Here is a 46250-nt window from a genome sequence, read left to right as displayed (position 1 = left end):
CTTCACGCAGTTGTTTGCGCGCGGCATCTGCTTCAGCGTTGTTACCGGTTTCGATGGCACGCATCAGGGTGTACCAGTCCTGCTCGATGCGATGCATCATCAGGCGGCTTTCACCACGGGCAACCGGGTAAACAGGCATCAGCGGTGGATGCGGGAAGCGCTCATCCAGGTATTCCATGATGATGCGTGATTCATACAACGTCAGTTCACGGTCGACCAGCGTTGGTACAGTGCGATACGGGTTGAGGTCAATCAGATCCTGCGGCAGGTTATCCGTTTCAACCTGCTCGATCTCCACGCTGACGCCCTTTTCAGCCAGTACAATACGTACTTGATGGCTAAAAATGTCAGTCGGACCAGAAAACAGCGTCATTACCGAACGTTTGTTGGCAGCGACAGCCATGAAAACCTCCAAGTTTGTTCACAAAAAGATACTGCGAATAGCCAACCACGCGGCGACTCACCTGCTCATCAGATTCGCACACAGCCAACGTCAGTGGCGCTTTCCCGTCGTCCCGACAGAAATAACACGCACAACGCTCCGGCTTGCGGGCGCAAAGTGTCAGTGAGTTTACCAGATTTTAAGCAGCTTGTGGGGCAGGGATAATGATTTGCGGGCAAAATGCGGGTAAAGCTCGCGTTTTTAGCGTGAAAAATCGTGAATGGTGACAATAAAAAACCCGCCGAAGCGGGTTTTTTGAGCAAATTGTGTCTGCCGAAGCAGCAACAATTAACGCTTAGAGAACTGCGGACGACGACGTGCTTTACGCAGGCCGACTTTCTTACGTTCAACTTCACGTGCGTCACGGGTAACGAAGCCCGCTTTACGCAGTTCAGGACGCAGAGACTCGTCGTATTCCATCAGAGCGCGTGTGATACCGTGACGGATCGCACCAGCCTGACCAGAAATACCACCACCTTTAACGGTGATGTACAGGTCAAATTTACCAACCATATCAACCAGCTCCAGCGGCTGACGCACGACCATGCGTGCAGTCTCGCGACCGAAGTATTGCTCCAGTGAGCGCTGGTTAATGACGATGTTACCGCTACCCGGCTTGATGAAGACGCGAGCGGCAGAGCTTTTGCGGCGACCAGTGCCGTAGTTTTGAGTTTCAGCCATTGCCTATAATCCCGATTAAATGTCAAGAACTTGCGGTTGCTGCGCCGCGTGAGTGTGCTCGTTGCCTGCGTAAACTTTCAGTTTACGGTACATAGCACGACCCAGTGGGCCTTTCGGCAGCATGCCTTTAACCGCGATTTCAATCACACGCTCAGGACGGCGCTCGATCATCTCTGCAAAGGTCGCTTGCTTGATACCACCGATGTGGCCAGTGTGGTGATAGTAAATCTTGTCAGTACGCTTGTTGCCGGTTACAGCAACTTTCTCAGCGTTCAGAACGATGATGTAATCACCGGTATCAACGTGCGGAGTGTATTCCGCTTTGTGCTTACCACGCAGACGGCGCGCCAGTTCAGTCGCCAGGCGACCCAAGGTTTTGCCCGTTGCGTCAACAACATACCAGTCACGCTGTACGGTTTCTGGTTTAGCTGTAAAAGTTTTCATTGAAAAGCTTACCCAAATAAAAAGTTACACGTTGGTGAAATCCCAAACGCTAAGTAAACGATTGAGGCTCACACGACCATTTTGCCCAGCAAGCCACCCCTTCAAGTGAGTTACCGGATCACATCGAGTTCCTGGGAAAGAAAACCGATGCTGTAACGTGGGGTCGCAAGATTATAGAGAAGTCGAACTCAAAGATCGAACCTTTTTGCATCGAAATCCTGCGATTTTTGCCCACGCCATCAGGGCAGATGCGGCAGACGCAAATACTCTTCGCTTTGCATCTCCTGCAAACGTGACAAGCAGCGTTGATACTCAAACTTCAGGCGCGTGCCCTGATAAATTTCAAACAGTGAGGTTTCGGCCGCCACCACCAGTTTCACGTGGCGTTCGTAGAATTCATCGACCAGCGCCAGGAAGCGGCGTGCCTGATCTTCGGTCTTGTAAATCATCACCGGCACATCATACAGCAATACGCTGTGGAAGCGGCGTGATAGCTCGATGTAGTCATGCTGACTGCGCCCTTCGCCACACAGCGCGAGGAAATCAATCGCCAGCACGCCTTCATGAACGCCCAGCGTTGGCATCTGACGGTGGTTAATTTCCAGTACCGGCGCATCTTCACGCGGCTTGCCGGACAAGGCGCGGAACATGCGCTCCATTTCAGCATGCGTGGCATCGTTAAGCGGGAAATTCCACAGATGCGCGGATGTCAGTGTACGCAAGCGGTAGTCGATGCCCGCATCCACGTTCATCACATCACAATGGCGTTTGATCTGTTCGATAGCGGGCAGAAAACGCGGGCGCTGCAGGCCATTGCGATAGAGATCGTCAGGCGGAATATTGGACGTCGCCACCAGCGCAATGCCGCGATCGAACAGTGCTTCCATCAGCGTACCCAGCAGCATCGCATCGGTAATATCGGACACAAAGAATTCGTCGAAGCAGAGAATATCGGTTTCTGCTTTAAAGCGGTCGGCCACAATCAGCAGCGGATCGCTATGGCCCTGTAACTGGGTCAGTTCTTCATGGACCCGCAGCATAAAGCGGTGGAAATGCAGACGAAGTTTGCGGTCGCCAGGAATAGACTGAAAAAATAAATCCATCACCCAGGTTTTACCGCGACCCACGCCGCCCCACATATACAGCCCGCGCACCGGCGCTTCGTTGCTGCTTTTCTCTTTGGACATCAGCTTCGACAGGCGGCCAAACAGCCCTTTAGCGGCGGGTTCAGGCGCGGGCTTACGGGCAATCAATCCTTGCTGGATCGCATCCAGGCGGGTAATGGCTTCGCGTTGTACATCATCCGGGCGAAACTCGCCCTGTGATAGCGCCTGCTCATAGCGGGCAAGCGGAGATGAGGTTTGCATGGTTCTCTCAGAATCCCTGAAAAAGTCCGATTCACGGGTCGGTTGGCGAAAATTAGGCCGCACTACACTAAGCGATGCAGCCCGAGAGTTCCACTTCCATAAGATTATTGGGTATAGTGACTGCTATTGAAGTGGAAACAGAAGCAATGCCCTACGAAGCAACGGAAATTACACGGGAGTCATTATGACCTGGGAATACGGGCTGATTGGTTTAGTGATTGGCATTATTGTCGGCGCAGTTGTCATGCGTTTTGGCAACAAGAAGCTGCGTGAGCAGCGTAGCATGCAGTACGAATTGGAAAAATCGAAGGCTGAGCTGGCAGATTATCGCGAAGAGCTCACCAACCACTTTGCGCGCAGCGCAGAATTGCTGGACAACATGGCACATGATTACCGCCAGCTGTATCAGCATATGGCAAAGGGTTCGAATGACCTGCTGCCAAATCTGCCGGGCGAAAAAAATCCGTTTGCTTATCAGTTAACGGAAGCCGAAGCGGATAACGATCAGGCACCGGTGCAGATGCCGCGTGATTACTCTGATGGCGCATCCGGTTTGCTGCGCGGCAGCGACCGTACACCGCGTAAATAATCCTTTTGGGGCACAGCTTAGCTGTGCCCTTTTTGTTTTCCGAACACTTACGCCAAACTACTGTCACACTTTCTATCCCCTTTCTTCTTTCGCAGCGAGAGCGTTGTAGCAATGAAAAAACAAGCACGACTGTTAAGCGCATTAGCCTTGAGTATTGGGATGAGTCTGGCGGCAACGCCTGGCGCGATGGCGACGCTGCCCGCACAGGTGCAGGGACAAGCACTGCCGAGTCTGGCACCCATGCTGGAAAAAGTTCTGCCCGCGGTCGTTAGCGTGCATGTTGAAGGCACCGACAGCGGCCAGCAGGCACAGGATATTCCTGAACCGCTGAAGCGCTTCTTTGGCCAGGCACCGGGACAATCTCAGCCGCAACCGTTTGAGGGCCTTGGTTCAGGTGTCATCATTGATGCGGCTAAAGGTTACATTCTCACCAACAATCACGTGGTCAACGGTGCCGATAAAATCAGCGTCCAGCTCAGCGATGGCAATGAATATGATGCCAAGCTGATTGGCCATGATGAGCAAACCGACATCGCGCTGATTCAGGTTGAAGGCGCTAAAAATCTGACGCAGGTGAAAATCGCCGACTCCGACTCCCTGAAAGTGGGCGATTTTGCTGTGGCTATCGGTAACCCCTTCGGTCTTGGCCAAACGGCCACCTCCGGCATTATTTCGGCGTTGGGCCGCAGCGGGTTGAACCTTGAAGGCCTGGAAAACTTCATCCAGACCGATGCGGCGATTAACCGGGGGAACTCCGGCGGTGCGCTGGTGAACCTGAATGGCGAGCTAATTGGTATCAACACCGCGATTCTTGCCTCCAGCGGCGGCAACATTGGTATCGGCTTCGCGATTCCCAGCAATATGGCGATGAACCTCGCGCAGCAGCTGATTCAGTCTGGTGAAGTGAAACGCGGTCAGTTGGGCATTAAAGGCACCGAAATGACGCCTGACATCGCCAAAGCCTTTAACGTTGACGCTCAGCGTGGTGCCTTTGTTTCTGAAGTGCTGCCTAACTCGGCGGCGCAGAAAGCGGGCATTAAAGCGGGCGACATCATCACCTCCATCAATGACAAAGCGATCACCAGCTTTGCCGAGTTGCGCGTAAAAGTGGGCACCACCCCACCGGGTCAGCAGGTGAAAATTGGTCTGCTGCGTGAAGGCAAACCGGTGACGGTGACCGTGACGCTGGAACAGAGCGCGCAAACCACCGCCAGCGCCCAACTGATGTCTCCGGCGTTACAAGGTGCCACCTTGAGCGATGGTGCCTCTAAAGCCGGCGATAAAGGCGTGAAAGTGGATGCCATCGAAAAAGGCACGCCAGCTGAGCAGGCAGGTTTGCAGAAAGATGATGTGATTGTCGGTGTGAACCGAGATCGCGTGACCTCGCTGGCTGAAATGCGTAAAGCGCTGGAAAGTAAACCCGCGATCCTGGCACTGAACGTGGTGCGTGGCGACGAGAGCATTTACTTACTTATGCGATAATCCTCGCAACAGGCGGACAAGCAGGTGTTTGTCCGCCTTTCTCATGTTATTCTGCCCAGCGATCCCACCTTTCCTGAAATAACACCATGTTTCTTAAACTTTTGCGTTCTGTGGTGATGGGCCTGATCGTAGCGGGTTTGCTGCTGGTAGCGATCCCTGCGCTGCGTATGAGCAGCAACGTCACCTTTGATCATGACAACAGTGATGATGAATCCCCCGTGAGCTTCAATCAGGGGGTGCGCCGCGCTGTGCCTGCGGTGGTCAACGTCTACAACCGCAGTGCCCATGGCAACAATAATCGCGGTATCACCACGCTGGGTTCTGGCGTGATCATGAACGTGAAAGGCTACATTCTCACGAACAAGCATGTCATTAATAACGCCGACCAGATCATTGTGGCGTTGCAGGATGGTCGTTTCTTTGAAGCCACCTTAGTGGGTTCAGATGCGATGACCGATTTAGCGGTGCTGAAGATCAGCGCCACTAACCTGCCGGTGATTCCGATTAACGCTAACCGTATCGCACATATCGGCGATGTGGTGATGGCGATTGGTAACCCCTACAACCTCGGGCAGACCGTCACTCAGGGCATTATCAGTGCCACCGGGCGCGTGGGCTTGAGCTCATCGGGTCGTCAAAATTTCCTGCAGACCGATGCATCCATCAATCAGGGCAACTCAGGCGGTGCGCTGATTAACTCGCTCGGCGAACTAATGGGCATTAACACCCTGACATTTGATAAAAGCAATGATGGCGAAACGCCGGAAGGGATTGGCTTTGCGATTCCAACCGCGTTAGCAACCAAGATCATGGATAAATTGATTCGTGACGGTCGGGTCATTCGTGGCTATATCGGCATCACCGGCCGTGAGCTGCCGCCGCTACACGGTCAGGGCAGCAGTCTGGATCGTGCACAGGGTATTATCGTCAGTGAGGTTACGCCAGGCGGGCCAGCCGATCGGGCAGGTATTCAAGCCAATGATGTGCTTTTACAGGTGAACGGCAAACCGGCGCTGTCGGCGCAGGAAACCATGGATCAGGTCGCCGAGATTCGTCCAGGATCGGTGATTCAGGTGCAGGTTCTGCGTAACGAACAAAAGATGATGCTGCCAGTCACTATTCAGGAGTTCCCCGAAGCGCCAGCCGCACCCACGACGCAGCAGTAACCCTTAAATAAACAACGGCGCAATACATGCGCCGTTGTTGTCTGAAACACCCTGCCTGAGCAAGAATGATTAGCTGCGATCCACCGGGAAGGCAATCACGTCGCTTAATGCATTAGCTTTCAACGCCAGCATAATCAAACGATCCACACCCAACGCCACACCTGAACATGCAGGCATGCCATGTGCCAGCGCATCCAGAAGGTTGGTATCAATCGGATGCTGCGGTAAACCACGCGCTGCACGGCGACGATTATCCTGCTCAAAGCGCTGACGCTGTTCGCGGCTATCGGTCAATTCGCGGAAGCCGTTAGCCAGCTCCACGCCTTTGTAATACACCTCGAAACGCTCCGCGACGCGATGATCCTCAGTGCTGATTTCGGCCAATGCCGCCTGACTGGCCGGGAAGTGATACACGAAGCACGGTTTCTCGTTACCAATCTTCGGCTCAACACCCAGCATAAACAGCAGCTGCAACAAGGTATCGCGGTCTTCTTCACGATTCGCCAGTTCACCCTCACCCAACTTCGTCGCGGCTTCACGCAGCTGTGTTTTATCCGCTGACAAAGGATCAAGTTCCAGATGGCGAATAAATGCCTGCTGATACGATAAAGATTCGGCGCTATCGCACTCCAGCACCTGCTGCATCAGATCGTCGACTTCATTCATCAGGCGATACATATCGTAGTGAGGACGATACCACTCCAGCATGGTGAACTCAGGATTATGGTGGCGCCCTGCTTCTTCGTTACGGAAGCAACGTCCCATCTGATAGATTGGGCCACTGCCCGCCGCCAGCAGACGCTTCATATGATATTCCGGGCTGGTCATCAGCCACAGATCGCGCCCTTCCGCTGCACCTGGACCCACAAAGCGCGTCTGGAACGGCACCAGATGGATATCCGTGATGGTCGCCTGGCTCATCGCCGGGGTATCGACCTCCAGCACGCCGCGATCGGCAAAGAAACGACGAATCTCCGCCAAAATAGCGGCGCGTTTCAACAAATTGGCAATGGGTGCGCTCGGCTGCCAGCTTGCCGTTTCGCTCATGTTGGTGACTCCTTATACAGATAAGGGGGAGAAGTCTACCCGTATTGGCTACGGCAAACAACGGCGTGACGGGATCGAAGGCGTTAGCGGTGCTTTTTCAGACAAAGAAAGAGGGAATCAGGGAATCCGGTACGAAATCGGGTTTCGCACCGGTTTGGATCACTGTGCGCTGCGCTGAATCGCTTTGCCACCGGCCTGAACGTCCTCGCCAACACCACGGGTGGTGTTGCAGGCGGTCAACACAGAGGAAAGCACCAGAACAGAAAGAATCGCGACAATACTTTTCTTTAACATAGCCATATCCTTGTTGGTTGCAGTAAAAGTACAGCCATTCAAGCATAGACCTTATACAAAACCTTGCTGGCTAAGCCGCTGAAAAAAGGCGGCGCCCTCGCAATTTATTTATCAGCTGCGCGTGAAATGGCACCGCCCAAATGGGAGACGTCTTCACCAAAGCCGTGGAAAGTGTTGCAGGCACTTAAAGCAGAAGAGACCAGCAACGCAAAAACAGCCAATTTCGCCATCTTTTTCATTATTCTGAACTCATAGAGAAAAAAGGCGCATCGAGTGATGCGCCTGATTTGGCAATTATTTTACGCGAGAAACGTATTCGCCAGAGCGGGTGTCAACTTTAACCACTTCGCCAATCTGGACGAACAGTGGAACTTTGATCACTGCGCCAGTAGACAGGGTCGCTGGCTTGCCGCCGGTACCGGCAGTATCACCTTTCAGACCTGGATCTGTTTCGATGACTTCTGCTTCGATGAAGTTCGGTGGCTGAACAGCGATCGCTTTATCGTTCCACAGGGTAACGATACAATCCGCATTGTCCTGCAACCATTTGGTCACGTCGTCCAGCACTTTAGATTCGATCTGATACTGCTCGAAAGACTCTGGGTGCATGAAGTAGTAGAAGTCGCCGTCGTTGTAAGAGTACTGCAGCGTCATATCACGAACGTCTGCGCCTTCGGCAGAGTCGGTAGATTTGAAGGTCTTCTCAACGCGAGAACCGGTCAGCAGACGACGCATTTTAACGCGTGCAAATGCCTGGCCTTTACCCGGTTTAACGAACTCACTGGCTTCGATGGCATATGGCTCGCCTTCGAACATGATTTTAAGACCGGGACGGAAATCGTTGCTAAGATAAGTCGCCATAAAGGCCCTCTGTAAATATTGAACTGGTAATAGCCAAAAAAATGGCAAACATTGTAACCCTAAATCCCCCCATCAGAGAAGATTGGTTGCAGCAACTTGCTGATGTTGTCACCGATCCTACTGAATTACTGCGACTTTTATCTCTCGAACAGCATGCGGATTTGGCCGCAGGCAACGATGCGCGCAAGCTTTTTGCGCTGCGCGTGCCGCGTGCCTTCATTCAACGCATGACGCCGGGCAATGCGCACGACCCCCTTTTGCTGCAGGTATTAACCAGCCGTCAGGAATTTGTCGATGCGCCTGGTTACAGCACCGACCCGCTGGATGAACAAAGCAGTGTGGTGCCCGGCTTACTGCATAAGTACAGAAACCGTGCTTTGCTGCTGGTGAAAGGCGGCTGTGCGGTTAACTGCCGCTACTGCTTCCGTCGCCATTTCCCCTATCAGGATAATCAGGGCAATAAGCGCAACTGGCAGGCGGCGATTGATTACATCGCTGAGCATCCAGAGCTGGATGAGATTATCTTCTCGGGTGGCGATCCGCTGATGGCCAAAGACCATGAGCTGGCGTGGCTGGTCGGCGCGCTGGAGAAAATCCCCCACCTGAAGCGTCTGCGCATTCATAGCCGCCTCCCGGTGGTGATTCCCGCACGTATTACCGAAGGGTTATGCCAGATTCTGGCCGAAACGCGCCTGCAAGTGCTGATGGTGAGTCATATCAACCACGCGCAAGAGATTGACGATGAGCTGCACTACGGCATGCAGATGCTCAAACGTGCGGGCGTCACTTTACTTAATCAAAGCGTGCTGCTGCGCGGTATCAATGATGATGCACACGCGCTGGCTAATCTGAGCAACGCGTTGTTTGATGCCGGTATTCTGCCCTATTACCTGCACGTGCTGGATAAAGTACAGGGCGCGGCGCATTTCTTTGTTTCGGATGATGAAGCGCGTGCCTTGGTACGCCAGCTGCTGACCATGGTCTCAGGTTACATGGTGCCAAAACTGGCGCGCGAGATTGGCGGAGAGCCAAGTAAAACGCCGCTGGATTTACAGCTACGTCAGGAATAACCGCCGCGCGAGACATTGCGCCCACAAAAAAAGCCGCATCAGCGGCTTTTTTTACATCTCTTTCATGCCATTACGGGCACTTATACACCTGACCAGACATTTTGCTGTCAAGCGGTGCGAAAGCTGAAAGCAGGTTCTGCGTTGGGCTGGTTGCACCGTAAATCACGTTGCCACCCATCTCTGCCGCGCGGTTACGCAGGTCATTGGCTGCGCCACGCAAAGAACTGCCTTCACCGCCTGAACCGCTCAACCAGTTGCTCTGTGAGCCGGTGACATTGCCCAGCAGCTGACATTGGCTTCCAGGCTGTTGGTCAACGAAAGTGACACGCTGTCCGCCGGAACTCAGTTGATTGGAGCTGCTGCAGCCCGCCAGCAGTAAAGTCCCTACCGCCAGTCCGAGCAAGAGGTTAATCCGCATTGTAATCCCCATTTATTATCATCAGTGTCGGGCGGCAGCGTAGCAGAAAAGCGCACTTTTTTTCTGAACATTCATTGCCCTAAACCCGCAAAGCCGAAGTATTGCGCTCTTACTTATACCTTGTTCGCCGCCAAAAGAAAAACCCCCGACCGTTTCCGATCGAGGGTTTTTCACATGACTTAAGCAGTCAGGGGCAAATTACATCATGCCGCCCATTCCGCCCATGCCACCCATGCCGCCAGCGCCACCTAAATCAGGAGCATCGCCTTTAGGCAGGTCAGTTACCATCGCTTCGGTGGTGATCATCAGACCCGCTACAGAAGACGCGTACTGCAGTGCAGAACGGGTTACTTTGGTTGGGTCCAGGATACCGAAGTCGATCATGTTGCCGTATTCTTCAGTCTGAGCGTTGTAGCCGTAGTTGCCGTCGCCTGCTTTCACGTTGTTAGCAACAACAGATGGCTCTTCACCGGCGTTAGAAACGATCTGACGCAGTGGTGCTTCCATTGCGCGCAGCGCAACTTTGATACCTACGTTCTGATCTTCGTTCTGACCTTTCAGGCCAGAAGCAGCGATCTTGGCTGCAACGCGAACCAGTGCAACACCACCACCAGCAACCACGCCTTCTTCTACCGCAGCACGGGTAGCGTGCAGGGCATCTTCAACGCGTGCTTTCTTCTCTTTCATTTCAACTTCAGTGGCTGCACCCACTTTCAGAACGGCTACGCCGCCTGCCAGTTTCGCTACGCGCTCCTGCAGTTTTTCTTTGTCGTAATCAGAAGTTGCTTCTTCGATCTGCTGACGGATCTGAGTCACACGGCCAGAGATTGCACCCTGATCGCCCACACCATCGATGATGGTAGAAGTATCTTTGTTGATCACAACACGCTTAGCCTGACCCAGATCTTCCAGGGTCGCTTTTTCCAGCTCCATACCGATCTCTTCAGAGATGACGGTACCGCCGGTCAGGATTGCGATATCCTGCAGCATTGCTTTACGACGGTCGCCGAAGCCAGGTGCTTTAACCGCAGCCACTTTCACGATACCGCGCATGGTGTTAACCACCAGAGTTGCCAGTGCTTCGCCTTCAACATCTTCAGCGATGATGAGCAGTGGTTTACCGGCTTTCGCAACCGCTTCCAGTACTGGCAGCAGTTCACGGATGTTAGAGATCTTCTTGTCAGCCAACAGGATAAACGGTGCATCCAGTTCGATTGCGCCGGTTTCTGGCTTGTTGATGAAGTAAGGAGACAGGTAGCCACGGTCGAACTGCATACCTTCAACCACGTCCAGCTCGTCTTGCAGGCCGGTGCCTTCTTCAACGGTGATAACACCTTCTTTGCCCACTTTATCCATCGCTTTCGCGATCAGGGTACCGACTGACTCATCAGAGTTAGCAGAGATGGTACCTACCTGAGCAATGGCTTTAGTATCCTGGCAAGGAACAGACAGCGCTTTCAGCTCTTCAACGGCAGCAGCAACGGCTTTATCGATACCGCGCTTCAGGTCCATTGGGTTCATGCCAGCCGCAACGGCTTTCAGGCCTTCGTTCACGATAGACTGAGCCAGAACGGTTGCAGTGGTGGTGCCGTCGCCCGCAGCGTCATTCGCTTTAGAGGCCACTTCTTTCACCATTTGTGCACCCATGTTCTCGAACTTGTCTTCCAGCTCGATTTCACGTGCTACAGAAACACCATCTTTGGTGATGGTCGGTGCACCAAAAGATTTATCCAGAACCACGTTACGGCCTTTCGGGCCCAAGGTAACTTTTACTGCATCTGCCAGTACGTTCACGCCACGCAGCATTTTTACGCGCGCGTCATTACCGAATTTTACGTCTTTAGCTGCCATTTCAAATATCCCTTAAATTCGTTTCGTTCAGTGAATTACGCGTAATTACGCTTCGACAATCGCCAGGATGTCGCTTTCAGAGATGATCAGAACTTCTTCGTTATCGATCTTTTCAGTTTTGGCACCGTAGCCTTCGCTGAAGATAACCAGATCGCCAACTTTCACGTCCAGCGGCTTAACATCACCGTTTTCCAGGATGCGGCCATTACCCACAGCCAGAACTTCACCACGGGTTGATTTGCCAGCTGCAGAGCCGGTCAGAACGATACCGCCAGCAGATTTAGCTTCAACTTCTTTACGCTTGACGATAACGCGATCGTGCAACGGACGAATTTTCATTTGGTAGCTCTCCTTTGAAGAAGTCCAATCATTCAGTTTTTTGGGTTGAACCGGACTGCATGGCTTCCGGCCTCGTGGAGAGAGAGATAGGGTCACTAAAAAGGGCTTTCAAGGGGCAAAAAATAAAAAATTTTCGTTTTTGTAACCATTGACGAAAAAGACAGCAAAAAGGGCGACTCTCGCCGCCCTTCTCTTCTTATCGATCTTTATCGTGTCCGATTTGATCCTGATCTTTACGCTCGTATTCGCCATCCATGGTATAGCCACTGTCAGGCCCGGCGCCGGGTCCGCGCCACACACGCAGATGCGGCATTAATTTCAGCGTCAGATGTTTCTGCACCGGAGGCAACAGCAGCAACAAACCGAGGAAGTCAGTAAAGAAGCCCGGCAACAGCAGTAAGAAGCCCGAAATGATCAGTGAAACGCTTTTGGTCATCTCCGCCGCTGGGCTTTCATTGCGCGCCAGCTTCTCCTGCATCAGACGGAAGTTCTTCATACCCTGGTTTTTCACCAGCGACACACCGATGCACGAGGTGAAGATCACCAATAGCATGGTGAGCAGCACGCCGAGGGCATGTGCAACCTGAATGAAAATTGAGATCTCAATCCAGGCCAGAACAAAAAAAATCACGAACGGTATCCAGCGCACCGATATCTCCTGTGAGTAGGGCTGCCTCGCTTCTTGCCAGGCAGCAGAAAGGGATGGTCTGTCTGACCGTATTGATAGAGATGGGCATCTCAACCCGCGATTTCAACCGATCCTGCCAAATTTTTCCCACTGACTTAAAATTGCGAACTACATCACATATCGTTATTACCGCTGGGCCAGTAAATGCCCGTAAAGTGATCTGTGCACAAACAATTCTGTAACAACAGAATATGATCGTGCCCGCCAGCCCGAAGATGGATAAAATGTCGGTGCTGGTAATCCACGACAATATAATTGCTTCACCTGCACAGTGATTGCCGCCCGACCATCCCGGTCGCCCGGCAGTGACACCGCAGAAATAATAAGAAGGTAATCATGGCGAACAACATTCGTATCGAAGAAGACCTGTTAGGCATGCGCGAAGTTCCGGCAGACGCTTACTACGGTGTTCATACTCTGCGTGCGATTGAGAACTTCTACATTAGTAACAACAAAATCAGTGACATACCGGAATTTGTCCGCGGTATGGTGATGGTCAAAAAAGCAGCCGCGCTCGCCAACAAAGAGCTGCAAACAATCCCTCGCAACATCGCAAACACCATTATTCAGGCCTGTGATGAAGTGCTGAATAACGGTAAATGCATGGATCAGTTCCCGGTTGACGTCTATCAGGGCGGCGCGGGCACCTCGGTCAACATGAACACCAACGAAGTGCTGGCAAACATCGGTCTGGAACTGATGGGCCACCAAAAAGGTGAATACCAGTACCTCAACCCTAACGATCACGTGAATAAGTGTCAGTCGACCAACGATGCTTATCCCACCGGATTCCGTATTGCGGTTTACGCTTCAATTCTGAAACTGCTGGACGGCATCAGCCAGCTCAGTGAAGGCTTCCAGCGTAAAGCGGTCGAGTTCGAAAATATCCTCAAGATGGGTCGTACCCAGTTGCAGGATGCCGTACCGATGACGCTGGGCCAGGAGTTCCACGCGTTTAACGTGCTGCTGAATGAAGAAACCCGCAGCATTCTGCGCACCGCAGAACTGCTGCTGGAAGTAAACCTGGGCGCGACGGCCATCGGGACTCGCCTCAACACCCCGGATGGCTATCAGCAGCTAGCCGTTCAGCGTCTGGCGGAAGTCAGTAATCTGCCTGTCGTCCCGGCAGAAGACTTGATTGAAGCGACCTCTGACTGCGGTGCTTACGTGATGGTGCACTCTGCGCTGAAACGTCTGGCGGTGAAACTGTCGAAGATCTGTAACGACCTGCGCCTGCTCTCTTCCGGCCCACGTGCGGGTCTGAACGAAATCAACTTGCCAGAACTGCAGGCCGGTTCATCAATCATGCCAGCCAAAGTGAACCCGGTGGTGCCAGAAGTGGTGAACCAGGTGTGCTTCAAGGTTATCGGCAACGACATTACCGTGACCATGGCGTCAGAAGCGGGTCAGCTTCAGCTCAACGTAATGGAACCGGTGATTGGCCAGGCGCTGTTTGAGTCGATCAGCATTCTGACCAACGCCTGCTTCAACCTGCTGGAAAAATGCGTCAACGGCATCACGGCTAACAAAGCCGTATGTGAAGCTTACGTGTTCAACTCCATCGGTATCGTCACTTATCTCAACCCGTATATCGGCCACCACAATGGCGATATCGTCGGCAAGATTTGTGCGGAAACCGGCAAGAGCGTACGTGAAGTGGTATTGGAGCGCGGTCTGCTGACCGAAGCGGAACTGGATGACATCTTCTCGATTCAGAACCTGATGCATCCGACCTACAAAGCCAAACGCTACACCGACGAAAACGAACAGTAATCCGTTCCGGATCAAGTTGCCAAAAGCACGCCTGTATACAATACGGCGTGCTTTTTTCTTATTGGCGGCTACAACTTTAAGAGTCGAGATTTCCCCCACGGCTCAGGAGCGGAATGAATGGTGTTAGTGGAATTACTGATTGTCCTGCTGGCGATCTGGCTGGGTGCACGTCTAGGCGGCATCGGGATTGGATTTGCCGGCGGATTGGGCGTACTGGTGTTGACGCTGTTCTGCGGCATGAAGCCGGGCGCGATTCCCTTCGATGTGATCGAAATTATCATGGCAGTGATTGCCGCAATTGCCGCGATGCAGATTGCAGGCGGACTCGATTACATGGTCGGCCTGGCGGAACGCCTGCTGCGCCGCCATCCACGTTACGTCACCTTCCTCGCGCCACTCGTCACCTATGTGATGACGCTGCTGGCGGGCACCGGACACACTGCGTTCTCGACGCTACCCGTCATCGCTGAAGTCGCCAAAGAGCAAGGGGTGCGTCCATCGCGCCCATTGTCGATTGCCGTCGTCGCCTCGCAAATTGCCATTACCGCTTCACCGCTTTCTGCGGCGGTGGTGTTCTTCGCCTCAATTCTTGAACCGCGCGGCGTCAGCTATCTGGCGCTGCTGGGCGTATCGATCCCAGCCACGATGGCCGCGATATTCTGTGCCGCCGTGATCACCAGCTTTCTTGGTAAAGAGTTAAAAGAAGACGAGGTGTATCAGGCGCGCTTAGCCAAAGGTGAAGTCACACTGCGCGGAGAACGCGTCTATGACATTAAGCCTGGCGCCAAACGTGCCGTGCTGCTGTTCCTGATCGGCATAGCGGCAGTTGTGCTCTACGCCACGGCGATCAGCGACAGCGTTGGGCTAATCAGCAACCCAGTGCTGCCTCGTAACGAAGCGATTGTGGTGTTTATGCTCACCGTTGCCACACTGATTTGCCTAACCTGCAAAGTCGATACCGGCGAAATCCTCAGCGCCAGTACGTTCAAATCCGGCATGAGTGCCTGTATCTGCGTGATGGGCGTGGCATGGCTGGGCGATACCTTTGTCAAAGCCCACCTGGCGGACATCCAGACTGCGGCTGGCGATATGTTGCAGAGCTACCCGTGGATGCTGGCGTTGATATTGTTCTTCGCTGCTACCCTGCTCTATTCACAGGCAGCGACCACCAAGGCGTTGATGCCTGCCGCCCTCATGCTTGGCGTATCCCCTCTCGCCGCCGTTGCCTCCTTTGCCGCCGTCTCAGCCCTGTTCGTGTTGCCGACCTATCCCACCTTATTGGCAGCAGTAGAAATGGATGACACCGGTTCGACCCGAATCGGCAAGTTTGTGTTTAATCACTCCTTTATCATTCCCGGCGTGTTGGCGATTGCCTTCTCCGTGGCGTTTGGCTTCCTGTTTGGTAGCCTGATTCTGTAACGCCGTTACATCCTGAAAACCTCGTGGCGAGGCGGCCGTGCTATCATCGCGGCTCATTCGCCACCGGAGCTGATTACATCCTCATGGCTGCACGACTTTCTCGCCTGATGGGCCTTTGCCTTGCATTGCTGTTTTGCTTTTCAGCACAGGCCAATATCTTCTCACCTAACAATAACAGCCGCTTTGTGCCGGTGGATCAGGCATTTGGCTTCGATTTCAGCCAGCAGGGCAACCAACTCACACTGAGCTGGAAGGTGAAGGACGGCTATTACCTTTATCGTCAGCAGATTCATGTGACGCCGCAAAAAGCACAGATGGCACCGTTGGCTCTGCCGCCAGGACAGTCGCATGAGGATGAGTTCTTCGGCAAGAGCGAAATCTATCCGCAGGATTTACAGGTCCCGATCACTCTGCATCAGGCTGAGTCTGGTGCCACGCTCACGGTGACCTATCAGGGCTGTGCGGCCGCCGGATTCTGCTATCCGCCCGAAACCCGTTCGGTGCCGCTTAACCCGGTTGCCGCCAATCACGATGCCCCCGCCGTTAACGCGCAGCCTGCACAACAGCGCACGCCACTGCCGTTTTCACCGCTGTGGGCGCTGCTGATTGGCATCGGCGTTGCCTTCACGCCGTGCGTATTGCCGATGTATCCGCTGATCTCCAGCATCATTCTCGGTGGCCAGCGTCGCTACTCTGCTGGACGCCTGTTCGCACTGGCGATGGTCTATGTGCAAGGGATGGCGCTGACCTACACCGTGCTCGGTATGGTGGTGGCCGCCGCAGGTTTACGTTTCCAGGCGGCGCTGCAGCATCCTTACGTATTGATTGGCCTGTCAGCGCTGTTCATGGTGCTAGCGCTGTCGATGTTTGGCTTGTTCTCGCTGCAACTGCCTTCCGGCCTGCAAACGCGCCTGACGCTGTGGAGTAATCGCCAGCAAGGTGGTTCGCTGCCGGGCGTGTTTATGATGGGCGCACTGGCGGGATTGATCTGCTCGCCATGCACCACCGCACCGCTGAGTGCCATTCTGCTGTATATCGCGCAAAGCGGTAACCTGTGGGCCGGTGCGGGTACGCTGTGGCTGTATGCCTTCGGCATGGGCCTGCCGCTGATCGCCGTCACGATGTTTGGTAATAAGCTGCTGCCGAAAAGTGGCCCGTGGATGCAGAGCGTCAAAGAGGGCTTCGGCTTTGTGATTCTGGTGCTGCCGGTGTTCTTACTGGAGCGTGTAGTGGGTGATGTCTGGGGCTTGCGTCTGTGGAGCCTGCTCGGCGTCGCGTTCTTTGCCTGGGCGTTCAGCCTCAGCCTGCGTGCTAATGGCAAATGGCGCATTCTACAAATCATCATGCTCGCTGCTGCGCTGGTGGCCGCTCGTCCGCTGCAGGATTGGGCTTTTGGCAGCAGCGCCAGCGTGCAGTCTGTGGCGCATCTGCCGTTCAAAACCATTGCCAGCAGTGAACAACTGGATAGCGCACTTCAGCAGGCACAAGGTCGCATTACCATGGTCGATCTCTACGCCGACTGGTGCGTTGCCTGCAAAGAGTTTGAGAAATATACCTTCAGCGATGAAGGCGTGCGTGCCGACTTAAGTCAGCTACAATTGCTGCAAGCCAACGTCACCGCGAATAACGCGCAGGATAACGCCCTGTTGCAGCATTTACAGGTATTAGGCTTGCCCACCATTCTGTTCTTTGATGCACAAGGCAAAGAAATCCCTGACTCACGCGTCACCGGTTTCCTTAACGCTGCCGACTTCCGCACGCATTTGCACAATCTGTCGCGTTAAACGACACTGGTTGCAGGACACTGCCCGTTCGTGCGCGAGCGGGCCCGCACTCCAGAGGAGAGTCACTTGCAACGTGAACAGATTCTTGAACATGCGCTGAATGTGCTTGAGCAGAGCGGCCTTGCCGCCACCACTTCCCTGCAGCAGTTGGCCGGTGAGACCGGACTTGATGCAGAACATCTTGAACGTTTCTGGCCCGACCGTGACGCATTATTGTATGACGCGCTGCGCTATCACGGTCAGCAGATTGACAGCTGGCGCCGCCAGATACAGCTCAATGAACATCTCACAGCCCAACAAAAATTGCTGGCGCGTTACGACGTGTTAAGTGAGCACGTGAACAAAGGCCGCTTTCCCGGCTGCCTGTTTATCGCCGCCTGCAGCTTCTATCCGCAGCCTGACCAACCCGTACATCAGTTAGCCGAGCAGCAGAAACGCAGCTCATGGCAGTTCACTCATGAAATTCTGGTGGATTTGGCGCTGGATAATCCCACGATGGTGGCCGATCAAATGGAGCTGATTCTCGAGGGTTGTCTGAGCAAGCTGCTAGTGAAACGCAACGTGCAGGATGTGGCCACCGCGCGTCGTCTGGCAGAGGATGTGCTGAGTATCGCGCTGTGCCGGCAGAACGGGGCACTGGCCTAAACTTTCGCAGGAGGCCCTTAAGCCCGTGCATCATGCAGGTCATGCAGGTCATGCAGGTCATGCAGGTCATGCAGGTCATGCAGGTCATGCAGGTCATGCAGGTCACGCAATCCTGAATACCGCTTTACCACCAGCGGGCACGTTGAGATTTTGCACACCCTGCCTGAAAAGCAAGCAATCAGTCACGATTGCTACGCTTTTTTGACGAAAGCCGTTGACGGCTGAAAGCCATTAAGGTTTAATGCGCCCCGTTGCCCGGATAGCTCAGTCGGTAGAGCAGGGGATTGAAAATCCCCGTGTCCGTGGTTCGATTCCGCGTCCGGGCACCAACATTCTGAAAACCCAGCTTATGGCTGGGTTTTTGCTTTTCTGCGTTTGACGTTTTCAAAACTTAATCCCTTAGCCCCCCTCAACTTTATTATGTCCCACTTTAAGGACTTAACTCACCTTTAATCCTCATAAAGTGCTATATAAGGGACTCTACAATACATCCATTTATCATGACAATGATCCGATAGAGTCCTATAATTTGGACATTAAACGCATGACCGACGATAAAGTGTCTACATTGGGACTTTAAAGATATGACTACTCCTTCCGCATCTGCACTGGCTGAAGAAATTGGCCAGCGACTCAAGCAAGCCCGTCTAAATCGTGACTTAACGCAGACGGAGGTTGCTGAGCGCGCAGGTGTTGCACGTAAGTCTGTGCTCAATGCTGAAAAAGGAAAAGTGCCGTTCGATGTCTTTATCGCCATCATGGTAGCGTTGGATCTCACCGAAAAGCTGGAGCTGTTTCTGCCGCGTCAGGAGATATCCCCGATTCAACTTGCAAAGCTGCAGGGTAAACAAAGGCGGAGAGCTTCAGGGCAACGAAAAGATAAACCGCTCAGGGAGGAGAAATCAGAATGGTAATGGAAGTTATCAATGTTACCTATGCACAACAAGAAGTGGGTGCGTTCTGCAAAGCCGCTGTCTTAGATATTTAAACAGCATCAATGAACATAATCGCATCAAGATAAGCTGCAGGATGCCTCAAGGCATCCTCAAACGACCTGCAACCGAAAATCTTCACCATTCATCCAAATGAAATAGAGAAACTTATTAATGTTAAAGCAGAAAAGTTCGCCCATCGCCCGTAGGTAGTTCAACGTTCAAGCTCAGCTTTCCGCCTAATGCCTCAACATACTTTTTTAGGCTTGAGAGTTTTATATCATCGCCTCGGGCTTCAATAGCTGCTATGGCTGGCTGTGAAACGCCCATTTTCTCGGCTAACTGTACTTGTGAGAGCTCAAGCTCTTCGCGTAAGTGTCGTAATTGAACCTCAATAATTTTATCCGCGACTTTAGCCTTAATTCTCTTCTGTGATTCTGGAGATCGTTGTGCAATGAGTTCTTCCAGTTTAGGCATGTATTATTCCTCTCAAATGCTTGCTGTATTCTTGATCTGCTAATTTGATCATTGATCGGTAAAACCGCTTCTGATTGATCCCCGTTTTGCCCCTGCACACAAGACGATCCCCTTCCTTCTGGGATCGAATGCGAAGAACGCCCGAACAGGTCTACCATTACTTTGCACGCGCAATTCTTTCATGTTTGCATATTGAGAACCGATGATGGTGTCTACATCAGGCCGCCCTAAATGAGGGCCGAAGATTTTCAACACTTCCAGGCTTGCGAGTACATCTTCAATCATTTCATCATCCTGCGCTTTTAGCCACGCTGCAAAATGCTCCGTTGTATCAACGCTCCAGTTGTTCAAAAGTCCCTCACATGAACTGTAGTTTATACGCCTTGGATATAAACTAGAAGTTATATTTGAAGCTTACCCTTTTTCAATACCTGAACGCTTAAGTGAGTTTGAAATAATGTTGAACTGAGATACAACGCGAATAAAACTGCAAACAGCCTGCAAAGTGCAGTCAGTCACAGGTACCGCCCCTAAAGCTCAGAACCCATGAGCAGCATTCATAAGCTCATGCCAATTGCCCCTACAGTCACCAGAGTCTTTCCCCGCTATGCTTGCCGCATCAGTCATTCCTCAAGGCGGGAGACACAATGAAAGAGATTATGATGGTTATCGGGGCAGGTGCGATTGGACAAGCCATCGCGCGTCGCGTGAGTCAGGGCAAAACTGTGCTGCTGGCAGACCTCAATTCGAGAAACTGTGCGGCTGCCGCACAAACCTTACGTGATGCCGGCTTTACGGTAGAAACCAGCCAGGTCGATGTCAGTTCGCGCCAATCGATTCAACATTTGGTGCAGCAGGCCACAGCGCTGGCAGACCTCATAATGGGACCAGAAGGCGGCTACATCAGCGGCAGTGATTTTCTGATGGATGGCGGCGTGACGGCATCTTATTGGTACGGTGATTTGAAGCCCTGATTGATTTTTCCGCCGGAGTTAAAAACCGGCGGAAATTTAAAAACAACTCTCCAGCCATATTATTAATATATGCCACCATAACGAAACCCAATAAAATTAATTATCAGCAAGTTAAAAGGTAGCCTGATAATATTTCGTGATCCTCACTTCGTTAGCCGTAACACAAAATCCGTAACACGATAAATTCCCGTATTCTTGCTCAAACAGAACAATAACCTCCAATCACAGACAGTAATTTGCGGTCTGGATTCCCCTACTCTGTTAATTACACCCGGAGTTTATCATGGCTGAAGAGACAATGGCTTTGCCCTGGTATAAGCGGCTTAATCGCCAGCAATGGAAAGCCTTTTGGGCGGCCTGGATGGGCTATATGCTGGACGGATTTGATTTCGTCATTATCACATTAGTGCTTACCGAAATAATGGCGGAATTTAAAGTCAGCACTGCTGAAGCGGCTGCATTAATTTCGGCAGCCTTTATCCTGCGTTGGTTCGGCGGTTTAGCGCTCGGTGCCATGGGCGATAAATACGGGCGTAAAAGTGCCATGATCACCAGCATTATATTATTTGCTGGTGGCACCTTTGCCTGCGGTATTGCACCGAATTACACATGGATGTTTGTTGCTCGTATTTTAGTCGGTATTGGTATGGCGGGAGAATATGGCACCAGCTCGGCTTATGCCATCGAAACCTGGCCAAAAGATATGCGCAATAAAGCCAGTGCATTCCTTAATTCGGGATTTTCTGCAGGCGCGATCTTGTCAGTGTTAGCCTACAGCTGGATTGTGCCGCTGTGGGGCTGGCGCGCACTCTTTTATCTCGGCATCATCCCGGTGTTTTTTGCTTTGTGGCTACGCCGTGCCATTCCGGAAGCTGAAGAGTGGGCAGCGGCAAAAGCCAGAGCAACGACATCCACCATCACCATGGTAGATACCCTTTTTCGTGGCCCCAACCGTAAAAGCAACATACTCAACATCTTGCTGGGAGTCCTCGCGGCGGCGGCACTTTACATCTGTTTCGATCATCAAAGCTCAGGACTTGTTATCGCAGCATTAGCGCTGATCACCGCCGGCATATTTATCCGTTTTCTGGTGCAAAGCGCGGGAGAACGCTGGCCCACCAGCTTGATGCTCACGGTCACTATCGTCTGCGTATTTTTGTATGGCTGGCCGATTCACGCTCTTTTACCAACCTATCTGAAAACCGATCTGCATTACTCACCTGAAGTGGTGGCACTGGTATTTTCCTTCAGCCGCTTTGGGATGGGCCTCGGATGCTGCGTGGCGGGGATTGCAGCCGATCGCATCGGCACGCGTAAAACCTATGTACTGAGTCTGCTGGTCGCCCAGGTGCTGATCATCCCGGTATTTATGCTCAACGGCTCAAACGTCTGGCTGCTATGCCTGCTGATCTTCCTGCAGCAGCTGTTTAGCCAGGGAGTGGGTGGCCTGCTGGCGAAAATGATCAGCGGCTATTTTGATACCGAGCAGCGTGCCGCCAATCTTAGCTTTATCTACAACATCGGTTCACTGGGAGGCGCATTGGCGCCGGTGCTTGGTGCACTGATTGCCCAACACGCATCGCTTGGCGGTGCACTGGGCGGGCTTTCCTTTGGGCTGACCTTCGTGGTGATGCTGCTGTTTGGTTTTGATATGCCTTCGCGCGTGCAGCGTTGGTTAAAACCACAAGCCATACGTCATTACGACACCGTTGATGGCACTCCACTCTCCGGTGCATTCACCCGTGAAGATCGCGCCAATTCTTCTCTTACCCCTATAAATCCCAGCAAATCCTGACAGGAGAAATAAAATGACCGCAGGAAATCGTATTTATTTACGCCGTCCCTCCGATGCCGAACCGTTACTGGAAGCGTTCCGCCGTTTACCCGCGGCGGTAGTCGCCGACTGCATGAGTCGCTTGCCTGCGCTATCGGCAGAGATCAGCCTGAAAACGGCGCCTAAAGCCCCCATCATGTGCGGCCTGGCAGTGACCGTGAAGGCACGCTCTGGCGATAACCTGATGTTGCATAAAGCGCTGGATATGGCCGGGCCGAACGATGTCATCATCCTGTCGAATGAGGGTGACCGCAGCCAATCATTGATGGGTGAAGTGATGGCCACTTATGCCAGACAGCGCGGTATGGAAGGCATCGTGCTGGACGGCCCGGTGCGTGATATTGAGGGCTTATCACGTATGGATTTCCCGATTTATGCCGCCGGACATACGCCAGGTGGCCCTTTCAAAGATGGCCCAGGCGAAATCAACGTGCCGATTGCCTGCGGTAAAATTCACGTTTCACCTGGCGATATCGTATTAGGCGATGCCGACGGCGTGATCGTCATTCCCCGGCAGGACGCCGCGCGCATTCTCGAAGCAGCACAAGCTTACTTGATCGTTGATGAGCATAACTTTGAGCTGGCGAAAACCGGTTCTCTGGAACGCGGTTGGCTGGCGGAAGCACTGCAAAACAAGCAGGTAGAAATTATCGATGATGTTTATCGGTAAGCGCACGAGCGCTGTGTTATCCAGGTCGCCCGCTATGGCGACCTGGTATTGCAAACTGCGCAGCGGCTAACACACCGCATCACGGTGTACTGCTCACCATCGCCAATTTGCGCTGACGGTTTTCACGCCATACCGCAAAGATTCCTGCCAGTGCCACAATCGATGCACCGAAGAGGGTTGTCGTGCCTGGCAGGCTGTTGAGGAACAGATAGCCAATCAGCATCGACCACACCAGCGTAGTGTAATCAAACGGTGCCAGCAGCGAGGCATCAGCATAGCGCAGGCTGAGTGTCACCAGAATCTGTGCCAGACCGCCAAATAAACCACAGCCCACCAACAGCAGCCACTGCAAGCCAGTGGGCTTTATCCAGCCGAAAAATGCCGTTGCCAGGCCAATCAACGTCGTCATCAGCGAAAAATAGAACACGATCGCGCCCGGTTTTTCGATGCCATTGAGAAAACGGATTTGCACATTCGAGGTGGCCGTACAGAGTGCGGCAATCAATGCAAAAGCAACACCAAGGCTGGCCGTGGTACTGCTGGCGCCACCTGCCAGCACGCCGCCGCTAGCCGCAAGACTGGAGGAGAGCATAATCAGGATACCCGACAATCCCACCACCACGGCCACCCAGCGCGACACGCGCACCCGTTCCTTCAACAGCATCGCGGCCATAATCACGGTAAACAACGGTGCGGCATAACTCAGTGCCGTGGCATCAGCCAGCGAGATGTACACCAGCGCCAGATAGTTAAAATACATGCCGCCGGTGCCGGAGAAACCGCGAATGAAGTGGCCAAACAGATTGCGCGTCTTAAGATTCTCCAGCACGTTCCCCTGCACTCTCAGCCAGATTAACAGGGGAAATAGCGCGATAAAGCTTCGGAAAAAAATCACTTCGCCGGTGGGGATAGCACCGTTCAGACCTTTAACACAGGCCAGCATCAGCGTGGCGCTGAGTGCGGCGAATATCTTTAATAACACGCCTAATCGGGGATTCATGCTCTCACTCTTCTCTCTCTACCACGTGCAATCGGCGGGGTTGCCGAGAGGACAACGCGGCTTACACTAGGGAGAAAAATGTGCGCTGGATAACACTTTTTCGCTCTGCCTGAATAGAAATAACTTATCGCCATCGGTCATATCATTTCCCTATTGCATAACACGCTTTCCCTCTTTTTCGCCGCAAAACAAAGCCGATATAGTCCAGAAAAGCGAGATTTTGCGCTCCTAAGCAGTATCCACCATTGAGGGAATGCACATGACCATGAAAAGAGTGACCACCATTGGCTTGGCAATGCTGCCGTTGCTGGCTGTTTCGGCGGCGCAGGCAGATATGATGGCGAACATTAAATCGAGCGGTGAATTGAAATGCGCCGTTTACTCCGACGTACCGCCCTTCTCTTCGCCGGATCCACAAACGCGCCAGCTGGCTGGCATGGATATCGACCTGTGTCACGCTCTGGCCAAGCAGATGAACGTCAAACTGACTCTGGTGCCGACCTCTGTTGAAGCGCGTATCGCGGTGATCGCCACCGGCCGTGCCGATGTGTTGATTGCTAACCTGGCCTACACCAAAACGCGTGGTAATCAGATCCAGTTCAGCGATCCTTACTACGTGGCGAAAGAGATGCTGCTGGTGAAAGCGCCGCTGGCAGATAAACCACTGGACTATTTCAAAGGCAAACGTATCAGCGCCACCAAAGGCACCACGTCAGAGCAATCGATCCACATCAAAGGCGGTAAAGCCGTCACCTTCCAGGATTCTGCCTCCGCCTTCCTGGCGCTGGAGCAGAACAAATCGGTGGGCTTTGTCACTAACACCATGACCGGGATGAAAACCATCGCCCAGGCGAAAAAAGACGGCATCAATCTGGCGATGGTGAAAGAGCCGATGGCGCTGGAACCGATTGGTGTCGGCATGAAAAAGGATGAACCTGCCCTGCTGGCCAGCGTTAACAGCGGCCTGAAAGCGATGGACGACGATGGCACCATCGACAAAATCTGGAACACCTGGATTGGGCCAAATACCGAATACAAAATGGTGCGCGAAGAGCGCGTACAGCCGCTCTCCAGCCTGAAATTTGAACCACTGGAATAATCATGCCCGTGATGTCGCACTCTGATATCCAGCCCGCCAGCGCATCTGCGCTGGCTTGTTCCTCTGCGATCGCCCTTTCCACCATTGGCGCCCGTGCGTGGCTGGTGGAAGCACCGGGCGGATTCGATCTCTCCGCTCAACGCCGCATCTGGTCACTGGCACGTTTGCTGCAGGCGGATGCGGCGGTTGAAGCCTTGATCCCCGGCGTCACTAATCTGCTGGTGCTGTTCCGACACATCCCCGAGGACGAAGCCGACGTTCGTGCTTCGCTGCATGCCGCCTGGGATCAAGCGCAGGCGATCAGTCCGCAGGGCAAACTGATTGAAATCCCGGTCTATTACGGCGGCGAGCACGCCACCGATCTGGATGCCGTTTGTCGTCACACCGGGTTCAGCGCACGCGAAGTGGTGCGCCGTCACCATCAAAGCGAATATACCGTGTTTGCCCTCGGCAGCGCGCCAGGCTTTGGTTACCTGCATGGGCTCGATCCGCAGCTCGCCACGCCACGCAAGAAAGTCCCCTCGCTCAGTATGCTCAAAGGCACGGTTACCATTGGTGGGGCCCAGGCCGGTGTTTCAGCGCTGACCGGCCCCAACGGCTGGAACGCCATCGGTTTTGCCGAGCTGGAAGTGTTTGATCCTCTGGCTGAGTCCCCCGCGCTGATGGCACCGGGCGATCGTATCCGTTTTCTGCCGCAGAGGATTGAACTGTGATCGAAATTGAACAGAGCGGCGCCCTGAACACGGTTCAGGATCTGGGGCGTTTCAACTTCCGCCATATGGGCGTCTCGGTGAGTGGTGTGATGGATCCGCTGGCACTGCGCGCCGGAAATCTGCTGCTCGGCAATGAAGAAAATGCCGCCGCCATTGAAGTCCAGCTGTTCCCATTCCGTGTGCGTTTTTTGCAGGACAGCAGCATTGCGGTAACAGGTGCGGATTGTCGCGCCACTTTAGACGGTGCGCCGTTGCCGCCCTGGTGGGGCTGCGGCGTGCGTGCCGGACAGGTGCTGGAAATGCGTTACCCGCGCAGTGGCGCACGCGGTTATCTCTGTATAGCAGGCGGCATTGATGTGCCAATGGTGCTGGGTTCGCGCAGCACGGCACTTCGTGGTGGCTTTGGTGGCCTGGAAGGCCGCCCGCTGCAGCGTGGCGATCGGTTGGCGCTGGGTGAAACACAGGCATCCCCGTTGCCCAGCAGCGGTATTGGCATTGAGCCGCCCGACAGCGCCCTGCGTGCACATTTCCCGCGTAACAGCGCAGGTGAGATTCAGCTGCGCGCCATTCCATCCGGCGAATATCCCTTGTTTGCTGCCGATGCCGGTCGCTTCTGGCAGCAATCATGGCAGGTCTCCAATCAAAGCAATCGCACCGGATATCGACTGGCGGGCGATCCGATTTTCCCGTCAAAAACCATTGAGATGCGTTCTTACGGGCTGATTCCCGGCATTGTGCAGGTGCCGCCCGGCGGCGAGCCGATCATTCAGCTCAGCGATGCCAACACTGCGGGCGGTTATCCCAAGATCGCCGGGGTGATTGAGCAGGATCTGTGGCGTTTAGGACAGGTATTACCCGGCCAATCGATCCAGCTGATCCAGAGCGATACGCGTGAGGCCATCGCCATCGAGCAACAGGTCGCAGGCTGGCTGAGCCGCTTACGTGTGAGCTGCCCACCGCTGCGTAAAGCGTTAACCGCATAATTTTCCGAAGGAACCCAAACCATGAAGATTGATGTGAACTCCGATATGGGCGAAGGCTTCGGCGTTTATCAACTGTGCGATGACGCCGCGCTGATGAAAGTGGTCTCCTCAGCGAATATCGCCTGCGGATTCCACGCCGGCGATCCGGCGATCATGACCCGAATGGTGCGACTGGCGAAAGAGAATGGTGTCGGCATTGGTGCGCATCCTGGCTTGCCCGATCGCCAGGGCTTTGGTCGTCGCGAGCTGCCGTTCAGTGCCGAAGAGATCTGCCAGCAGGTCGCTTATCAACTCGGCGCGCTGACAGCGATTGCTCAGGCAGAAGGCACGAAGGTGTCGCACTTCAGCTTCCACGCTGCGATGGGCAATATCGTCAATCGCGACGAGGCATTAGCGCACCAGGTCATGACGCTCGTCGCCCGTATTAATGCAGATCTGATTGTGTTCGCACAACCCGATACCATCATTGAGCGAGCGGCACAGGCAGCGGGCCTGAAAACCCTGACGCTGTTCCTCGCCGACCGCGCTTACGATGCTCAAGGGCGCTTAGTGCCGCGCGGCATTGCCGGCTCGGTGATCAAAGAGGAAGCGGCGCTGCGTGCCCGCGTGCGGCAGTTCCTGCAGCATGGCACCGTCACCACCTTCGAAGGGGAAGTGATAGCCGTGCGTGCCCGGTCGATCCTGGTGCACAGCGATACGCCAGGCTCACTGGCCCTCGCCACCATCGTACGCAGTGAAATCGAAGCCAGCGGCCATCAGGTGGCGCCGGCGGCAGAGGTGCTTGCTCAATAAGTTTTTTTGAATCGCCCAAATAAAAATGGCTGCCTTATCGGCAGCCATTTTTTTCGCCTTTCGTTTAACGGCAGCCAGCGCAGAATGCCGCAATACGATCGCAGCCCGTCTCTAAGCGCTCCATGCTGGTGGCGTAGGACAAGCGGAAATACGGGCTCATGCCATAAGCCGCACCCTGCACCGTCACCACATGCTGCTCTTCAATCAGCGCCAGCACAAAATCGGCATCGTTGCTGATGAAGCGTCCACCGGCACTGGTCTTGCCGATCAGCCCTTCAATGTTCACAAACAGATAAAATGCGCCTTCTGGCTTATGGCAGCGCAGGCCATCAATCGAGGTCAGACGCTCCAGCACGTAATCACGGCGTTCACGGTAAATGCGTGCGCGCTCCTGCAACAGATCTTGTGGACCTTCCAGCACCGCCACCGCTGCTGCCTGCGTCAGGGTACAGACGCCGCCGCTGTTCTGGGTGTTCACATTGCTCATCGCTTTAATCAGCGGTGCAGGACCGCCGCAAAAGCCCAGACGCCAGCCTGTCATCGAATAGGCTTTCGATACGCCGTTCACCGTCAGTACACGGTCATACAGGCGTGGTTCAACCTGCGCCAGGGTATAGAAACGCACATCGTCATAGATCAGATGTTCATAGATATCATCCGTCATGATCCACACCTGCGGATGGCGCAGCAGCACGTCACCCAGCGCCTGCAACTCGGCTTTGCTGGCCACCGAACCGGTTGGGTTGCTCGGATAGTTCAGCAGCAGCCATTTGGTCTTGTTAGTGATCGCCGCATCCAGATCCGCTGGCAGCGGTTTAAAGCCATTCTCCTGCGCACACGGCAGCGGCACCGGCACACCACCGGCAAATTTCACGATATCGGCATAGCTGATCCATGACGGCGTCGGGATCACCACTTCATCGCCCGGATTGATGGTCGCCAGGATGGCGTTAAAGATGATCTGCTTAGCGCCACCGGCCGTCAGAATCTGGCTGACGTCATACTCCAGTTGGTTATCCCGTTTGAATTTCAGCTGGATAGCTTTGCGCAGCGCAGGCGTACCGTCGGTCGGTGGATAGCGCGTGTCGCCCGCGCGTGCAGCGGCGTAGGCGGCTTCAATCGCATGTTCCGGCGTGGGGAAATCCGGTTCGCCGGTAGAAAGTGCTACCACATCAACGCCCTGCGCCGCGAGATCGCGCGCTTTTTGGGTCATGGCAACGGAGGCGGAAACGGTCACATTCTTTAAACGATCGGCTATCTCGGGCATGTTCAATCCTGGGTTCGGGGGATGTCAGTTTTCCCTGAGCATAGGATTAGGGCCGAAGCCACGGATAATAGTGCTTTGTTGTGGTGATATAACACAAAGCGATGACTGGACCGACTGCACACTTCTGCCATAAAGGCGGCAGATTGACTCAGAATTGCGCGACAGGTCACGCCCGCACGCCTGACGGAATGTTAATAAAGTGTTACTTTCTTTCCCAGGTTACATCCTGAACCCACGATTTTCCTTGCCCGTCACTGGCAATGCTGATGGGTCAACTGCACTCATTCGGTGCAGCGCTGCATTTTTCAACACCCGCCATGCCGGCGGCTCACTAGCTCAGCACCAGCCTCAGGAGGCCCGGTAGCCGTACCCTCCTGTCTGAGTTCAATAACGAAAGCTTATCCTGGCATCAACTTTGCTTGATGAGGATATGCGTTCTGTTTGAGGGAAGTGTCCATGAATCTTCGTCGCCTGAAGTACTTTGTTAAAATTGTTGACGTCGGAAGCCTGACGCAAGCTGCCGATATCCTGCATATAGCCCAACCCGCGTTGAGCCAGCAGCTGGCTACGCTGGAAGGTGAAGTCAATCAACAGCTGTTGATTCGCACCAAACGCGGTGTCACGCCTACTGAAGCCGGGAAAACACTCTATTCCCATGCACAGTCCATTTTGCGCCAGTGCGAACAGGCGCAAAGTGCGATTGATCTGGTCGGCGCTGCGCTGAGTGGCAGCGTTTCCGTCGGGCTGGCACCGGGCACAGCGGCGCAAAACCTGGCGCTACCGCTGATGATGGAAGTGCAGCAGCAGCACCCTGGCATCGTGCTCTATTTTAACGAGAACTTCGGCACCACCCTGAGCGAGCTGATCATGAACGGGCGTATGGATATGGCGGTGATTTACGATCATCGCACCATCCATGGCCTGCGCTTCATGCCGCTGATGAAAGAAGATCTGTGCTTCGTTTGCCCGTTCAGCCTGGCAAAGCCGGTGAAAGAGATCCCGCTGTCACAGGTCGCGCAATATGACCTGTTCCTGCCACGCATCTACAACATCATGCGCAAGGTGCTGGATGACGCCTTCGTGCAGAACAATCTGCAGTACCGCGTGAAGTGCGAAATTGAGTCGCAAACCACCCTGAATGCGGCGTTGAGTGCCGGTCTGGGCACCACCATCATGCCGGAATCCGCAGCACGCGCGATGCTGAAAAACGGGGATACCTGGATGGCGAAGATCATCGAGCCAGATGTGCAGGCTTCGCTGTCGTTCTGCATGTCAGATCATCTGCCGCTGTCCCAGCCTGCTGAAGCGGTGAAATCGATTCTGCTGTCGCTGATGTCGCGCCGCAACGTGGAGAACCATCCACTGACTCTGGTGGGATAAGACCCGCTTATCACCGCAAAGCGAAACCCTCTTACAACCCGTCTGACGAACGCGCTAGATTGATTCGGTCTGTTGCCCGCTGCGGCGGGCGTGTTTCGCTTTGACGGGAACCCCATGGAAAAAACTGCGATACCGCTGCCGACGCTGCGTGCGTTGGCGCGCAAGATGCAACGATCCGGCCTTAACAGCCTGGCGTTAGAGGGCAAACAGTGGTCGGTGCGTCTGACGTTTGACCCGCCCTCCTTCTCATCCCCAACGGCGATCCCGACGCAAGCGTGCCCGCCCGTGACGCATCGCATTGGCGCGCCCCTGCCCGGCACACTGCTGCGTCGCCACCCACAGAGCCAGCAAGATTTTGTCCAGCCTGGACAGCAGGTAGAACCTCAGGATCTGCTGGCGATGGTGCAGGTCGGCCTCCTGTACGTGCCGGTGCTCAGTCCCTGCAAAGGGCGGGTGCAGCCATTCCCCTCTGCAACGCGATCTGCGGTTGAATATGATGAAGAAATTCTTATTCTTCAATCGGATAATTAATCATTAATCCGGTTATAAGGGGCTCTTATCGCCTCACAGTTTTTATGTCTTATGCCCTTGCGGCATAACTGCATAAAGTCAAAAAAGACCCATTACGCCGGACACACACCTGGCGAGACGAGGAAACACAAATGCCATTCTCAGATTACAAAACCGCGCTGGTGACCGGCGCATCGGCGGGCATGGGCGAAGCGATTGTTGAGCGCCTGTGCAAAGAAGGGATCACCGTGCACGCGGTGGCACGTCGTAAAGAGCAACTGGCCGCGCTGGCCGATCGCACTGGCTGCATCCCGCATGCCGTGGATGTCAGTGACGTCAATGCGCTGACCGCGCTGTGCAAAGACCTGGAAATCGATATCCTGGTCAACAATGCAGGTATCTCTCATCCTGGTTCGATTCTTGATGCCGACGAAAACGTGGTAGAAACCCAGGTCGATGTCAATCTGCGTGCAGTGCTGCACCTGTGCCGCTTGCTGGTGCCGGGCATGATGGCGCGTGACCGTGGCCACGTATTCAACATCACCTCGATTGCCGCCATCTACAACTTCAACGGCAACTCGGTGTATCACGCCACCAAAGCCGGGGTGCATGCCCTGTCACGCCAGCTGCGCGTGGACTGCTATGGCAAACGTGTGCGCATCACCGAAATCTGCCCAGGCCGCGTCGCCACTGATATTTTCGGCAACGTTTCAGGCGATCACGATGAGGCGCGTCGCCGCTTTATCGATGGGTTCGAACTGCCGCAGGCCAAAGATATTGCCGACTGCGTGGCCTTTGCGCTGTCTGCGCCAGTCGCCGTCAACATCGGCAACATCGAAATTACCCCGACGCTGCAGGTGCCGGGCGGTCTTTCCACTATGCGACCGGGCGACCGCACCGCGTAAAACCGTACAATGAGGTAACTGTATGGCACTTGATTTCAGCAGTGTGATAACCGGCCATTACGGCCAGAGGATCGTTGACGGAACGGTGGTCACCCTTGAACTGGCGTTGGGTGCCTGGCTGCTGGCGATGGTTCTCGCCCTGCTATTGGTGGTGGTCCGCCTGACGGAGAATCGTCTTGCCGTTGGGCTGGTTAAGGCGTATGTCTCCTATCACCGCAATGTGCCCACGCTGATTCAGTTGATGATGTGGTACTTCGCGATCCCCACCCTGCTGCCGGAATCGCTGCAGATGATGATCGTTGACTACAACGCCGAGTTTTTATTTTCTCTTATCGCGCTCGGGCTGTGCCAGGCCGCTTACTTCTCTGAAGATATCCGTAGCGGCCTGCGGGCCATTCCAGACGGACAGAATGAGGCCGCCCGCGCGCTTGGCATGAGCTATATCCGCGCCATGCACTCAGTGATTTTGCCGCAGGGTGTGCGCAATGCGCTGCCATCCGTGGTCAATCACACCGTGCTACTGTTCAAAAATACCAGTCTGGCGATGGTGATTGGCGTGGCAGACCTCACCTATGTGACGCGTGATATCGAGAACCAAACCTTCCGTACCTTCGAATCCTACTTAGTGGCAACCGTGGGTTACCTGTTCTTCTCCCTGCTGCTGATGGGCTTGGGCGCGCTACTGGCCCGCCGCTTCCAGCGCGTTTACGCGAGGTAATGGCGATGTTTGAGATCTTCACCATTTTGCATGACAACGGCATGCTGCTGTTAATGGGCCAATATCCTAACGGTCCGCTGGGCGGCGTACTCTGTACGCTTTTGATCTCCGTGCTGGCAGTATTGCTGGCCTTCCCCATCGGTGTGTTGCTCGGCCTGGCGCGTCTGTCGCCGTGGCGCTGGCTGAGCTGGCCCGCCACCTGTTGGGTGTATCTGCTGCGCGGCATTCCGCTGATGATGGTGGTGTTCTGGACCTACTTCTGCGTCCCGTTGCTGATTGGCCACAACATCAGCGGCTTCGCCACCATGCTGTGTACGCTGGTGATTTACGAAAGCGCCTACATCGCTGAGATCGTGCGTGGCGGCATTCAGGCACTGCCGCACGGCCAGTATGAAGCGTCACGCGCGCTGGGTATGAGCCACCTGAAAACCCTGCGTTTAGTGATTCTGCCGCAGGCGCTGTTTAACACTTTGCCGAGCCTGGTGAGCCAGCTGGTTTCGATCATCAAAGACTCCACGCTCGGCTACGTGATTAACGTGCCGGAGCTGACCTTTGCCGCTAATCAGGTCAGCAATCAACTGCTGACCAAACCGTTCCAGGTGTTCGCCATCGTGGCGCTGAGCTACTACATCATCTGCTTCAGCCTCACCTGGCTGGCTAACAAACTTGAAGCGCATATTGCGCAGAAACGTCGCCAACCGCCGCAGGCGAATCCCAGCGTAGCGCCCGCGGTGATGCTGACTAAAACCTCTTCGCAATAAGGAACCACTATGAGCCCAATGATCATGTTTAACCAGGTCAACAAATGGTACGGCGCGTATCAGGCGCTGACTGACCTGAGCGCCGAAATCAATACCGGTGAAGTGGTGGTGGTGTGCGGTCCTTCCGGGTCGGGGAAATCCACCTTGATCCGCACCGTTAATCGCCTGGAACCGATTGATAATGGCCAGATCGTGTTTGACGGCACCGACATTCACGGCAGCAGTACACGCCTCAACCATCTACGCACCCGCATTGGATTTGTGTTTCAGAGCTTCAACCTGTTCCCCCACGTCTCGGTGGCAGAGAACATCATGATGTCACCCATGAAAGTATTGGGCGTGAAGCGTGCCGAAGCGCGTAAACAAGCGGGTGAGTTGCTGGAGCGCGTTGGCTTATCACACAAAGCAGACGCCTATCCGGCGCAGTTGTCTGGCGGCCAGCAGCAGCGCGTGGCGATTGCACGTGCGCTGGCAATGAAGCCGCCGGTGATGCTGTTTGATGAACCGACCTCGGCACTCGATCCTGAAATGGTCGGTGAAGTGTTATCGGTGATGCGCAGCCTGGCGCAGGAAGGGATGACGATGATGTGCGTGACGCACGAGATGAATTTCGCGCGTGAAGTGGCGGACACCATCTGGTTTATGGATCAGGGGCAAATTCTGGAAAAATCGACGCCAGAGAAGTTCTTCACCCAACCGCAGCACCCACGTGCGCAGCGCTTCCTGAGCGATTTGCGTTCGCATTGATGCATCCCGGTCGGCAGAGCCGCCGACCGGTTTGTTGACTTCATCTCAATCAGCAATCCACCCACACCGCACCGGCATCCGCTGACTTCACGCACTGCTCTACCCAACGCACGCCCATCAATCCGGCATGCACATCGGGATACCAGAAGTCAGCCAGAAACGCCTCATCACCGCGATCGGTGGCATCCATCGCCAGCGCAAAACGACGATAGAGATTTGACCAGGCTTCAAACAGCCCTTCCGGATGGCCGCCGCCGATACGGTCGTCAGCCAGCGCACTTTTGTGCAGATAGCCCATACCACGGTCCAGAATCTGCAGCGGCTCGCCCTGCACTTCATAGCGCAATTGGTTCGGTTGCTCATCCCACCACTCCAGACTGGCCTTCTCACCAATCACCCGCACTTTCTGGCCGTGCATCGAGCCACAGTTCACCGCCGAGGCCCACATGGTGCCAACGGCGCCGTTGTCGTACTCCATCATCACAAAGGCGTTATCTTCCAGCGGCGCACGGGTTTTCACGAAGCTCTGGCGGCTACACAACAGACGTTTCACCTGCAGTTTCGGCACCATGGTTTCGGCGATAAACAGCGGGTGCGTCGCCAGATCGCCCAGCACATAGCTGGGGCCAACAAAGCGTGGATCGACGCGCCACCTGGTACTTTCGTTTTGCAGTTCGACCGCTTCGTTATGGAAACCGTGCGCGAACTGCATGTTGATAATGCGGATCTCACCCAGCAGCCCTTCTGCGATCATCTCGCGCGCCTGATGGATCAGCTGATGCCCGGCATAACCGTAGGTGACGCCGATGATCTTTTTCTTCTCGGCGCAGAGTTTTTCCAGCTCGTCCGCTTCTTCCGTGGTGAAGCAAAGAGGCTTCTCACACACCACATGCAGACCGGCATTGAGCGCCGCACGGCAAATGGTGAAGTGGGTATTGTTCGGCGTGGCGATGGAGACGGCTTCGATGCCGTCTCCACGCGCCGCTTCCGCCGCAAACATCGTTTCGTAATCCGGATAGCAGCGATCCGCGTCGACGCCCAGTGATACGCCAAACGCGCGACCGCGTTCGGCGTTAAGATCAAATGCACCCGCCTGCAACACAAAGTTGCCATCACGCAGTGCCGATGAACGATGGATGTAGCCAATTTGACTGGTACCTCCGCCGCCCACCATGCCCCAGCGCAGTGAACGTTCCAGAGCTTTAATGCCGTTAATCATGATGATCTCCTCAGAATCCGACCGATTGCAGGTAGTGAAGGCTGGCAGTGACGTCGCGCAGGCTGGTGTCGGCGTTGCGCGGATCGCGCTCCTGCTCGATGGTGATCCAGCCCTGATAGTTGCGCTCAGCGAGAAACGCGCGCACTGCCGGATAATCAATCGCGCCTTTGCCAATCGGGCACATCACCCCTTCGGCGCAGGCGGCAAAGAAGTCCACGCCACGCGCAATCACATCGCGCCAGACTGCGTCATTCACATCTTTAAAATGCAGGTAATCGATGCGATCCCAGTAACGGCTCAGATAAGGGATCGGATCCATACCGGAGTAGTAGAGATGCCCGGTGTCGAGACACAAACCGGCTACCTCGTGTGGAATGTCCTGCACCAGTTGCTCCAGCTCGTCGGCGAACTCAATGCAGCCGCCCGCATGCGGATGGATCACCGCGCGCACGCCATACTCATCCCAGGCAATCTGGCTCAGGGTGGTGATGTGCTGCATCATGCGCTGCCACTCTTCACTGGAGAGGCGCGGCGCTTTATCTGACTGCCCGGCAAATTTGGCACGCTCAGGATTACCGAAATCGATAATCACCAGGTAAGGCGCGGGCAGATTATCCGCGTGGGTTTTCTCGGCAGTAGGAACCTGCGACAGGTTGCGACAGATGTTGTGTGTCAGTTCAACCATCGCCGGGAAATTGGCTTCGCTGACCAGATCGTCAAAGATCGTGCCCGCCACCAGCGAAAGCTGATGGGCTTCCAGCTGGTGACGCAGTTCAGCGGCATCGGTAGGCAGATAAGTCCATGGACCCAGCTCAATACTTTTGTAGCCCGCCTGAGCCGCTTCCGACAGGACTTTCTGCCAGGGTGGCAGGAAGGGGTTTTTAGGATCGTCGACACCCCAGCTGCAGGGCGCATTAGCAATATGAATCGTCATGATCGTTCCTTGCGGTGTTGGATAGCGCAAGTATCAAATAAAAATTTCACCCACAGCAATCATGAAACATTCATTTTTTGATAGCGATCATGTTATTTTTCATCATTAAATGATAGATAATCTATCAAATCCATAACTGGCGCCACTTTCAGGCCAACCACTCAAGTAATGCCAACGCATTCCCGGTCAGCCAGCCTGAGAGCGAATCAGGCTGACGCTTCTCATCGCGTCGCCAGACTTCGGTGCTCAGAGGCTATAGATTCTCACGCGTGATGATCTCAAACGGCAGCGTGACCTGAGAGAAATGCTCACCTGATTCGACAGTTTGTTGAGTCGTGCGCACAAATTGCCGCACCATTTCCTCAATTTCATGGCGAATCATCACGGTGATTGTGCCGTCAATCAGTGCCAGCTCGCCCTCTTTCACCGGGCCGTGACAGATTAACGCCACCTTGCGCTGCGGCTGCTGGCGTAACGCATGAATCACGCCTTCAATACCGCCACAGGGCGCGTAGATTAAGGCGAGATCGGCATGCTCTTCCAGCAACTGACGCGTGGCGTGATAGCCGCCATCAATCGACTCATGGGTTTTCAGCGGCTCTAATACGCGTCGGGTGCTGTCCTGCTCGCGCAGATAGGAGCGGAAGCTGATTTCGCAGCTCTCCTGACAGGTAAAACGATGGTCGCCCACCAGCACGCCCACCGATCCCGGCTGATGCAGCAAATGCGAGGCCACCCAGCCGGCAGTGCGTCCGGCTTTCTGATTATCCAACCCGAAATAGCCCGCATGTCCGCAGGGCGAGAAGTTGGAGAACAGGGCGTAAACCCGCACGCCCTGGCGTGAAATCTGTTCGATGGCGTGGCGGATCAGTGGGTGATCCAGCGCGACTAAGCCAATCACGTCCACCTCTTGCGCCAGCTTATGCAGCGAGGCCACCACAGCCGCCACATCATCAATGTCATGCCAGTAAAACCGTGGTTCACTGCCTGCGGGATGCAACGGTTGCGTCTGTTGCCTGAGGGCATCGGTCAGCGAGTGATAGAACGAATACGATTTTGATAGCAGCACAAAACCCATGCGCAGCGTCACGTGCGCGGACTGCGACTCAGCGCTGAAAGGCACAACCGGCGCCATGCGATAACCCAGTCGGTTGGCAGCTTCCAACACCTTCTGCTCGGTGGCCGCTCGAACCGGAGCCCGCCGATTCAGTACCCGATCCACCGTGGCGACGCCAACGCCAGCCGCATTGGCGATAGCGTTCATGGTGATTTTGCTCATCAACAGATTCCAGTTTGATAGTAAGTTATCAAATAATGCCCGAAATGGACCGGGAGTGCGAAGATATTGCGGAGTAAATCGTCATCAAATCTCAATATTTGATAGAGAATCTCTCATTAATTTGATCGTTATCGCAAAAATGAAATGATCCATTTCATTAAATTACCTACCGGAATAAATGTTTGATATTTTCCTGTTCGAGGACAGAGGTGAGGGCTGATGGATTTGCATCAGTAAATCCATAGAGGCGGCGGTCGCGCCTTTCTATAGTGAAAGCGATCTGCCTTATCGGCTCCCGGCACATGAACGACTCAATAATAACGGAGATGATATGTTCCCTCAGACCCTACCTGCACCTCGCCGTCCCCTTAAAAACCAGATCCCCGCGCTGCGCTGGGGCATTGTTGGACCCGGCTGGATCGCCGACCACTTTGCCAATGCGTTGCGTCATCATACTCAGCAACAGCTGGTGGCGGTGTCGTCACGCAGTCTGGAGAAAGCACAAGCTTTTGCCAGCAAATGGGATATCCCGCACGCCGTTGAAGGCCTTGACGCACTGCTGAGCCGGAATGACATTGATGTGGTGTATATCGCCACACCGCACAATCATCACTTCCCTGATGGGCTGCGCACGCTGCAAGCGGGCAAGCATGTGCTGATTGAAAAGCCGCTGGCGCTCAATGCACAGCAGGCGTTGCAGTTGCAGCAGGAAGCGCACAAACAACAACGCTTGTGCGTGGAAGCGATGTGGTGTGATTTTGCGCCGAAATACGATGTGATCCGTCAATTACTGGCCGATGGCGTATTAGGAGATGTTCATACATTGATCGCCGATCATGGTGAATATTTCACCCAGGATCACCGCATTTTCAATCTCGATCTGGCGGGCGGGCCGATGCTGGATCTCGGCAGCTATTTGATCGGCTTCAGCGTGCTGGTCGGCGGCGCACCCGATAGTATTGTGGCGCAAGGCCAGCCTGCACCGGGCGGTGTGAATGGGCAAACATCGATGCTGCTGACCCACGGCAACGGCATGCACTCCGTGCTCAGCACCACGCTGTTCAGCAACACACCGGGCACCGCCGTGATCGCCGGTCGTGATGCCACGCTTTATCTCGACGGCCAGTTCTATGCGCCGGGCAATTTCCGTCTCACCTCCAGCGATGGCCGCCATACGCTGCGCTGGGAAGAACCGACTAATCGCTATATTCAGCTCTGTCATGAAATCGAACATACCGCCTGGTGTATCCATCAGGGGCTGCTTGATTCGCCTGTCCGTCCGCTGGCCACCTCACTGGCCACGCTGCACGCCATGGATGAAGTCAGGAAGCAGATCGGTGTGGTGTTTAATGAAGAGCGCACCGCTTAACGATCAGGAGAACAACATGAAAATCGCTTTTGATGTGGATGTCATCAGAGAAATGGGCATCACGCGCATGGTGCATCAGGTGGCCGAATGGGGTTACAAGTACATCGAACAATCGCCCCATCCACAGATCAATCCGTTTTATAAACACCCGAAAGCCAGCCGGGAAATCATGCGCGAATACAAAAATGCGCTGAATGCCACTGGCGTAGAAATCTCATCGTTTATCACGGTTTATCGCTGGTCAGGCCCGGACGAGTTGCGTCGTCAGGCGGCGGTGAAGAACTGGAAACGCATGATCGAGATCGCCGTCGAGATGGGCGTGCAGGTGATCAATACCGAACTCTCCGGCAACCCGAACGAGCCGGAGATCTGTGAAGAGATGTTCTATCGCTCGATGGATGAGTTACTGCCGATTATCGAACGTGAAGGCATCCGCGTCGAAATTCAGGCACATCCGTGGGATTTCTGCGAACAAAGCAACGAAACGGCAGATATCGTGAAATCGTTCCGCAGCGATAACGTCAAATACATCTATAGCGCACCGCACACCTTCTACTACGACAAAGGCGTGGGCGATGTGAAAAACATGCTGCACTACGCGGGCGACGATCTGTCGCATATGTTAATTGCCGATACCATGAACCACACCAAGCACTGCCGCTATATCGTCAACCCACCGGGTGTCGATGCCACCATCCACCAGCACGTGGCGGTGGGTGAAGGGGAAGTGAACTTCGATGCGCTGTTTGAAGCGCTGCGCGAGATGGATTTCGCCAACCGCACCTATAAAGTCGGGGGAGAGTCGATTATCTCGGCGGCGTTGTTTGGCTATCCTGAGAAGATGAAATATCAAGCGGTGGAAACACGTGAATTAATTGAGCGTGAGCTGCTGAAATAGACCCGGCCCACGACTCTTTCCCCCTCTCTCATCGTGAGAGGGGGAATACATCGTGCCAGTGCTCAACACATGAGCTGAATGGAAGATTCTTTCCACCAACAAGCACTCCCGCCTACGAGAGTGCGTTGGATTAGATTGCCACCCTCTCCACTTCTGTAAATTCACCTCGCGTCAGCGATAACTGTGCCGCCTCGGCAATCGCCTGCGCGCGCAGACCGTCGATCAATCCCGGCAGCCCTTCGATTTTCTCTCCGCCGATGTGGCGTACAAACGCATCCAGATGGGTGTAGTAGGTTTCTTTCACCCGACTAAACCAGTCTGCATACAAGCCGGGCTGAGTGATGCCTTTGCCCTGATAAAGTGTGGCACCCCGCGCTGACTGGCTCTCTGAAGCCAGCATCCCTTCACTGCCCATCACGCTGATGCGTTCGTCGTAGCCGTAAGCCGTGCGGCGCGTGTTATCCAATTGCGCCAGCGCGCCCTGCTGCATGCGCATGATCAGCACCGAAGTATCGACATCAAAATCACGGATCTCCGGCATCGCCAGTGCGGCACCGAGTGCGCCAACGGTGCTGACTTCATCTTCTGTCAGCCAGCGCAACAGATCAAAAAAGTGGATCGCCTGATCGCGCATTTGGCCGCCAGAAGCTTGCAGATAACTGATCGGCGGTAATTCTGACGCGCGGCACACCATCTGAATCAGCTCAGTGCGGCCAATCAGACCCTGTTTGAGCTGGGATTTAAGTTGCTGATGGCTGTGGTCAAAACGACGGTTAAAGCCGACGGTAACAGGAACCTGCACCGGAGAGATTTTTTCCACGACTTCCCGCGCGCGCTGCAACGACAGGTCGATCGGTTTCTCGCAGTACACCGCTTTGCCCGCCAGCACCGCCTGCTCCAGCAGTTCGGCATGGGTTGGCGTAGCGCTGGCGATCAGCACCGCGTCGATCCCATCACTGCTCAGCGCCTGCTGCACGCTGGCCGCTTTTGCGCCATAGCGCTGTGCCACCGCTTCGGCACGCGACGCATCGATATCACACACCAGCGCCAGCTCAACGCCGGGATGCGCTGCCAGGTTGGCAGCGTGCACCTGGCCGATAAATCCACTGCCAATTAAGGCAAAACGTTGCGGAGTCCGCATTTTAACGCTCCTTTTGTTCACACTTCGGAATAGCCGATGTTGTCAAAATAGCGCTTTCTGGCAGGCTAGCTGTACGCGGTTTTTGATGGAATTACCTCAGATGAAAGCACTGACGCTGGCGGAGCTGGCGAAGCAAGTAGGCGTGGGCGTGGCCACGGTTGATCGGGTACTCAACGATCGCGGTGGTGTGTCTCCGGCGATGACAAAAAAAATTCTGCAGGCGGCGCGGGATGCGGGTTTAAAGCGTATTTTGCCAGAGGAGCATCGCCACAGCTGGCAGATTGAAGTGCTGCTCAGCGGCAACGGCTCGTTCTTCTTCCAGCAGCTGGCACAGGACTTTGCCCGACTGGCTGATGAGCTGGGCTATCGTCGCCTGCGCCTGCATCGCACGCTGATCCCGGAAAACGCGCCCGAGAAGCTGGCGGCACATATTGCGGCCAGCAGTAAGAAAATGGATGCGCTGATCGTTTTCGCCCATGAAAATCCGCTGATTTATGATGCCTTAGCGGCGTGTCAGGCACGCGGCGTACCGGTGATCACCATGGTCACAGATCTGCCCAATGCGGCACGCCTGTGTCATGTCGGCATCGATCAATACAAAGCCGGACGCACCGCCGGATTGATGCTGGGCAGTATGATCAACGCACCGGGCGATGTGGTGCTGGTGAGTGGCCGCGCCGACTATTCGGCGCATCGTCAGCGCATTGAAGGTTTTCAAACCGTGCTGGCAGAACGGTTTCCACAGCTCAGGTTACGGGAAATTCTTGCCGGGCAGGATGAACGCGATCGCATTAGCCGCCTGCTGGAGAAAACCCTGGCCGGATCGCAAAATATCGTCGGACTCTACAACACCGGCCTTGGCAATACGCAGATTCACGAAGCGCTGGCGCGCCATCGACTCGGCGGCAAAGTGGTGTACGTGACGCATGAACTTTATGCCACCACGCGCCAGCTTTTTGAGAAGCGCGTGCTGACGCTAACACTCGATCAAAACACCCTGCGCCATGCTCAGCTGGCGTTGACATTGTTGCTAAAACATCTCGAAGAGGGTGAACAGCCTGACACCTACCAGTCCGGCAAAGTGGACTTTATGCTGTTTACGCAAGAGAACTTCGCATAATCACACTTTGCATCTCACCGCCAGCGCGGTTAAATCGCCTTCATCTGTCGCTGCTACACTCAGTAGCAGCAAAAAACGCAATCACAACAAGGCGAAATCATTATGTCGGAAAATCAGTATCAGCCCGCGAAAGTCTGGACCTGGGACCCGGAAGCCAAAGGTAACGGCGCAAAAACCAACCGTCCGTTCGCCGGGCCGACGCATGAGAAGACCCTGCCGGTGGGCAAACATCCGCTGCAGCTCTATTCACTGGGGACGCCAAACGGCCAGAAGGTCACCATCCTGCTGGAAGAGTTGCTGGCCGTCGGGGCTAAAGAAGCCGAATACGATGCCTGGCTGATTCGCATCGGTGATGGCGATCAGTTCTCCAGCGGTTTCGTTGACGTGAACCCGAACTCCAAAATTCCGGCGCTGAGTGACCACTCAGTGACGCCACCGCTGCGCGTGTTCGAATCAGGTAACATCCTGCTGTATCTGGCCGAGAAATTTGGTCACTTCATCCCGGCGGATATTGCAGGCCGCACCGAAACCTTGAACTGGTTGTTCTGGCTGCAGGGCTCTGCGCCTTACCTGGGTGGCGGCTACGGTCACTTCTATTTCTACGCACCAGAAAAAATCGAGTACGCCGTCAACCGCTTCACGCTGGAAGCCAAGCGTCAGCTGGATGTGCTGGATCGTCAGCTCGCCAATAACCGATTCCTCGCCGGTGAGGAATACACCATCGCCGATATCGCCACCTGGCCGTGGTACGGCAACCTGGTGCTGAACAACATCTATGGCGGCGGCGAGTTCCTTGATGTGCAGTCGTACAAAAACGTGGTGCGCTGGGCTAAAGAGATCGCTGAGCGTCCAGCGGTGATTCGGGGTCGCAAAGTGAATAAGGCATTTGGTGCCGAACCACAGGATCAACTGCTGGAACGCCACGATGCCTCTGATTTCGATACCAACACCGAAGACAAACGTCAGGCGCGAGGAGAGCAGTAATGGCCGCTTATGTGGTGATGATTAAAGACGAAACGCTGGATAAAGATGAGCTGGCGACCTACGCGCAGAAAGCCGGTGAGGCACGCGGCGATCATCAGATCACGCCGCTGGCATTTTATGGCGATCTTGAAGTGCTGGAAGGCCGTGAGGCGGAAGGCGTAGTGGTGCTGGAATTTGCGGATATTGATGCAGCAAAAGCCTGGTACCACAGCCCGGCGTATCAGGAAGCGAAAGCCCATCGGGTCAAAGGCGCGAACTATCGCGTGTTACTGGTCAAGGGTGTGGCTTAATCTGCCAACAGGGGCGCACTTCATTCGGTGCGCCCTGTCAGCCAGAGAGGTCGTGATTTATTCGTCTCACCGGTGATCACTCCAGCCTGAATAACGCAATCGCCTGCTGCAATTGGTTGGCCTGCTGTTGCTGCTGATGTGCCACCTGCAAGGTTTCGGCCACATGCTGAACGTTGTGATGCACGCTGTGATCGATGCTATTGATACTCTGCTGAATCTGCTCGATGCTTAAATTCTGCTGCTCACTCATCTCAGACAGTTCGGTGACCAGTTGTGACAATCCGCTGATGCTGCTGTGAATATCACGCATGGTCTGTGCAGCATGTTCAATCTGCACGGTGCCATGTTCGGTGCTCAGGCTGCTGGCATCCATCAGTTGGCGAATTTCGCGGGCAGCATTCTCGCTGCGCATCGCCAGATTGCGCACTTCGCTTGCCACCACGGCAAAACCACGCCCCTGACTGCCGGCGCGCGCCGCTTCTACTGAAGCATTCAGAGAAAGAATATTGGTCTGGAAAGCGATGCCGTCGATCAATGCTAAAATCACTTTCACCCGCTGTGACTCTTCGCTGATTTTCGCCATTGAGCTCATCGCCGACTGGATATTTTCCTCTCCGTGCGTGGCCACCGCACGTGCATCCCGCGCGAGTTCGCTTGCACTCTGTGCTTTGTCACGCGTTAAGCTGGCAGCAATGCTGATTTCCGTCATCGCACTGGCCGCGACTTCCAGTGCCTGCGCCTGTTCATCGGTGCGGGTCGACAGTTCAGCGTTGCGTTGCAATATACTTTCAGACTCCGTCAGCAAGGCGCTCACGCCGAGACTCACCTGATGAAGCGTGCCATGCATGGTGCCCAACGTGGTACTGAAGGTGCGGGCGAACGGGCTTTCACTCTGCTGGCTATCCGCATTCAGCGTCAGATACCCGGCCTGCTGATTGATCCGTGAGGCTAGCTCCGCGACTTCACTCGCGGAACGTGCATCGGCGGCCATCTGACGCGCAATCACCAGCAAGATGGCGGTCTGCGCCACCACAAACAGGGCATGAAACACCACCATGTCCCAGCCCGGATGATGGAACACCACCACGCCGAAAAGATCGTTTTCCTGCAGATAATTAAACAGAATGTGATGCGTGGCCGCTGCCGCCGCGCCCATGATCAGTGGACGGATGTCGCGCCACGCCAGCAGCACCGACATCAACACAAATACCGAGAAGTGATATTCGGTTTCACCACCGCCGAGTTGAATCAGTAAACCTGCCCAGCCGATCAACAGGGCTGAAAGCACCAACCTTGAAATCAGCGTGCCGCGCAGGACCATGCCAAAGAAGGTCGACAGCAGTGCCAACGCAAGGCCAGCAATCAGCGCTACGGTTAAACTGTCATTCATCCACCCTACGCCGAGCGCGATCGGCCACAATCCCCAGTTAAGGATGACCGCAAGGCTATCTGCGCGCTGTGCAATACGTCGCAGCGAAACCATCTCCACCGGCGCGGCATCCGGGCCTGACAAGGGCGTTGCGATCATGGCAATTTTCCACACCAGAGGTTGATTAAGATGCCCAAACGTCAGGGCAAAATGCTCAGACTGAGTGGTGAAATTATCGGCGCGTTAATGGGAAAGTTTAGGACCGTGAATAATTGAAAGAGAAGGATGTGAGCAGGTTCATGTGAGAGTGATGCGTGGTCCACGCAGAACAGGCGCCACCGAGGGCGCCTGTCGCTGACGTCGAATTACTTTGCAGCAAACTGCGCGTAGTTTTCCGGAGTGATGGTCTGATACGGCACCCAGTTGTACTCCTGCACTTTCTGTTTATCCAGCAGTGCCTTCGTTACCTGTACCGCGCCGGTTGCCTGACCTTTGGCGTCCTGGAAAATGGTCAGTGTCATCTTGCCGTTTTTGACAAACTGCTGTCCATCAGGCGTGCCATCGATTCCCGCGACCAGAATCTTTTCATTTTTCGCCTGACTGAGCGCCATGATGGCACCAATCGCCATTTCATCATTGTTAGCGGCAATCGCATCGATCGGACGCTGGTTCAGCAACCAACTTGATACCACATCCACGGCTTCATTGCGCTGCCACTTGGCGGTCTGCTTCTCAATCACTTTCATGTCTTTATATTTGGCGATCACCGCTTCGACCGCACGGGTGCGCTCGCGCGCCTCTTCATTGGACAGTGCGCCCATCAGAATCGCCACATTGCCTTTGTAATTCATCTTCTTCGCTAACGCTTCCATCTGCATTTCCCCGCCCAATGCAGAGTCAGAACCCACATAAGCCATGTCGCCCGGCAGTTTCACTTCTGGCTTACGATTGACGAAAATCAGCGGGATATTGGCGTTTTTCGCGGCGGTGATCATCGGCAACACGCCCTGCGTATCGACGGGATTAAGGATGATGGCGTCCACACCCTGGTTGATAAAATCATCAACCTGCTGCACTTGCAGTGCCACATCTCCTTTGGCATCCACGAACTGGCCGTTGAGCTGATTGGCCTTTAACTCTGCCTGCATCTGCGTACGCAGAATCGAGACAAAGTTAAGGTCGAAGTTGGCCAGCGCAACGCCGACGGTGAAGGTTTTCGCACTGACGCTCAAACTCAGCAGCAGCGAGCACAGACAAAGCACGATGTTTCGGATGTTCATGAGGTGATTCCTGTAGGTTGAGGTTTTATTGTTATGACGCCGGGCAACAGGCAAATACCCGGCGGTAAAACGCTTAAATCGTGAAGTGATCGCGGAACTGCTCTAGCGCGGCGGTGCTGTCACCGCTGGCCCAGCCCTCCATCGCCACCGTACCGCTGTAACCCACTTCCTGCAGTGCACGCGCGATGGCGCGATAGTTGATCTCGCCGGTGCCCGGCTGCTGGCGACCCGGGACGTCCGCCACC

General features: G+C 54.5%; 48 protein-coding genes, 1 tRNA gene and 2 pseudogenes. 28 read left to right on the top strand and 23 right to left on the bottom strand.

From position 1 onward, the window contains the following. The 4 genes from H7A81_RS06175 to zapE all read right to left on the bottom strand — a co-directional run. Window positions 1-403, bottom strand: a 403-nt coding sequence (locus H7A81_RS06175) for a glutathione S-transferase N-terminal domain-containing protein (RefSeq protein WP_182057001.1), incomplete at its 3' end; no start/stop codon positions are given. A gap of 327 nt (window positions 404-730) precedes the next feature. Then, complete coding sequence (gene rpsI / locus H7A81_RS06170) at window positions 731-1123, bottom strand: 30S ribosomal protein S9 (RefSeq protein WP_034826648.1); 393 nt, start codon at window positions 1121-1123, stop codon at window positions 731-733. Window positions 1124-1138: 15 nt separating this feature from the next. After that, window positions 1139-1567, bottom strand: a complete 429-nt coding sequence (gene rplM / locus H7A81_RS06165) for a 50S ribosomal protein L13 (protein WP_034826650.1) — start codon at window positions 1565-1567, stop codon at window positions 1139-1141. 239 nt (window positions 1568-1806) lie between these two features. Then, a complete protein-coding gene (gene zapE / locus H7A81_RS06160) occupies window positions 1807-2934 on the bottom strand; it encodes a cell division protein ZapE (RefSeq protein WP_058961871.1) in 1128 nt (375 codons plus the stop codon). Window positions 2935-3118: 184 nt separating this feature from the next. Here zapE and zapG point away from each other — a divergent pair, with 184 nt between their 5' ends. From zapG to degS, 3 genes are all read left to right on the top strand, one after another. After that, complete coding sequence (gene zapG / locus H7A81_RS06155) at window positions 3119-3523, top strand: Z-ring associated protein ZapG (protein ID WP_034826655.1); 405 nt, start codon at window positions 3119-3121, stop codon at window positions 3521-3523. Between the two features lie 111 nt (window positions 3524-3634). Then, a complete protein-coding gene (gene degQ / locus H7A81_RS06150) occupies window positions 3635-5005 on the top strand; it encodes a serine endoprotease DegQ (protein WP_058961870.1) in 1371 nt (456 codons plus the stop codon). An 86-nt stretch (window positions 5006-5091) separates the two neighbouring features. Further along, the gene (degS, locus tag H7A81_RS06145; protein ID WP_034826661.1) at window positions 5092-6171 is read left to right on the top strand and encodes an outer membrane-stress sensor serine endopeptidase DegS; all 1080 of its coding nucleotides are present in this window, start codon (window positions 5092-5094) and stop codon (window positions 6169-6171) included. 69 nt (window positions 6172-6240) lie between these two features. Here the strand turns inward: degS and epmA are convergent, their stop codons facing one another. From epmA to efp, 4 genes are all read right to left on the bottom strand, one after another. Next, complete coding sequence (epmA, locus tag H7A81_RS06140) at window positions 6241-7218, bottom strand: elongation factor P--(R)-beta-lysine ligase (protein ID WP_058961869.1); 978 nt, start codon at window positions 7216-7218, stop codon at window positions 6241-6243. Between the two features lie 159 nt (window positions 7219-7377). Next, complete coding sequence (locus H7A81_RS06135; RefSeq protein ID WP_038649531.1) at window positions 7378-7512, bottom strand: entericidin A/B family lipoprotein; 135 nt, start codon at window positions 7510-7512, stop codon at window positions 7378-7380. 104 nt (window positions 7513-7616) lie between these two features. Next, window positions 7617-7751 (bottom strand): entericidin A/B family lipoprotein, encoded by a 135-nt coding sequence (locus H7A81_RS06130; protein WP_034826667.1) that lies wholly within the window; start codon window positions 7749-7751, stop codon window positions 7617-7619. A gap of 55 nt (window positions 7752-7806) precedes the next feature. Next, the gene (gene efp / locus H7A81_RS06125) at window positions 7807-8373 is read right to left on the bottom strand and encodes an elongation factor P (protein ID WP_034826669.1); all 567 of its coding nucleotides are present in this window, start codon (window positions 8371-8373) and stop codon (window positions 7807-7809) included. Between the two features lie 41 nt (window positions 8374-8414). Between efp and epmB the strand changes: the two genes are divergently transcribed. Beyond that, window positions 8415-9443, top strand: coding sequence for an EF-P beta-lysylation protein EpmB (gene epmB, locus H7A81_RS06120; protein WP_166933791.1), 1029 nt, complete (start codon window positions 8415-8417; stop codon window positions 9441-9443). 70 nt (window positions 9444-9513) lie between these two features. Here the strand turns inward: epmB and H7A81_RS06115 are convergent, their stop codons facing one another. The 4 genes from H7A81_RS06115 to H7A81_RS06100 all read right to left on the bottom strand — a co-directional run bounded on the left by H7A81_RS06115 (window position 9514) and on the right by H7A81_RS06100 (window position 12700). Further along, the gene (locus H7A81_RS06115; protein WP_034826674.1) at window positions 9514-9861 is read right to left on the bottom strand and encodes a DUF4156 domain-containing protein; all 348 of its coding nucleotides are present in this window, start codon (window positions 9859-9861) and stop codon (window positions 9514-9516) included. A 198-nt stretch (window positions 9862-10059) separates the two neighbouring features. Continuing rightward, a complete protein-coding gene (gene groL, locus H7A81_RS06110; RefSeq protein WP_034826677.1) occupies window positions 10060-11712 on the bottom strand; it encodes a chaperonin GroEL in 1653 nt (550 codons plus the stop codon). A 45-nt stretch (window positions 11713-11757) separates the two neighbouring features. Beyond that, window positions 11758-12051, bottom strand: a complete 294-nt coding sequence (locus tag H7A81_RS06105) for a co-chaperone GroES (RefSeq protein WP_021507766.1) — start codon at window positions 12049-12051, stop codon at window positions 11758-11760. A gap of 196 nt (window positions 12052-12247) precedes the next feature. Beyond that, window positions 12248-12700 carry an FxsA family protein gene (locus H7A81_RS06100; RefSeq protein ID WP_097119018.1) on the bottom strand — a complete coding sequence of 151 codons (453 nt, stop codon included), beginning with the start codon at window positions 12698-12700 and terminating at the stop codon, window positions 12248-12250. Between the two features lie 375 nt (window positions 12701-13075). Between H7A81_RS06100 and aspA the strand changes: the two genes are divergently transcribed. From aspA to H7A81_RS06070, 6 genes are all read left to right on the top strand, one after another. Next, window positions 13076-14512: an aspartate ammonia-lyase gene (gene aspA, locus H7A81_RS06095; protein WP_007886584.1), complete on the top strand. Its 1437-nt coding sequence runs from the start codon at window positions 13076-13078 to the stop codon at window positions 14510-14512. A 117-nt stretch (window positions 14513-14629) separates the two neighbouring features. Further along, complete coding sequence (locus H7A81_RS06090; protein WP_058961867.1) at window positions 14630-15931, top strand: anaerobic C4-dicarboxylate transporter; 1302 nt, start codon at window positions 14630-14632, stop codon at window positions 15929-15931. 83 nt (window positions 15932-16014) lie between these two features. Then, window positions 16015-17715 (top strand): protein-disulfide reductase DsbD, encoded by a 1701-nt coding sequence (locus H7A81_RS06085; RefSeq protein ID WP_182057000.1) that lies wholly within the window; start codon window positions 16015-16017, stop codon window positions 17713-17715. A 66-nt stretch (window positions 17716-17781) separates the two neighbouring features. Further along, a complete protein-coding gene (locus H7A81_RS06080; protein ID WP_058961865.1) occupies window positions 17782-18360 on the top strand; it encodes a transcriptional regulator in 579 nt (192 codons plus the stop codon). Between the two features lie 253 nt (window positions 18361-18613). Beyond that, window positions 18614-18689 (top strand) — tRNA-Phe (locus H7A81_RS06075). Between the two features lie 255 nt (window positions 18690-18944). After that, complete coding sequence (locus H7A81_RS06070; RefSeq protein ID WP_045831892.1) at window positions 18945-19274, top strand: helix-turn-helix domain-containing protein; 330 nt, start codon at window positions 18945-18947, stop codon at window positions 19272-19274. Between the two features lie 195 nt (window positions 19275-19469). Here H7A81_RS06070 and H7A81_RS06065 read toward each other — a convergent pair whose 3' ends face one another. Both H7A81_RS06065 and H7A81_RS06060 read right to left on the bottom strand, forming a co-directional pair. After that, window positions 19470-19769 (bottom strand): helix-turn-helix domain-containing protein, encoded by a 300-nt coding sequence (locus H7A81_RS06065; RefSeq protein ID WP_034826692.1) that lies wholly within the window; start codon window positions 19767-19769, stop codon window positions 19470-19472. After that, window positions 19762-20054 (bottom strand): annotated as a pseudogene (locus H7A81_RS06060) (type II toxin-antitoxin system RelE/ParE family toxin). Before H7A81_RS06060 ends, H7A81_RS06065 begins: the two are co-directional and overlap by 8 nt. Window positions 20055-20416: 362 nt before the next feature. On the opposite strand from H7A81_RS06060, the gene H7A81_RS06055 reads away from it, so the two are divergent. From H7A81_RS06055 to H7A81_RS06045, 3 genes are all read left to right on the top strand, one after another. After that, window positions 20417-20743 (top strand): SDR family NAD(P)-dependent oxidoreductase, encoded by a 327-nt coding sequence (locus tag H7A81_RS06055; RefSeq protein WP_166933804.1) that lies wholly within the window; start codon window positions 20417-20419, stop codon window positions 20741-20743. A 283-nt stretch (window positions 20744-21026) separates the two neighbouring features. Further along, a complete protein-coding gene (locus H7A81_RS06050; RefSeq protein ID WP_182056999.1) occupies window positions 21027-22538 on the top strand; it encodes a sialate:H+ symport family MFS transporter in 1512 nt (503 codons plus the stop codon). Window positions 22539-22551: 13 nt separating this feature from the next. Further along, window positions 22552-23247 carry an RraA family protein gene (locus H7A81_RS06045; RefSeq protein ID WP_034826696.1) on the top strand — a complete coding sequence of 232 codons (696 nt, stop codon included), beginning with the start codon at window positions 22552-22554 and terminating at the stop codon, window positions 23245-23247. Window positions 23248-23326: 79 nt separating this feature from the next. On the opposite strand, the gene H7A81_RS06040 is transcribed toward H7A81_RS06045, so the two are convergent. Further along, the gene (locus H7A81_RS06040) at window positions 23327-24247 is read right to left on the bottom strand and encodes a DMT family transporter (protein ID WP_034826698.1); all 921 of its coding nucleotides are present in this window, start codon (window positions 24245-24247) and stop codon (window positions 23327-23329) included. A gap of 259 nt (window positions 24248-24506) precedes the next feature. Between H7A81_RS06040 and H7A81_RS06035 the strand changes: the two genes are divergently transcribed. From H7A81_RS06035 to H7A81_RS06020, 4 genes are read left to right on the top strand one after another with little or no spacing between them, the layout of a single operon-like run. Continuing rightward, on the top strand, window positions 24507-25346 hold the full coding sequence (locus H7A81_RS06035) for a transporter substrate-binding domain-containing protein (RefSeq protein ID WP_058961861.1): 840 nt from the start codon (window positions 24507-24509) through the stop codon (window positions 25344-25346). Between the two features lie 11 nt (window positions 25347-25357). Next, complete coding sequence (gene pxpB / locus H7A81_RS06030; protein WP_370529939.1) at window positions 25358-26059, top strand: 5-oxoprolinase subunit PxpB; 702 nt, start codon at window positions 25358-25360, stop codon at window positions 26057-26059. Beyond that, entirely contained in the window at window positions 26056-27042 is a 987-nt protein-coding gene (locus H7A81_RS06025; RefSeq protein ID WP_097119008.1) for a biotin-dependent carboxyltransferase family protein, read from the top strand. The genes pxpB and H7A81_RS06025 overlap by 4 nt, the downstream gene beginning before the upstream one ends. 21 nt (window positions 27043-27063) lie before the next feature. Next, on the top strand, window positions 27064-27834 hold the full coding sequence (locus H7A81_RS06020) for a 5-oxoprolinase subunit PxpA (RefSeq protein WP_182056997.1): 771 nt from the start codon (window positions 27064-27066) through the stop codon (window positions 27832-27834). Window positions 27835-27898: 64 nt separating this feature from the next. Here the strand turns inward: H7A81_RS06020 and H7A81_RS06015 are convergent, their stop codons facing one another. Then, window positions 27899-29101, bottom strand: a complete 1203-nt coding sequence (locus H7A81_RS06015; protein WP_182056996.1) for a pyridoxal phosphate-dependent aminotransferase — start codon at window positions 29099-29101, stop codon at window positions 27899-27901. A 456-nt stretch (window positions 29102-29557) separates the two neighbouring features. On the opposite strand from H7A81_RS06015, the gene nac reads away from it, so the two are divergent. From nac to H7A81_RS05985, 6 genes are all read left to right on the top strand, one after another. Next, entirely contained in the window at window positions 29558-30481 is a 924-nt protein-coding gene (gene nac / locus H7A81_RS06010; RefSeq protein ID WP_034826712.1) for a nitrogen assimilation transcriptional regulator NAC, read from the top strand. 114 nt (window positions 30482-30595) lie between these two features. Further along, window positions 30596-31012, top strand: coding sequence for an acetyl-CoA carboxylase biotin carboxyl carrier protein subunit (locus tag H7A81_RS06005; protein WP_182056995.1), 417 nt, complete (start codon window positions 30596-30598; stop codon window positions 31010-31012). Between the two features lie 131 nt (window positions 31013-31143). Continuing rightward, window positions 31144-31896 (top strand): SDR family oxidoreductase, encoded by a 753-nt coding sequence (locus H7A81_RS06000; RefSeq protein ID WP_058961855.1) that lies wholly within the window; start codon window positions 31144-31146, stop codon window positions 31894-31896. Between the two features lie 22 nt (window positions 31897-31918). Continuing rightward, the gene (locus tag H7A81_RS05995) at window positions 31919-32614 is read left to right on the top strand and encodes an amino acid ABC transporter permease (protein ID WP_182056994.1); all 696 of its coding nucleotides are present in this window, start codon (window positions 31919-31921) and stop codon (window positions 32612-32614) included. 5 nt (window positions 32615-32619) lie between these two features. Beyond that, window positions 32620-33375, top strand: coding sequence for an amino acid ABC transporter permease (locus H7A81_RS05990; RefSeq protein ID WP_034826721.1), 756 nt, complete (start codon window positions 32620-32622; stop codon window positions 33373-33375). 9 nt (window positions 33376-33384) lie between these two features. Beyond that, window positions 33385-34122: an amino acid ABC transporter ATP-binding protein gene (locus tag H7A81_RS05985; RefSeq protein ID WP_045816006.1), complete on the top strand. Its 738-nt coding sequence runs from the start codon at window positions 33385-33387 to the stop codon at window positions 34120-34122. A 49-nt stretch (window positions 34123-34171) separates the two neighbouring features. On the opposite strand, the gene H7A81_RS05980 is transcribed toward H7A81_RS05985, so the two are convergent. The 3 genes from H7A81_RS05980 to H7A81_RS05970 all read right to left on the bottom strand — a co-directional run bounded on the left by H7A81_RS05980 (window position 34172) and on the right by H7A81_RS05970 (window position 37554). After that, window positions 34172-35341, bottom strand: a complete 1170-nt coding sequence (locus H7A81_RS05980) for a Gfo/Idh/MocA family protein (RefSeq protein WP_182056993.1) — start codon at window positions 35339-35341, stop codon at window positions 34172-34174. Between the two features lie 10 nt (window positions 35342-35351). After that, window positions 35352-36275 carry a TIM barrel protein gene (locus H7A81_RS05975; protein WP_182056992.1) on the bottom strand — a complete coding sequence of 308 codons (924 nt, stop codon included), beginning with the start codon at window positions 36273-36275 and terminating at the stop codon, window positions 35352-35354. 253 nt (window positions 36276-36528) lie between these two features. Beyond that, on the bottom strand, window positions 36529-37554 hold the full coding sequence (locus tag H7A81_RS05970; RefSeq protein WP_182056991.1) for a LacI family DNA-binding transcriptional regulator: 1026 nt from the start codon (window positions 37552-37554) through the stop codon (window positions 36529-36531). 331 nt (window positions 37555-37885) lie between these two features. Between H7A81_RS05970 and H7A81_RS05965 the strand changes: the two genes are divergently transcribed. Further along, window positions 37886-38923: a Gfo/Idh/MocA family protein gene (locus H7A81_RS05965; RefSeq protein ID WP_182056990.1), complete on the top strand. Its 1038-nt coding sequence runs from the start codon at window positions 37886-37888 to the stop codon at window positions 38921-38923. Between the two features lie 16 nt (window positions 38924-38939). Beyond that, on the top strand, window positions 38940-39821 hold the full coding sequence (locus H7A81_RS05960; protein ID WP_034827178.1) for a sugar phosphate isomerase/epimerase family protein: 882 nt from the start codon (window positions 38940-38942) through the stop codon (window positions 39819-39821). A gap of 130 nt (window positions 39822-39951) precedes the next feature. Here the strand turns inward: H7A81_RS05960 and H7A81_RS05955 are convergent, their stop codons facing one another. Then, the gene (locus H7A81_RS05955; protein WP_166933825.1) at window positions 39952-40962 is read right to left on the bottom strand and encodes a Gfo/Idh/MocA family oxidoreductase; all 1011 of its coding nucleotides are present in this window, start codon (window positions 40960-40962) and stop codon (window positions 39952-39954) included. Window positions 40963-41062: 100 nt separating this feature from the next. Here H7A81_RS05955 and H7A81_RS05950 point away from each other — a divergent pair, with 100 nt between their 5' ends. The 3 genes from H7A81_RS05950 to H7A81_RS05940 all read left to right on the top strand — a co-directional run bounded on the left by H7A81_RS05950 (window position 41063) and on the right by H7A81_RS05940 (window position 43356). Beyond that, window positions 41063-42082: a LacI family DNA-binding transcriptional regulator gene (locus tag H7A81_RS05950; RefSeq protein WP_166933827.1), complete on the top strand. Its 1020-nt coding sequence runs from the start codon at window positions 41063-41065 to the stop codon at window positions 42080-42082. 102 nt (window positions 42083-42184) lie between these two features. Further along, window positions 42185-43066 carry a glutathione-dependent disulfide-bond oxidoreductase gene (gene yghU, locus H7A81_RS05945; protein WP_038643540.1) on the top strand — a complete coding sequence of 294 codons (882 nt, stop codon included), beginning with the start codon at window positions 42185-42187 and terminating at the stop codon, window positions 43064-43066. Further along, complete coding sequence (locus H7A81_RS05940; protein WP_034826742.1) at window positions 43066-43356, top strand: DUF1330 domain-containing protein; 291 nt, start codon at window positions 43066-43068, stop codon at window positions 43354-43356. The genes yghU and H7A81_RS05940 overlap by 1 nt, the downstream gene beginning before the upstream one ends. Before the next feature lie 76 nt (window positions 43357-43432). Here the strand turns inward: H7A81_RS05940 and H7A81_RS05935 are convergent, their stop codons facing one another. From H7A81_RS05935 to H7A81_RS27630, 3 genes and pseudogenes are all read right to left on the bottom strand, one after another. After that, on the bottom strand, window positions 43433-44884 hold the full coding sequence (locus H7A81_RS05935) for a methyl-accepting chemotaxis protein (protein WP_182056989.1): 1452 nt from the start codon (window positions 44882-44884) through the stop codon (window positions 43433-43435). A 206-nt stretch (window positions 44885-45090) separates the two neighbouring features. Beyond that, a complete protein-coding gene (locus H7A81_RS05930; RefSeq protein ID WP_034826747.1) occupies window positions 45091-46005 on the bottom strand; it encodes a substrate-binding domain-containing protein in 915 nt (304 codons plus the stop codon). Between the two features lie 73 nt (window positions 46006-46078). Next, window positions 46079-46250: pseudogene (locus H7A81_RS27630) on the bottom strand (hydroxypyruvate isomerase); the annotation flags it as partial.

The organism is Pantoea sp. ME81 (assembly GCF_903970985.1).
Taxonomy (GTDB): domain Bacteria; phylum Pseudomonadota; class Gammaproteobacteria; order Enterobacterales; family Enterobacteriaceae; genus Pantoea; species Pantoea communis.
The sequence above is the reverse complement of the archived record's forward strand: the minus strand, read 5'-3'. Positions and strand labels throughout refer to the sequence as shown.

Excerpts from the sequence above, each read along its gene's own strand:
- degQ (WP_058961870.1), top strand. The coding sequence starts at position 3,635 with ATGAAAAAACAAGCACGACTGTTAAGCGCATTAGCCTTGAGTATTGGG.
- H7A81_RS06070 (WP_045831892.1), top strand. The coding sequence starts at position 18,945 with ATGACTACTCCTTCCGCATCTGCACTGGCTGAAGAAATTGGCCAGCGA.
- H7A81_RS05995 (WP_182056994.1), top strand. The coding sequence starts at position 31,919 with ATGGCACTTGATTTCAGCAGTGTGATAACCGGCCATTACGGCCAGAGG.
- groL (WP_034826677.1), bottom strand. The coding sequence starts at position 11,712 with ATGGCAGCTAAAGACGTAAAATTCGGTAATGACGCGCGCGTAAAAATG.
- H7A81_RS06050 (WP_182056999.1), top strand. The coding sequence starts at position 21,027 with ATGGCTGAAGAGACAATGGCTTTGCCCTGGTATAAGCGGCTTAATCGC.
- H7A81_RS05950 (WP_166933827.1), top strand. The coding sequence starts at position 41,063 with ATGAAAGCACTGACGCTGGCGGAGCTGGCGAAGCAAGTAGGCGTGGGC.
- H7A81_RS06065 (WP_034826692.1), bottom strand. The coding sequence starts at position 19,769 with ATGCCTAAACTGGAAGAACTCATTGCACAACGATCTCCAGAATCACAG.
- H7A81_RS06085 (WP_182057000.1), top strand. The coding sequence starts at position 16,015 with ATGGCTGCACGACTTTCTCGCCTGATGGGCCTTTGCCTTGCATTGCTG.
- nac (WP_034826712.1), top strand. The coding sequence starts at position 29,558 with ATGAATCTTCGTCGCCTGAAGTACTTTGTTAAAATTGTTGACGTCGGA.
- H7A81_RS06015 (WP_182056996.1), bottom strand. The coding sequence starts at position 29,101 with ATGCCCGAGATAGCCGATCGTTTAAAGAATGTGACCGTTTCCGCCTCC.
- H7A81_RS06055 (WP_166933804.1), top strand. The coding sequence starts at position 20,417 with ATGAAAGAGATTATGATGGTTATCGGGGCAGGTGCGATTGGACAAGCC.
- H7A81_RS06000 (WP_058961855.1), top strand. The coding sequence starts at position 31,144 with ATGCCATTCTCAGATTACAAAACCGCGCTGGTGACCGGCGCATCGGCG.
- H7A81_RS05930 (WP_034826747.1), bottom strand. The coding sequence starts at position 46,005 with ATGAACATCCGAAACATCGTGCTTTGTCTGTGCTCGCTGCTGCTGAGT.
- H7A81_RS05960 (WP_034827178.1), top strand. The coding sequence starts at position 38,940 with ATGAAAATCGCTTTTGATGTGGATGTCATCAGAGAAATGGGCATCACG.
- zapE (WP_058961871.1), bottom strand. The coding sequence starts at position 2,934 with ATGCAAACCTCATCTCCGCTTGCCCGCTATGAGCAGGCGCTATCACAG.
- H7A81_RS05935 (WP_182056989.1), bottom strand. The coding sequence starts at position 44,884 with ATGATCGCAACGCCCTTGTCAGGCCCGGATGCCGCGCCGGTGGAGATG.
- yghU (WP_038643540.1), top strand. The coding sequence starts at position 42,185 with ATGTCGGAAAATCAGTATCAGCCCGCGAAAGTCTGGACCTGGGACCCG.
- H7A81_RS05990 (WP_034826721.1), top strand. The coding sequence starts at position 32,620 with ATGTTTGAGATCTTCACCATTTTGCATGACAACGGCATGCTGCTGTTA.
- H7A81_RS06040 (WP_034826698.1), bottom strand. The coding sequence starts at position 24,247 with ATGAATCCCCGATTAGGCGTGTTATTAAAGATATTCGCCGCACTCAGC.
- zapG (WP_034826655.1), top strand. The coding sequence starts at position 3,119 with ATGACCTGGGAATACGGGCTGATTGGTTTAGTGATTGGCATTATTGTC.
- rplM (WP_034826650.1), bottom strand. The coding sequence starts at position 1,567 with ATGAAAACTTTTACAGCTAAACCAGAAACCGTACAGCGTGACTGGTAT.
- H7A81_RS06020 (WP_182056997.1), top strand. The coding sequence starts at position 27,064 with ATGAAGATTGATGTGAACTCCGATATGGGCGAAGGCTTCGGCGTTTAT.
- H7A81_RS06005 (WP_182056995.1), top strand. The coding sequence starts at position 30,596 with ATGGAAAAAACTGCGATACCGCTGCCGACGCTGCGTGCGTTGGCGCGC.
- H7A81_RS06135 (WP_038649531.1), bottom strand. The coding sequence starts at position 7,512 with ATGTTAAAGAAAAGTATTGTCGCGATTCTTTCTGTTCTGGTGCTTTCC.
- epmA (WP_058961869.1), bottom strand. The coding sequence starts at position 7,218 with ATGAGCGAAACGGCAAGCTGGCAGCCGAGCGCACCCATTGCCAATTTG.
- H7A81_RS06105 (WP_021507766.1), bottom strand. The coding sequence starts at position 12,051 with ATGAAAATTCGTCCGTTGCACGATCGCGTTATCGTCAAGCGTAAAGAA.
- H7A81_RS06090 (WP_058961867.1), top strand. The coding sequence starts at position 14,630 with ATGGTGTTAGTGGAATTACTGATTGTCCTGCTGGCGATCTGGCTGGGT.
- degS (WP_034826661.1), top strand. The coding sequence starts at position 5,092 with ATGTTTCTTAAACTTTTGCGTTCTGTGGTGATGGGCCTGATCGTAGCG.
- H7A81_RS06035 (WP_058961861.1), top strand. The coding sequence starts at position 24,507 with ATGACCATGAAAAGAGTGACCACCATTGGCTTGGCAATGCTGCCGTTG.
- H7A81_RS05955 (WP_166933825.1), bottom strand. The coding sequence starts at position 40,962 with ATGCGGACTCCGCAACGTTTTGCCTTAATTGGCAGTGGATTTATCGGC.
- H7A81_RS06130 (WP_034826667.1), bottom strand. The coding sequence starts at position 7,751 with ATGAAAAAGATGGCGAAATTGGCTGTTTTTGCGTTGCTGGTCTCTTCT.
- efp (WP_034826669.1), bottom strand. The coding sequence starts at position 8,373 with ATGGCGACTTATCTTAGCAACGATTTCCGTCCCGGTCTTAAAATCATG.
- H7A81_RS06115 (WP_034826674.1), bottom strand. The coding sequence starts at position 9,861 with ATGCGGATTAACCTCTTGCTCGGACTGGCGGTAGGGACTTTACTGCTG.
- H7A81_RS06045 (WP_034826696.1), top strand. The coding sequence starts at position 22,552 with ATGACCGCAGGAAATCGTATTTATTTACGCCGTCCCTCCGATGCCGAA.
- H7A81_RS05970 (WP_182056991.1), bottom strand. The coding sequence starts at position 37,554 with ATGAGCAAAATCACCATGAACGCTATCGCCAATGCGGCTGGCGTTGGC.
- pxpB (WP_370529939.1), top strand. The coding sequence starts at position 25,358 with ATGTCGCACTCTGATATCCAGCCCGCCAGCGCATCTGCGCTGGCTTGT.
- rpsI (WP_034826648.1), bottom strand. The coding sequence starts at position 1,123 with ATGGCTGAAACTCAAAACTACGGCACTGGTCGCCGCAAAAGCTCTGCC.
- aspA (WP_007886584.1), top strand. The coding sequence starts at position 13,076 with ATGGCGAACAACATTCGTATCGAAGAAGACCTGTTAGGCATGCGCGAA.
- epmB (WP_166933791.1), top strand. The coding sequence starts at position 8,415 with ATGGCAAACATTGTAACCCTAAATCCCCCCATCAGAGAAGATTGGTTG.
- H7A81_RS05985 (WP_045816006.1), top strand. The coding sequence starts at position 33,385 with ATGAGCCCAATGATCATGTTTAACCAGGTCAACAAATGGTACGGCGCG.
- H7A81_RS05965 (WP_182056990.1), top strand. The coding sequence starts at position 37,886 with ATGTTCCCTCAGACCCTACCTGCACCTCGCCGTCCCCTTAAAAACCAG.
- H7A81_RS05980 (WP_182056993.1), bottom strand. The coding sequence starts at position 35,341 with ATGATTAACGGCATTAAAGCTCTGGAACGTTCACTGCGCTGGGGCATG.
- H7A81_RS05940 (WP_034826742.1), top strand. The coding sequence starts at position 43,066 with ATGGCCGCTTATGTGGTGATGATTAAAGACGAAACGCTGGATAAAGAT.
- H7A81_RS05975 (WP_182056992.1), bottom strand. The coding sequence starts at position 36,275 with ATGACGATTCATATTGCTAATGCGCCCTGCAGCTGGGGTGTCGACGAT.